The 42,628-nt window shown below is 59.0% G+C and carries 32 protein-coding genes and 2 tRNA genes; 4 read left to right on the forward strand and 30 right to left on the reverse strand.

Going from position 1 to position 42,628, the window contains the following annotated elements; all coding sequences use genetic code 11:
* The 25 genes from SVU69_10190 to SVU69_10310 form a co-directional block, all read right to left on the reverse strand.
* Window positions 1–1,926 (reverse strand): hypothetical protein (locus SVU69_10190; protein MDY6943368.1); only part of this gene is annotated, 1,926 nt, incomplete at its 3' end.
* Between the two features lie 236 nt (window positions 1,927–2,162).
* Window positions 2,163–2,699 carry a DUF4150 domain-containing protein gene (locus SVU69_10195; protein MDY6943369.1) on the reverse strand — a complete coding sequence of 179 codons (537 nt, stop codon included), beginning with the start codon at window positions 2,697–2,699 and terminating at the stop codon, window positions 2,163–2,165.
* 20 nt (window positions 2,700–2,719) lie between these two features.
* Complete coding sequence (locus SVU69_10200) at window positions 2,720–3,949, reverse strand: hypothetical protein (GenBank protein ID MDY6943370.1); 1,230 nt, start codon at window positions 3,947–3,949, stop codon at window positions 2,720–2,722.
* Window positions 3,946–4,971, reverse strand: a complete 1,026-nt coding sequence (locus SVU69_10205) for a DUF2169 domain-containing protein (GenBank protein MDY6943371.1) — start codon at window positions 4,969–4,971, stop codon at window positions 3,946–3,948. The genes SVU69_10200 and SVU69_10205 overlap by 4 nt, the downstream gene beginning before the upstream one ends.
* A complete protein-coding gene (locus tag SVU69_10210; GenBank protein MDY6943372.1) occupies window positions 4,955–6,196 on the reverse strand; it encodes a hypothetical protein in 1,242 nt (413 codons plus the stop codon). The genes SVU69_10205 and SVU69_10210 overlap by 17 nt, the downstream gene beginning before the upstream one ends.
* A 12-nt stretch (window positions 6,197–6,208) precedes the next feature.
* Complete coding sequence (locus SVU69_10215) at window positions 6,209–6,637, reverse strand: hypothetical protein (protein MDY6943373.1); 429 nt, start codon at window positions 6,635–6,637, stop codon at window positions 6,209–6,211.
* A 103-nt stretch (window positions 6,638–6,740) separates the two neighbouring features.
* On the reverse strand, window positions 6,741–8,699 hold the full coding sequence (gene tssI / locus SVU69_10220) for a type VI secretion system tip protein TssI/VgrG (GenBank protein ID MDY6943374.1): 1,959 nt from the start codon (window positions 8,697–8,699) through the stop codon (window positions 6,741–6,743).
* Window positions 8,700–8,996: 297 nt separating this feature from the next.
* Complete coding sequence (locus SVU69_10225) at window positions 8,997–9,512, reverse strand: Hcp family type VI secretion system effector (protein MDY6943375.1); 516 nt, start codon at window positions 9,510–9,512, stop codon at window positions 8,997–8,999.
* 283 nt (window positions 9,513–9,795) lie between these two features.
* Window positions 9,796–11,505, reverse strand: a complete 1,710-nt coding sequence (locus tag SVU69_10230; protein MDY6943376.1) for a sigma-54-dependent Fis family transcriptional regulator — start codon at window positions 11,503–11,505, stop codon at window positions 9,796–9,798.
* Complete coding sequence (gene tssH / locus SVU69_10235; GenBank protein MDY6943377.1) at window positions 11,486–14,131, reverse strand: type VI secretion system ATPase TssH; 2,646 nt, start codon at window positions 14,129–14,131, stop codon at window positions 11,486–11,488. Before tssH ends, SVU69_10230 begins: the two co-directional genes overlap by 20 nt.
* Before the next feature lie 34 nt (window positions 14,132–14,165).
* A complete protein-coding gene (tssG, locus tag SVU69_10240; protein ID MDY6943378.1) occupies window positions 14,166–15,182 on the reverse strand; it encodes a type VI secretion system baseplate subunit TssG in 1,017 nt (338 codons plus the stop codon).
* Window positions 15,146–16,897, reverse strand: coding sequence for a type VI secretion system baseplate subunit TssF (gene tssF / locus SVU69_10245; protein MDY6943379.1), 1,752 nt, complete (start codon window positions 16,895–16,897; stop codon window positions 15,146–15,148). Before tssF ends, tssG begins: the two co-directional genes overlap by 37 nt.
* A 47-nt stretch (window positions 16,898–16,944) precedes the next feature.
* Window positions 16,945–17,355, reverse strand: a complete 411-nt coding sequence (gene tssE / locus SVU69_10250) for a type VI secretion system baseplate subunit TssE (protein MDY6943380.1) — start codon at window positions 17,353–17,355, stop codon at window positions 16,945–16,947.
* Between the two features lie 63 nt (window positions 17,356–17,418).
* Window positions 17,419–18,921 (reverse strand): type VI secretion system contractile sheath large subunit, encoded by a 1,503-nt coding sequence (tssC, locus tag SVU69_10255; GenBank protein ID MDY6943381.1) that lies wholly within the window; start codon window positions 18,919–18,921, stop codon window positions 17,419–17,421.
* Between the two features lie 42 nt (window positions 18,922–18,963).
* Window positions 18,964–19,461 carry a type VI secretion system contractile sheath small subunit gene (gene tssB / locus SVU69_10260; GenBank protein MDY6943382.1) on the reverse strand — a complete coding sequence of 166 codons (498 nt, stop codon included), beginning with the start codon at window positions 19,459–19,461 and terminating at the stop codon, window positions 18,964–18,966.
* A gap of 21 nt (window positions 19,462–19,482) precedes the next feature.
* A complete protein-coding gene (tssA, locus tag SVU69_10265) occupies window positions 19,483–21,132 on the reverse strand; it encodes a type VI secretion system protein TssA (protein ID MDY6943383.1) in 1,650 nt (549 codons plus the stop codon).
* A gap of 139 nt (window positions 21,133–21,271) precedes the next feature.
* Window positions 21,272–21,907, reverse strand: a complete 636-nt coding sequence (locus SVU69_10270) for a hypothetical protein (protein ID MDY6943384.1) — start codon at window positions 21,905–21,907, stop codon at window positions 21,272–21,274.
* Window positions 21,908–21,978: 71 nt separating this feature from the next.
* Window positions 21,979–23,223 (reverse strand): serine/threonine-protein kinase, encoded by a 1,245-nt coding sequence (locus SVU69_10275; GenBank protein MDY6943385.1) that lies wholly within the window; start codon window positions 23,221–23,223, stop codon window positions 21,979–21,981.
* A gap of 65 nt (window positions 23,224–23,288) precedes the next feature.
* Window positions 23,289–24,953 (reverse strand): type VI secretion system-associated protein TagF, encoded by a 1,665-nt coding sequence (tagF, locus tag SVU69_10280; protein MDY6943386.1) that lies wholly within the window; start codon window positions 24,951–24,953, stop codon window positions 23,289–23,291.
* On the reverse strand, window positions 24,935–28,492 hold the full coding sequence (tssM, locus tag SVU69_10285; protein MDY6943387.1) for a type VI secretion system membrane subunit TssM: 3,558 nt from the start codon (window positions 28,490–28,492) through the stop codon (window positions 24,935–24,937). Before tssM ends, tagF begins: the two co-directional genes overlap by 19 nt.
* Entirely contained in the window at window positions 28,489–29,346 is an 858-nt protein-coding gene (gene icmH, locus SVU69_10290) for a type IVB secretion system protein IcmH/DotU (GenBank protein MDY6943388.1), read from the reverse strand. Before icmH ends, tssM begins: the two co-directional genes overlap by 4 nt.
* A gap of 5 nt (window positions 29,347–29,351) precedes the next feature.
* The gene (gene tssK, locus SVU69_10295; protein ID MDY6943389.1) at window positions 29,352–30,689 is read right to left on the reverse strand and encodes a type VI secretion system baseplate subunit TssK; all 1,338 of its coding nucleotides are present in this window, start codon (window positions 30,687–30,689) and stop codon (window positions 29,352–29,354) included.
* A gap of 53 nt (window positions 30,690–30,742) precedes the next feature.
* Window positions 30,743–31,240 carry a type VI secretion system lipoprotein TssJ gene (tssJ, locus tag SVU69_10300; GenBank protein ID MDY6943390.1) on the reverse strand — a complete coding sequence of 166 codons (498 nt, stop codon included), beginning with the start codon at window positions 31,238–31,240 and terminating at the stop codon, window positions 30,743–30,745.
* A 134-nt stretch (window positions 31,241–31,374) separates the two neighbouring features.
* The gene (gene tagH, locus SVU69_10305) at window positions 31,375–32,811 is read right to left on the reverse strand and encodes a type VI secretion system-associated FHA domain protein TagH (GenBank protein ID MDY6943391.1); all 1,437 of its coding nucleotides are present in this window, start codon (window positions 32,809–32,811) and stop codon (window positions 31,375–31,377) included.
* A gap of 264 nt (window positions 32,812–33,075) precedes the next feature.
* A tRNA-Leu gene (locus SVU69_10310) sits at window positions 33,076–33,162 on the reverse strand.
* A gap of 131 nt (window positions 33,163–33,293) precedes the next feature.
* On the opposite strand from SVU69_10310, the gene SVU69_10315 reads away from it, so the two are divergent.
* Window positions 33,294–33,512 carry a hypothetical protein gene (locus SVU69_10315; GenBank protein ID MDY6943392.1) on the forward strand — a complete coding sequence of 73 codons (219 nt, stop codon included), beginning with the start codon at window positions 33,294–33,296 and terminating at the stop codon, window positions 33,510–33,512.
* Window positions 33,513–33,605: 93 nt separating this feature from the next.
* Window positions 33,606–34,835 (forward strand): flavodoxin-dependent (E)-4-hydroxy-3-methylbut-2-enyl-diphosphate synthase, encoded by a 1,230-nt coding sequence (gene ispG, locus SVU69_10320; GenBank protein ID MDY6943393.1) that lies wholly within the window; start codon window positions 33,606–33,608, stop codon window positions 34,833–34,835.
* Between the two features lie 52 nt (window positions 34,836–34,887).
* Here the strand turns inward: ispG and SVU69_10325 are convergent, their stop codons facing one another.
* Window positions 34,888–35,775, reverse strand: a complete 888-nt coding sequence (locus SVU69_10325) for a fructosamine kinase family protein (GenBank protein ID MDY6943394.1) — start codon at window positions 35,773–35,775, stop codon at window positions 34,888–34,890.
* 374 nt (window positions 35,776–36,149) lie between these two features.
* Between SVU69_10325 and ppk1 the strand changes: the two genes are divergently transcribed.
* Window positions 36,150–38,225, forward strand: coding sequence for a polyphosphate kinase 1 (gene ppk1 / locus SVU69_10330; GenBank protein MDY6943395.1), 2,076 nt, complete (start codon window positions 36,150–36,152; stop codon window positions 38,223–38,225).
* Here ppk1 and SVU69_10335 read toward each other — a convergent pair.
* From SVU69_10335 to SVU69_10345, 3 genes are all read right to left on the reverse strand, one after another.
* Window positions 38,220–39,737 (reverse strand): Ppx/GppA phosphatase family protein, encoded by a 1,518-nt coding sequence (locus SVU69_10335; GenBank protein ID MDY6943396.1) that lies wholly within the window; start codon window positions 39,735–39,737, stop codon window positions 38,220–38,222. The genes ppk1 and SVU69_10335 overlap by 6 nt on opposite strands.
* A 156-nt stretch (window positions 39,738–39,893) precedes the next feature.
* The gene (locus tag SVU69_10340; GenBank protein ID MDY6943397.1) at window positions 39,894–40,202 is read right to left on the reverse strand and encodes a DUF962 domain-containing protein; all 309 of its coding nucleotides are present in this window, start codon (window positions 40,200–40,202) and stop codon (window positions 39,894–39,896) included.
* A gap of 116 nt (window positions 40,203–40,318) precedes the next feature.
* Window positions 40,319–40,408, reverse strand: a tRNA-Ser gene (locus SVU69_10345).
* 186 nt (window positions 40,409–40,594) lie between these two features.
* On the opposite strand from SVU69_10345, the gene SVU69_10350 reads away from it, so the two are divergent.
* Window positions 40,595–41,266, forward strand: a complete 672-nt coding sequence (locus tag SVU69_10350) for a Bax inhibitor-1/YccA family protein (GenBank protein ID MDY6943398.1) — start codon at window positions 40,595–40,597, stop codon at window positions 41,264–41,266.
* Window positions 41,267–41,339: 73 nt separating this feature from the next.
* Here the strand turns inward: SVU69_10350 and cysG are convergent.
* Window positions 41,340–42,628, reverse strand: a 1,289-nt coding sequence (gene cysG, locus SVU69_10355; protein MDY6943399.1) for a siroheme synthase CysG, incomplete at its 5' end; no start/stop codon positions are given.

Consider the following 42,628-nt stretch of genomic DNA (forward strand, 5'->3'; position numbering starts at 1 on the left):
CCCCAATAAACGTTCCCAACCCAACGTGAGCCGGCCCTGAAGGGCACGCCCGCCAGTCGCGGCCATCACCGCGCCTGAGGCTTCGTCTTGGTAAGACAAGCGCGCGCGGTGGCCGTCATCCACCGGCAAACTGCGTTGATTTTGGGGAATATCGTCCGCTCCGGACCGGGTTAAGTTCGCATCGATGACCTGGGTGAGGAAAATATAGCCCTCCGGCTTCACGAGTTTTCTCGTTTTGGTGTTGTAGAAGTCGACGGTGGGCCGGTTCAAATCCTCGAGTTCCAAATTTCCCCGATGGAGCAGTGTGAAGATCTTGTTCTTTTCGCTCTGGATGATTTTTTGAATAAGGCCTTCGGTGTAGTGACTTAAAAAGCCACTGACGAACTTCACCGTGTTGCGGCTTATCGCCAAGCTCGCTACGAATGCGTCGTCCCGGAAGTATTCGTTGTCGTTCTCGTTAGGCAGCAAGCGCCGCTGGATTTCGTGTTTTTGCTCCTCGCTCATCAGTTCCGCCAGGAACCGGCGGCCCGGGTCCTGTTCGGTTTCCTGGGCCAACGCTTCGTCGGAAGGTTGGTCCAGCTCCAGCGCCAAATCCAGGGTGTGGGGCGTATCCGCCAGTTGGGCGATGAGCTTTTCCCAGCAATCCCACAGACAGCCGTAGTGGGGATTGGCGTTTTTGGCGCCCGCCTTTTCCGCCGGCAGCCGCACATAGTCGTCGCTGGCCGCGTGGAGGGTAACGGCCCCTTCCCGGTGCTGTTCGCCCAGGTAGTCCACCAGGGCTTGTTTGCTCTCGGCGATGCGCTCGCGGATCTCTCGCCGGCGCGCTACCCCGAGCACCCGTTCCAGTTCCGCCCGGTCGATGTTGCCGCGGAGTTTTTGCTTGGCTTGTTGCATCTCCGACCAGCTGCGGTGGGCTTGAGCGTCGCCCGGGTCGGCTCTTTTGCCTCTGGGGGTCTCGCGGTATTCGACGGGGGGCTCGGGCGGTTGCCGGTACAGGCTTTGGGTCACGATGGTGGCCGATTGAAAATGCGGCTGTTTGGCCAGCTCGGCCAGGGTGCTGCGCATCTCGTGCCAGCGGCCCTGATATTCCCCCGCCAATCGGTAGGCGATACCCAGGGGATCGTCCAGGTACACCACCGGCAGGTTGGATTGCCGCTCGGGCAGGAGGGCGTAAAGATCCGGCGCGTTGGCGATGTTGTCCACCGCCGCATCCTGGCCCTGGGCGGCCTGATAGGGAAATCCGTCGGCGAAGCCGTGGAGTTTCACCCACTGCAGGCGTTGGTCCCGCAGTTCGGCGGCTTTGCCGAGTTCTTCCTGGGTGGGCATGGCGGGGGGGCGGGGCCCGCGAAAATCGGCGATGCGAAAATCGTCTTCGGCCATGCCGCCAAAGGCGTTGATTTGCGCCCAGCTCCACTGCACATCGGCAAAGGCGATGGCCAGCTGCATGTTGCGCCCGTCCAGCCGGTAGGGCAGCAGCAGGCGGTTGTCCACGTCCCGCGCGGTGGCGGGACGAGCGTCCTGGCCGGCGTAGTATTGCAGGTTGATGTCTTTGAATTTGCCGGACTCGAGTACCTGCACTTCCCGCCAGAGGGTGAGTTGGTCGCTGCCTTCCTCGCCCCAAAAAATGTAGATATAGCCGTTCTGCCGCAGCAGGTCGGCCTGTTTGGGATCCCGATCCGGCGTGGTGTAGCGCAGCGGTACGATGGGGATCATGATGTTCTGTTTGTTCTGCCCCGCTTCGGCGGTTTGGGCTTCCACGTCGCTGCGTTTGACGGTGCCCATCTCCGCCAGCGGCAGATCGCACCAGGTGTGACGTTCGTCGGCAAAGCGTAAATAGAAACGGCGACGGGATTCTTCTTCGCAGGGAAAGATGACTTCGCGGCTGCGCACGCTTTGATATTCGGTGTGCGCCACGTCCTTGACCACGGGCGGTTTCGAACAAGCCTCGGTCTCAGCCGGGGCGGCCGCGGCGGATGGTTGGGCTTGAAGCGGCGACGCTTTTGCCGGTGCTGTTTTGGCCGGCTCGGCTTGGGCCGCGCTGGGCGACGGCTCAGACGATGACGCAGGCGCCGTTGACTGTATCTCGGGGAACGTCTCGGGCCCTTCGAGGGCGGAGGCGGCAGCGCTATTTTTATTCGAGCCGTTTGAGTCCAATGAATAGCTCATGATTCGCCCCCTTCGCTGGGGTCTTGCCCGAACCGACCGTGCAAACCGCGCCCCGTGTCACCGAAGACCATCAAGTCGAACACATCGGCAGTGGCCTGTTCGGTTTCCGGGTCTTGCACCTCGGCGGGCGGTGGCGGCGATGCGCTGCCGCCAGGCTGGTTCAAGGGACCGGGCGGCGTGTTCTGGTGGTTGGACAGCATGATTTCGTTTTGCCGAACGGCCGGCACCCCTTCGATGAACACATCGTTGGACGCCGTCTGGAAGGTAGCCTCCGCCCCCATGGTGCCGGAATTGACGCCGCCGCAGCTGCCCGCTTCGTCCCCCGTGCTGCGGGAGAAAATGGATTCCTGATGGCAAACCGGGTTTTCTTCCGCCATCACGGAGCTGGCGGTTTGCGCGGCGTCTTTGGATTCGGCCACGTTGTTGTAGGTCACGGGCTTGCACTTGGACGGCGTTTTACAGACATCCTGCGTGGTGAGCACGCCTTGGCTGGCGGCATGGACCGCTGTTCTGTTGTTGATCAGCACACTCATAATTGTCTCTCTACTGCCTCTCAAACCACGCCGTCGGCCAGCTGTTCTGCCGGGGCAAAAGGATCGCCGGTGATGTTCTCGAACGGATCGACCAGGCGGGCCGGGGTATCCGCCGCCGACGCGGGATAGGGGTTACGGAGCACCACCGCACCGCGCGCGCCGCTGGCGTCAGTCTCGCAGACCACCAGGCTGCCGGCATAGGGTGTTTGCGCCTGAAAACGACCGCAAGCCAGTGCCAGTTGCATGGGCATGGCCGCAGCGCCCACATCGCCCACTGTGCCGCCCATTTTAAACCGTGGCGGCCGGGGTGCCTGGGGCAAATCCTCAAGCGTGATATGGCCACGCATCAGCTCGTTTTGTTGTTCTTCCGTCAACTCAACGCGCAGCAGGGCTTGGCTGGCTTGCAGCCACTCCAATTCCGCGGCCGGCTCGGTGGAGGATGTCGCGTGGACAAAACCACCGATCTGATCGGCCTCCAGTTCCGCCGCTGTCAGGGCCTGACGCAAACAGTCGCTGAGCGCCGTCAGCCGCCGGGTTTCCGGTGATCCCGCGTGGGGCTCCAGCGCATGGGCAACGCTCGCGACCCTGGCCAGGGGGCGTTCCTCCTCAACCATGGCATCCACTGCGCGCAACACACAATAGGCCGCACCCTCCCCCGGAATGCTGCCGTAGGCCGAGCCGCGGATTTTAAGCAGGTCCTGCTCCAGCCATTGCTCGCAGGTGGAGTCGTCAACCAGGGTATCCACACCGCCGAAAATCACGGCATCCAATCGTCCTGTATCCAATGCGTGGCATAAGGTGGCGAGATAATACGACGCACCCCGCCCCGCATCGCCAAAGCGGAAATCCAATTCCGCACCGTCGAGCACCACCTCTTTGAGCGACGACACTTGCGCCGGCGTGGTGATGGAGCGGGCGCGACACTGGGTAAGCGACGGCAGCATGGTTAACACCACCAAACCCTCGCGGGAAACGCCAGCCGGCAGGGTCTGCAGAGCATTGTCCAGCGCGGTGGCCGCCAGCGCCAGGGCGCGGTCGCCGGGGGAGGCGAATCCCGCCAGATCCGAATTCGGCGCCGTCAGGGCAGGTTGGAAGCGGCCTTGTGCGTCTTCCCGTCCCAAGGATGGGTGCCAACGCGTGGCACTGAGGTTATTGTGCACCGCCGCATAAAGCTGAATCGGCTGTTCGGCCACCGAAGTGCAAAGGCCAACGCCTGTGATGGCGACTTGGCTGGCAATCGCCTCGCTCATGCCGGCTCTCCGCTGTGCAGCTCCAACCAACCCGGCCGGGTCTCACTCAACGGCCAGGGTGCGGACCAGCGCCAGGTGAGGGATAAAACCGCCTCGTTCAGATCGATCGCCACGGTATCGCAACACCCGGTGATGGGCTCCCGCTCGCCGCCCGAGCGAATCATCACAGCGTGCAAAGGCAACCGCGGCAGCGCCAGGCGCACTTCAGCCGCCTCGCCTTGGGCGACCGGGCAGTGCAAACCGGTGATGGAAAACACCTCCCCACCCGCAAAACCCGCCGGCAGTTGCTGATCGGCCGGCGCGGCGTTGTGCATGGCCGGATGCGCATGTTCCACAAAGGGCGAATCCAACTCGATCAACCCTTCGGCACCGGCCTCCAGCAGACCCCGGCGCGGCTGCCAAAAGCGGGGAATGGGCCCAAAACCGGCCGGTGCCGGCCGGTCGGCAGGCGATGTAATGCCTTGATCCGCGTATTCGATTCGGGGCAGCGGGCGACCTTCGCTGTCGTCGTGCTTAGTGAGGTAACCGCAACCCACCGGGTTGGCCTCGTAAACGCCCCCGGCGCGGGAACCGCCATAGGCCGCCTCGTAGCTGATGGGCAGCGCTTCAAATTCACCTTCGTAAACCGGGGCGACATTCAGGGCGCGACGCACCCATTTTCGGGGACCGTGAACCACCAGGTTTTTTTCGCAAAGTAGCTGATCGTCCCGGTGCACCGCCACGCGGACCGGCTGTTGGCGCGAACCGTCCGCCGGCGCCCATGCCGTGCCGGATAGAAAAAACTCACCGCCCTGTTTGAACGGCACGCTATCGGCCGCCGCCGCCAGGCTGCTGCCGTGGGGCGCACCGGCGTGGCGGTCGGCCACTTCCAAGGGCAGCGCGGCCGCATCGGGCTGTAGGCTGCCGTCGGCGGAAAACCGGAAATTGGCTTTGACGACCGCCGTGTAGTGGTGCCGGCCATCCAGCCCCCAGCCGCTGAACATGCCCGCCTGCCAGGGCGTGTGATTAAGCAGCTGCAACATCCGGTACCGGCCTCCGCTCGGAAAATCTTTGAATGTCTCGCTGCCAAGCGCGGTAAGACAAACCCAGCGGTCGCTGACGCATGATCGCCAATAGATCGAGCAAATCGCGCCCGGCCGCGCCACTCCACAGGCCGAGTTGTTTCATCATCCCGTCCGCGTCCGCGGCCTGACCGGCAATCCGTCGCTCATCGGGCGACCAGTCGGCCACGTTGGCCGCCCACCATGATTGGGCGGGAGCCACGTCTACGACCACATCGTTTTGCGCAGTGAAGGGCGTAAGCGATTCGGTGGACGCGGCGGCGTCGTGCAAGCGCGGGCGTTTGGGTAGTCGCTCTCCGGTGAGCCAAAACCATGCCTCGGCAGCGTATTGCTGCGTTCGCACATCCTCCAAATGGGCCAGGAGATAAGGCACGGCGGCGCGCTTGCCGAACAGGCCCAAGCAATAAACACCGTGAGCCGGCTCCCGCTCGGCGTAGGCCACCAGCGCCGGCAACAGCTCTTCGGCAGCCAACAAAGCAGCCAGTCGCGCCAGCTCGCTGTAGTGGGGATCGCTTTGCTTCACTTTGAGCAAGCGCTCCACCATGTCGTTGATATCCCGCTGCGCGCGCAACCGCGCCCCCCACAGCCCGGGCAGAATGAGTTCCAGCGGCCGCTGTTCGGCCTCGATACCGGCATTGACGCGGTGGTAGACACTGGAAAAGGCGTTGATATCAACGGCTGGGTCATTGGCCTGGTGAGACAACAATGCCGCCCGGTCAGTCATCGACCACGTGCTCAGATCCAAACCCGACAGCAAATCGGCCGGCAACGACACGCCCTGGCGCTCCCACAAACGGAGCAGACGCGCACGATGGGCGTGCGGGGAATTCAGCATGGCGGCCTGGGTGGCAGGCGACAGCGAACAAGGATACAAGGCCAGGGCATTGGCGGCCGCTTCTGCCGTGTTGTCGTCGGTGACAAGGGCGCGGTAAGCCCCGCGATAGCTCTCGGCACGCAGCGCCGGGTCGCTCTGCCGCAAGCCGGCGGCAAAATACAGAAAATAACCGGGCGCGTTACCGGGCGCTGGGCGGTTGTCGAAACTGGTCAATACATCCACGGTGGTGCGCAGGCGATCCTCCAAACGGAGCAGGGCTTGGGCATCGGCCCAACCGGAACGCAAGCGAATCTCCCTCAGCCGGTAGAGCTGCTGGCCACTTTCCCAGTAGATGTCGGCATAACGTGACACGACCGCTCAGTCTCAATTCAAGTGAATATTGGCGCCGAAGATTTGAACGGTTTGTTCACCGAAGGTGTAGATCTGTTTGCCGTCCAGCTTGATTTTGCCGTCGGCGGTCAACTCCAACACACTCTCGCCGGTGCGGATCACGACGCCACGACCGGCTTCGAGCACGAGCATTCCGTCGGCTTCTGAAATAGCCGGCCGAGGCGCTTCGCCGGGTGCGCGCAGACGTTGCAAAACGACCACGCCTTCGGACATACGCAAGGCCACGACCGAGTCACCCTCGCGCAAGGCCGGGACCTCCGCCCCGTGCCCCACTACCGTGTGGCACTCGCCGGAATTCTGGATACTCTCAAGCGCCTGGGCAGAACCATCCTCGCAACGTGAAACCCGGGCGATGAAACATTCGCCCGCCGCGCTAGCCGCCGTTTTAGGCAATGTTTTCATGATTTTACCTCTATTTTCTCGCCCAGAATATAAATAACAATCTTACCCGTTTTGCGCATGATCCATCGTAATTTACTGCACGGGAGATTTGATTCCCCACCACCTAATTGCTGCCGATGTTGCTGCCGTTTTCGAATATGCTGCCGGCGGCGTTGACGGTCACTTCGCCGCCGTTGATCTCGATGTCGCCGCTGTCGGATATCTTGATGAACGTATTGCCCGCTTTTAGCGTAATTTCCGTCGCGCTGACCACGGTGATGTCTTTACCCGCTTCCACTTGCAGGCTCGAACCGACGTGATGTTGGCTTTCTCCGCCCACGGTGATGTCGGCATCTTTGCCGACTTCCAGCGTGTAGTTGCCGCCGATGCGGGTTTGTGCATTCTCACCCACGTACTCGTTATAGTCTTTGCCGACGGTCAGGCTGTCGTTTTTGCCCACCGAGTCTTCTTGATCGCCCTCGACCCGGGTATTGAGGTTGGCGCCGATTTCGACATCTTCGTCGCCGCCGACTCGCTCCGACTTGTTGGCTTTGACTTCGATATTGAAATCCCGCTGGGCGTGCAGATAGACCTCTTCCTGCCCCTGAGCGTCGTCGAAACGAAGTTCGTTAAAGCCGTCTCCGCCGGTACTTTGGGTCTTGAACGTGCTGACCGCCTTGCGCTCAGGCAGCGGATACGGCGGAACGTTGGTGCCGTGATAGACCCGCCCGGTAATGACCGGTCGGTCCGGGTCACCGTCGAGAAAGTCCACCACCACTTCCTGACCGATACGGGGGACATTCATTGCGCCCCATCCGGCCCCCGCCCATTGCTGGCTGACCCGGATCCAGCACGAGCTGCGCTCGTCAGCTTGGCCGAGCCGGTCCCAGTGAAAGTGGACTTTCACCCGGCCGTACTCGTCGCAGTAGATCTCTTCCCCCTGCGGACCGGTCACAATCGCCGTTTGCGGCCCCTCGATCCGGGGTTTTTTCATGATCACCGGATCGCGAAAAACCGCGCTGGCCGGCATACATTCGAATTCGTTTCGATAATCGGCCTCACCCGCGCCGGCGTCTTCTTCCCGGGCCTGGGGTTGTGTGCCGTAGTGTTGAATGCCAACAACGAGGTACTCGCTGTTGAGCTCGCTGCGGTGGTAATCCTCAAGCGTAAACTGACCGCCCGGAATCAATCGGGGGCAATCGCTCTTACCTTCCGCATTGAGCACGCGAACCCGTTCGCCTTCGAGTTGATAGCGCGCGCTTTGGGCGCCGGCTCCCGGATCCAGGAAACGCCCGGGGTATTGGTAGCGTTCCAGTGTCGCCCCGCCGCCGGCGTTAGCCGTGGCCTGCAAGGCCAGTTCGGGGCGCTGAAAATCGTAATCCTTCAGGGTAACGGCTTGGGTTTCGATGCGGTTCCATTGACCAAATGGATAAATGGCCTCCCGTTCTGCCGGAGTGCCCTGGGGGTCATGGTAGATCAGCGCTGGGGTCCCGGTGATGGGTGCGGAGGCCGACGGGGTGTCGGTGATGACCATGGTGTGACCGCCCTGGCGATGGTCGAAGAAGTACCACATACCCTCTTCTTGCATCAGCCGGCGGACGAAATGCAGGTCGGTTTCTCCGAACTGCACACAATACGAACGCGTGGCATGCGACTCCTGCAGCAAAAACCGGTAGGCGTCTGAGGACACTTCTGCGCTGTCCATCACCGCGCGGATGATATCTTCCACCGTCATGGACTGGAAAATCCGACAGTCGCTGCGTTTTTCCAGAATCCAGGTATTGGGAACCAGCGTGAATTGGTAGTGGGCGAAACGTCGACCGACCTGCCCCTGCGCGACGGCCGCCACCATCCCGCTGACATAGCGGGTGGGTTCGCCGGTGCGGCTGTGCAGCGCCAGTGTGGCGGACTGGCCGATCAGTGGAGCCAAATCGAGATGGGCATCTTCGGATACCGCTGTAACGACAAACCGAAACGGCTCCGACAACGCTTCCGAACCTTGAAATTCGACGACGCGGAGCGGACTGCTGCATTCGGATACTTCCAGCCCGAACTGCTCCCCGTTAGCCATCCCTTCCGGCATGACCTTCCCCTTATTTTGTTTTACGCGTTGTTGTGACGATGAACCCTGATGGCGACGTTAAACTTCCCTGTCGTCGTGCGAATCAGCCGGGCGGGTTCTCTCGGGCTTTTGTAATCCTGCTAGTATCCCTTCACAATCGGCATGAATCAAGAATACGCCACATACCGCAGCTCACAGCCCTAAAATTCAACCAGCCGAACAGTTTGGTCAGGGCGTTTGTTAAACGCCCCGAAACGACCCACGGCCAAATGCGAAGGGCGGCCACCGATTCGTCGGCGGCCGCCAAACCGCACGCTCTTAGGCGTTAGGCGTCCGCCAATCGTCGGAACCGGAGGTACCGGCGATTTCGTGGGTCCACTCGATCATCCGATAGCTGAACGCCACATCTTCCATGTGGGTATATTGCTGTTTATCGGGATCTTGCACATTCGGCATATGGGCCCGAATGTCCACCACAATGGCGTCGACCAGACGGGTGGTGAAATAGTGTTCCTGCGTACCGGCCGAGGACGTACGGAACCAACGAATTTCACACTGGGTCAAGGTCTCCCCGGACGTCAACGCGTTATAAAGCAGCGGCGAGGATTTATCGAACACCTTGGTAATGACCAGGGGCTGATGAACCCGTTGACCTGTGGGCTGCCCGCTCTGCGGGTCACGCGGAATCACCACTTGGTGGCTGAATGCCTGCACCAAGATTTCGTCTTCGTGGCCTTCCTGATAGATGTTGCCCACGCTGTCCTCGGTGAACGCACCGGAGGTGATGGGACCTTGACGCTCGCCCTCAATGTACAAATACGCCGGAACTGGCATGATTTAACTCCTTAAGATTCCATTGTGTTCATTTGAATTACGTCTAACGAAATCGAAACAAGAACGCCGCCACGTCTTTAAAACAAGCTCCCCCGGCGTTCTACAATCACCGCCACAAACGGTGACTCACGGGTTAAGAGTCACAAAACATGCCAGATAGAAGAAAAAGCAATTGAAGGCGGAACTTATATTTCGCAAACAGTAACTTGCGGATCTGTTCTCGGAAACTGTAGAGATAAACCCTCTCGACTGACCACAAGAAATCTGGCGACAAGTTGCCAGATTATTCCCCGGATTGGCGATTTTTCGCCATTGTGTACTCCCGCTCATCCTCAAGAGGCGGAACCGACGGACTTCCCTCACCGGAATCCAACAAACCGTACTTACGCACTTTCTCAGCGAGAGTCCGTCGCGGCACTTTTAGCGAATCAGCCGCCCGCGATTGATTCCCGGCAAAGGCCTCCAACTGGCGGGCGATTAAGTCCGCTTCAAAGGCTTGAACGGCGGCCTTGAGCCCCACACCCAGTTGATCCGACACGGGGCCAGAGGCCGAATGAATCCCGCTGCTCACAGGCGCGACCGCATCCGACAGATGCTCCGGCATGATCGGCCCCTCCCGTTCACACAACAATACGGCGCGCTCAATCAAATTACGCAGCTCCCGGACGTTGCCGGGATAGTCGTAGGTCATCAAGGCATCCATGGTGGCCGGCGCAATACCACCGATGGGCTTGTCGAACCGAGTCGATGCGTTGATGGCGAAATGCTGAACCAGGGCCGGAATATCGTCCCGCCGCTCCCGTAGCGGCGGCAGATCGATGGGAAAAACGCAAAGCCGGTAGTAAAGATCTTCCCGAAAGCTCTTGTCGGCAATTTTGGCCTCTAGATCGCAGTGGGTGGCGGCAATGATACGCACATCCACCCGCCGGCCCTGACTGGCCCCAAGGGGCCGGACTTCGTGATCTTGCAACACGCGTAGCAACTTGGCTTGAAGCCCCAGCGGCATATCGCCGATTTCGTCTAGGAACAAAGTGCCGCCGTCGGCCGACTCAATCAGGCCTTTACGATCTTGATCGGCGCCGGTAAACGCCCCTTTTCGATACCCGAACAGCTCACTCTCCAAGAGCCCTTCGGGCAACGCCGCGCAGTTTTGCACCACGAACGGCTTTTGGGCTCTGGGACTGCCCCGATGGATGGCGGCGGCCACCAGCTCCTTCCCGGTGCCGGTTTCGCCGCGCAGCAAAACGGTCACAGACGAGTCGATGACTTTATCCACCAGATCGAATACCCGACGCATCGCCACGCCGTCCCCCACTAAAGTGTGCTGGTAGTCGTGTTCGATCCGTCGCTTCAAGCGGCGATTTTCTTCTTCCAGCGAGCGGTTGGCCTGATTGAGAATCTCAATGAGCCGCTCGTTCTCTTCGATCAACTGAACGCTGTTTAGGGTAATGGCGGCCTGTTGGGCAAAAGCGCGCACCACGCGCTCCTGCTGCTCGGGAAAGGACTGCAAGTCCCCGGCCTCACCGCGGGCGTTCACCAATACGAGAATGCCGATGGTGACCTCCAGGTGGTTACGCAGCGGCACAGCCAAAAAGGACTGCGTTCGATACCCGGCGGCCCGGTCATAGGTGTAGAGGTCGCCGCAATCGAATCCGGTGTAACGGTAAACGTCCCTCAGATTCACCGCGCGCCCGCTACGAGCGCAGAAGATCACGGGATTTTCGGCGCCGTCTCGCGCTTCGGTGCCCAAATTCAAAAGCGGCAGATGCTCGCGGTTCTTCGGTACCCTCTCGTTTTGAGAAACCTCGAGGTAAAGATGGGATTTGGTTCGATCCAAGGCGTAGATCCGCCCCGCTTCGGCACCGCTGATCCGCCGCGCCGCCTGCAGAATCACCCCGAGGCGATCGTGCAGGGGCTGCTTGGCGGATAAGCCGGCGCTAACCCGGATAAACTCGTCAACAACCCACAACGCGTCAGGCTGTTTGGCGGACATCGCCTGCCTGCTCCGTTTCAAACCGGCACGTCACATCGCCGCTCCGGTCCATAGACAAATGCATGAACCGTGGTCGATCATCCTGCCCCAGGGTGGCCAATAGCTCCGCCGATGCCTTGGGCAGAATGGTACGAGCGATCACGGCATCGACGTTGCGGGCGCCGGTGTCCGCTTGCGTACACTGTGCTGCCAACGCGGCGGCGAAATCCTCGCCACAGCACATTTCCACCCCGTGGCGGGTTCTCAATCGCTCGCCCAGCTGCCCCAGCTTCAGCTCGACAATCTCCTTCATGATCTCCCCACCGATCGGCAGATAGGGCACGACGGTCATGCGGGCCAGCAAGGCAGGTTTGAAATGGGCAGCGAGAATGGGCCGGATGTGTTCGGCAATCTCCGGCACCGCCAAAGAAGAGCCCGGCGCGGCCAAATGCATGATCTCGGAAGCGGCGAGGTTGCTGGTTAGAAACAGAACGGTGTTTCGAAAATCGACGCTACGCCCCTCGCCATCGGCCAATTCACCCTTATCGAAGACCTGGTAGAACAGGTTGAGTACTTCCGGGTCCGCCTTTTCCACTTCGTCGAGCAACACGACCGAATAAGGCCGCTGCCGCACGGCTTCGGTCAGCACGCCGCCTTCGCCAAACCCGACATAGCCCGGCGGCGAGCCGATCAAACGCGAAACTGTGTGCTTTTCCTGAAATTCCGACATGTTGATGGTGGTCATGGCCCGCTCGCCACCGAACAGCAAGTCGGCCACGGCCAGCGCGGTTTCCGTTTTGCCGACACCGCTCGGGCCGGCCAGCAGGAACACGCCCATGGGCGCGTGGGGATTACCCAGCCCTGCTTTCGATGCCCGAATGCCTTGCTGGATGATATCGATGGCCGCGTCCTGCCCTCTGATCCGTCGGCTCAGCGCACTGCCCAACTCCAGCACGGCGCGGGCTTCGTCTCGCAGCATCCGGCCGAGCGGTATACCGGTCCAGTCGGCAACCACGGCCCCGATCTCCTCCGGGCCCACTTCGAAATGCACCAGCGGGTCGCCGTCTTGTGCCAGCGCCAAGTCATTGTGCAAGCGCTCGAGTTGTTCGCGAGCGGCGCTTTGTGCTGCCTCATCGGCTTGCTCATCGAGCAGGATTTTCCGCTGATCCAAAATGGCGTCGACCCACTCACGCTCCCGTTGCCAGCGGGTTTTCAGAATGTCTTGCTCGGCTTCAATCTCTTGCAGCCGAGCGCCCAGGGCTTGATCCGCTGAGTCGTCGAAGGCATGCCCCGCCGATTGATCACGCCGTTTGGCGTCCCGCTCCCGAACCAGCACGGCGCTCTCGCGCTGCAACTGTTCCAGCGCCCGCGGCGTGGCTTCCATCGCCACTTTGACGCGGGCACAGGCGGTATCGAGCACGTCGATGGCTTTATCGGGCAGCTGGCGACCGGTGATGTAGCGCGCGGACAGACGCGCCGCCGCTTCCACACCGTCGTCACGGATATAAACCCCGTGGGCTTTCTCGTAAGCCGAGCGCAGCCCGCGCAAGATCACGGTGGCCTGTTCGGCGCTGGGTTCATCGAGCTTGACCAGCTGGAAGCGCCGGGCCAGGGCCGGATCCTTTTCGAAATACTTTTTGTATTCCGACCAGGTGGTGGCCGCGATGGTCCGCAGCTGGCCCCTGGCCAAGGCCGGTTTGAGCAGGTTGGCCGCATCGCTGCCGCCCGCGGCACCGCCGGCGCCGATCAGCGTATGGGCTTCATCGATAAACAGAATGATCGGTCGCTGAGAAGCCTGAACTTCTTCGATTACCGATTTAAGGCGGTTTTCGAACTCCCCTTTCACGCTGGCGCCCGCCTGAAGCAGGCCCATATCCAGGCCGAAGATTTCCACATCCTTTAGGCTGCTAGGGACATCGCCTTCGGCAATCTTCAACGCCAGGCCTTCGATGATGGCGGTCTTACCCACACCGGCATCACCCACCGCAATGGGGTTGTTCTTTCGCCGACGCCCCAGGATATCGACGATCTGCCGAATCTCCCGGTCCCGGCAAAATACCGGATCGATCTCGCCGGCACGGGCCCGGCCGGTAAAGTCGATCGTGAAGCGCTGCAGCGCCGATCCCGCAGCCCGGCCCGGCTGCGCATCGGCGGCATCCAACGCCGAGTCGGATTCCGCTGAACCGGCGGTAATGGCGCCCAATTCCTCGCGAAGTTGCTCTTGTTTTACGCTCCGCCAATGTTCGCTGTATTCACTGCGCGCATAACGGCGCCCATTGGCGAGCAAGGCACTAAACAATGCGCCGGAGCGGATTTGCGATTCACCCAATTCCACCGAACTAATCAACCAGGCATCCTGAATCCATTCGATCAATCCCGGCGAGAACACTGGCCGGCCGCCCTGGCCACTGGCATCGGCCTCGATGCAGCGATGCAATCCGCGGATGACGCGACCAGCGTCCACGCCATAGTGGGTGAAGATTCGCTCCAGATCGCTCTCGTCCCGTTCCACCAATTTCAACAGCAGGTGTTCCACATCGACCTCGTAGGCCCCCATGGACACACAAAGGCCGGCAGCTTCTTCCAAACACTGGGTGCAAAGCCCATTGAGCCTGGCAAACAGCGGCTTGAGTTCAACATTTAACATAATGGCTTTTTATTCCATGGGTAGAAACGAAGCGTCACAGCGAAATCACCACCTCACGAGCGCCCGGTGGCGGCTGCCCCAGCCAAGTGGACCAACCGAGGCCCAATCGTTGCCCTTCGTTCAGTTCGACGGCCGCCGCTTCCCGGTCATCGAGCACCAACACCAAATCCCGTTCCAGGGGCTGGTGCACGAGATACGACAGCAGGCGACGCAGGACTGGATAATCGGGCCCGGAAGGCAGAAAACGTTCAAAGCGCTCTCGCGTGAGCGGGCCGAAGCGGAGTCGAAACTTTCCCGCGCGATCCGGTACTTCTTCGCCCAAAGTCATGTCCGCCCCCAAGCGAACGTGGGCGACGCCTAAGCGCGTTTGCTGCTCAGGCGCCACGCGCATTTTGCGAAAACTACAGGGTTCCAGCGCGACCTCATCGAGCTGGAAATAGCCGGCAATCACAGCCTCCAGCCCCCCCACGCTGCGGTTGCGTGCCATCAACAAGCCGGCATAGGGCAACAGGCGGGTCCACTCCAAACCGGCGTCGGCGCGCAGATCCGCTTCGCGCAGCCCCATCAAAGCGAAGATCCGCTGGGAGAAGGCGTCCGTCGCGCCCCGACGATAGCTCAGGTAGTAGCGATATTTGCCACCGGCTCGATAGAGCAATGACAAAAGACGGTGATGAAAGAAATCGAGGAACTCTCGCCGCACATCCCCCCCGCCTCGCTCTTCACCCAACAACTGCTCGGTGTAAAAGGCCGGAAGCGGCGAGTTGCTGCCGTACAAGCCGGGCAGATTGACCGTGACCCGATAGCGGTCGCGTTGATCCAATCGCGCCGGCAACCGCTCGATGGATTCCACCTCCCGGGTCGGAAAGCCGAGACTGAGTTTGGGCGCCAGCCGAATAGCCTCCCCCGCCGGCGCCCCCCGCGTACCGATGGGCGTTGAGTCGGGATCGGCGGCCTCGAGAATCTGAAGCGCCCGATAGAAGGTGAATCCACCGGGGTCGTCCAGAAGTGCCGCGATCAGAGCAGGGGGCGACGACCGATCTTCGGTGGCCATTGGTAGACCTCCCCATGTTCTTGCCCGACCACTTCCAGCGCGTGGAAACTGTTCACGTTGGCGTACAGTGAAAAGAACTCGTTCAACACGGTCGCCAAAAGATACATTTCGCCCTCACTGCCGAAGCGCTTCTCGTGCATGGTCAGCCGGCTTTTGACGCCCCTCACCGGCAACCCTTCGTACAGCCAGTCGAAGGGTTCGGATTCAATGGCAATCAGCCCCTCCATCCGTTGCTGCGCGGCACGCTCCGCCGGGCGGTTCACGAATGCATGAAAATCATAGGTCGTAACAATCACGCGCAACGCCCGGATATCGTTTAAGGACAAGTAGTTAAGGCCGATATTGGAGATCAGTCGCCAATGCAGGCCGTCATCCATCGGCGGCGAAACTGAGGGTGTGACGGGCGAAATATTGGAAAAGCGCGCGTAGGGCGGTGATCCGGCCGTGGGAACGCAGATGTCGCCCACGCCCAGTTTCCCGGCCAGTTGGCGATTGGAACAGGTCAGATCCAGGGAGATCACTTCGGTAGCCGGCTCGGTCAGTTGATCGCTGGCATTCACGAAGGACAGGTGGTGTTCCAGGCCGTCGTCGGCCAGGGAAGAGCGTACGCGCTGGCGGTAGTAAATCTCTTCCCGCAACCCTTTGGATGTCACCAGATGATCGAACGACTCGAACGCTGGGTAGCGGCGGCGGCGACCGCTGCCGCGAATCCAGCCTTCCACTCGATCAATGGAAAATATTTCGAAGTGGCGACTGCTGCGCCCTTGGGGACGAACCCGATATTCCATGTGCCGCTGGTCGACGCGGATGGGATCGGCCGAGTGCGCAAACAGATTCACCACCGGCGTGCAATGCAACCGAAATTGCTGGGCGCGAATTCTCAGCTTGGGATCCAACGGTCGCGAAAAATGAAAATGAACGCTGAACCCCTCTTCGAATCGCGCATTGAGTTCATCCAGTCCGTGCAGATCGAAATAAAGAAACTTCTCGGGAAAATGGAAGTATTCCTGTAGATATCGATAGCCGGCGAATGAGGTCTTCGGGTAAGGCAAGAGCGTCTGGTCTTCTGCAAATCCCTGGGCTTTGAGCTGCTCCACCGGCAAGTGATAGCTGCTGCCATCGGCGGTTTGAATGCGTATGCCCGTGAGGTACCGCCGAAACCACAAATAGAGCGTCTGACCGATATGGCGGTCGGCATGCAGATGCAACCGCAAAGCGCCGAGATGACCGCGCAAAGCCTGTACCCCGGAGAAAACGGAAAAGCCGAGGGTCAATTCACTGCTGTTGCCGGTATTCGTCACATCGGCATCGGCAACTTCCAGCGGTAGTAGCGTGACGTCGTAACAGGTCCGAAAACGGCAGGTTGTTCCATCAATGGGCGTGCTGTCGACTTCCGAGCCGCGAGGGATCAGCTTGGGTCCGGTAAAGACATGACGGACCGGATCAAACGCCACCGTTGCCACGCTGGGGAGTGGGCGTAGATAGTGCGGCCAGAGCAACGCCATGAGCGAATGGGTCAACTCCGGCAGCTCATCGTCCAACTTTTGCCGAACCCGCCCGGTCAAAAAAGCAAAGCCTTCCAGCAACCTTTCCACATCCGGATCGTTACCCGGCTCGGCCAGATACGGTGCGAGATTGGGGTAATCGCGCGCGAACTCTTCCCCCAGCTCGCGCAGGAAACTCAGTTCGTCCTCAAAGTACTTGTTGAACGCCACTATCGTGCTCGACCGTAATCAGTGAAAAACGCGCGGAGAATGGAACGTCATGAGCGAATCACGACGTGGCCACTGCCATCCAACACGGTGCTGAACACCACGGGGTCATGGCAGCCGGCCAGTTGTGCCCGGATTGTGAATTTCAGCCGCAGCGGATCGGACGGATCGGCGCAATGCTCCACCCGCACAGCTTCCAGGCGAGGCTCGAAACGTTCGATGCTTTCACGGATGGAACGACTGATTCGGGCGATGGCGTTGGGAAACAAGAACACCAGGTCGTTGAAATCCGGCAAGCCATACTCCGGCAGCGCCGCTACGCTGCCCTGCCGCGTATTGAGTAAGTCATTCAAATGTAGTGCCACCGATCGAGCGGTCTTTTCCGCGTCGAGGTCCAATGAGCGCTCACTGCCCGCTGAACCCGTTGCAAGCCGCTCGAGTAAACCGTGCTCGAAAGCCATACGCTGCTATTCCCCCGGACGGGGAGCCGGTGCACCCGCAAACCTCGGGACACCCGCCCCCGCTTATTTCGGTTCGCTTTGATCCAAACGACCGACCAGGGATAGATCGAAGCTCGCCCCCATGTACTTGAAGTGAGGACGGACGGAAACGGCCACCCGATACCAGCCGGGATTGCCCTCGACATCTTCCACGGCCACCTTCGCCGCACGCAGCGGTCGCCGGCTTCGCACATCGGCGTTGGGATTCTCTTGATCCGCCACATACTGGCGAATCCACTTGTTGAGCTCTCGCTCCAGGTCTCCCCGATCTTTCCAGCCACCGATCTGCTCGCGCTGGAGCACTTTAATATAGTGCGCTAACCGACTGATTATGAATATATAGGGAAGCCGGGTTCCCAGACGGTAGTTGGTTTCCTGTTCTTTCGCTTCGGGCGAGTTGCCAAACAATTTGGGCTTTTGAACGGAGTTGGCGGAAAAGAACGCAGCGTTGTCGCTGTCCTTGCGCATGGTCAGAGCAATAAAGCCCTCCTCGGCCAGCTCGTATTCCCGCCGGTCCGAAACCAGAATTTCGGTGGGAATCTTAGTTTCGAGCTGTCCCATGGACTCGAAGTGATGGAGCGGAAGGTCTTCCACCGCCCCCCCACTTTGGGGACCGATGATATTGGGGCACCAGCGATATTTTGCGAAGCTTTCCGTCAAACGGGTGGCAAATGCGAACGAGGTATTACCCCAGAGGTAAGCATCGTGACTGTGGTGCACGTTCTCGCGGTACTGAAAAGCTCGAACCGGATTCTCATCGGGATCGTATGGGGTTCGGAGCAGGAAACGCGGTAAGGTCAACCCCACATATCGCGAGTCTTCGGATTCACGGAACGAACGCCACTTGGCGTATTTCGGCCCTTCAAAATGCGCTGCGAGATCCTTGAGATTCGGCAGCTCTTCAAAACTCTCAACGCCAAAAAACTCAGGCGCCGCCGCTCCGATAAAAGGCGCGTGAGACATGGCGCCCACTGATGCCAAATCCTGCAACAGCTTCATATCCGGCGCGTTCGGCGTGAAGCTGTAGTTACCGATGGTCGCGGCAACCGGTTCACCCCCGAACTGACCGTAGCCGCGACCGTAGATCAATTTATAGAGCCCGGATTGAGAGATCTCAGGGGAATCTTCGAAGTCTTCCAGCAAATCTTCTTTGGACGCGTTGAGCAACTCGATGCGATTGTTTTCGCGAAAATCGGTTCGATCCACCAGTAGCTTCAGGCCTCTCCAGGCGGACTCCAGCTCCTGAAATTTAGGCTGATGAAGGATTTCGTCGAGTTGTGCGCTCAGTTTATCGTCGATTTCAGCAATCAAAGCATCGACCGCGGCCTTGTTCGCCCGCTGCTCTCCCTGGGTGCGTTCGGACAACAGCTCGCTGATAAAGACTTCGACACCCTTCTTGGCGATATCGTAGCCTTCATCCGCCGGCTTGAGGCGCGTCTGGGCCATGATCTGTTCAAGCAGCGGCGCGTCCGTGCTTTCGACCGCTCCCTGAGCTGCCGCTTCTGGATTGGATTTGTTTTCGCTCATTTTGGCGTTCCCCTGTTCATCCGCGGGTTGTTACCCAGGCATTTATTCGCTTTCGTGCTTGGCGACACCGAGTTCGTCGAGCAAACGTTGGCGCGCATCGTCGTCTTCCAGGATTGACTGGATCATTTTCCGAAACGCCGGAACATTACCCAGCGGCCCCTTCAGCGCCACCAAAGCTTCCCGCAGCTCCAGCAGCTTGCGCAGCTCCGGGACCTGCCGGGCGACCTCCTCCGGACCGAAATCCCGGATGCCTTCGAACCGAAGGTTGACGTCCAAATGAGCGTCTTCGTCGTCGACCAGCGTATTGGGCACTGTCGTGTTAAAGGACAAATCCATTTCACGCATCACATCGTTGAAATTGGACTGATTAATGTTCACCGGCGCGCGCTCCTCCACAGGACGCTCGTCCGGTCGACCCACGAAGTCGCCCAGAACCATCATTTTGAGCGGCAGTTCGACTTCTTCCTTACCACCACCACTGGCCGGTGTATAGGTGATATTGATCCGTTCCTTCGGCGCAATACTGCGATCTTTCGACATCGTTCACTCCTGCCTTCGGTATTAATTCAGTTTCATCTCTGCCAGCACAACGGCCGCTTGCGGATCCAAACGGCACAACCGCCGGCAAAGCGCATCGAACCGCCCTGTGCGATCTACGTTTTCCGTCATCCATCCCCGCCCGAGCCGTTTATAGGCATCGAGAAGGCTCCAACAGGTATCGATCACCGTTTCCGGTTCCCACCTTTCCAGCCCGTGGGTCGTGATGCGCTCTTCCAAAGACTCGAGCATCAATACCGCCACGTCGGCCCGACCTGCGTCCAAACATAAACGCGCTTCGGCCAAATCCCAAGCGTATTTCTGCCGTTCGGATGTCATGGCAGGTCGTTCGGCCTGCAGCGCATTGATGGCCTCGGCCATGCCGCCGGCAGCCAACACCTCCCGGGCTTTGGCAATCGCCGGCTCCAGCGCCGCGTCGGCTAAGGTGCCCGGTGCGCCGGTCGCTGCAGGGCCGGCCTGAGACGACCGTGCAGTGGACAGTTGCGCGGTATTGAGCAAGTTGCGGGTGGCCTCCTCAACGAACGGCGACCCATCGTGGAATTTCAACTCGCTCAGCTTGGGAAGTCGGGATAACAGCTCATCGACCCCTTCGGCAACCGCCTTGGCCGCCGCGTGATAGCCTAATCCACGAAGCGCTTCGGCGAGCATGCGATGTCCGTCAAGCCAGAACGGACAACCACCCAGGCTGGACGTAATGGGGTCGATGAGGTCGCGATGGCCTTGCGCCGTCAACAGTTGCTGGTATTGCTGCCGTCTATCAAGCGCAACCGGGCGCATGGTGGTCACACCGTTGCTATCGTGCGGCGGATAATCGCAAACCTCCCGCCAGATGGCGTTCTGCAAAAGACGATAGGCGATCGAATCGGAAGGATCCTCGGCTCTCAATGCATCCGACATTTGCAGCAAGGCTTTTCTCAACGCTCTGGGTGAGTGCGTATCGACTTGAGAAGGTAGATCGGATACCACACCGGAAACCGCGGGCGTGACTGATCGCCTTCCGGGGGATGTCGTAGGGGCCACGTCCGCGTCGGTGGGGTCACTCACCGGTCTGGCCGCCCGCGCATTATCACCGGCCACGGCTTCTTTTTTGACCAAGCCCAGTGCGCGTCGCAGCGTGCCGAGCGGGAACTCCAGTGGCTCTGTCTGGGCGGCCAAAAAGTCTTCGATGGTGCTCAAGGCTTGTAAGGCATCATCCACCGCCTGAGGCTGTCCGCCGGATCCGTCCCGTCTTTCCACTTCCGCCGTCGCCACTTTGTCCAGCCAGGATAGCGCCGCGGCACGGGCTCGCATCCGCTGCACCGGCGGCCACAACGACGGCCAAAAATTCTCCATCAGGGTGGTGATCAATCCCAGACCGTCGACCAAACCGGCGTAGCCTTGTTCTTTGAACAGCCCCTGGGCGAGATAACACGCCACCAGCAAATCCTTGGACTTCTCTCTGAGTATGGTTTGCGACAGATCAGCCACCAGCGCCCAGTCCACCGAGCCACCTTGCAATGATTCGAGCTTGGCAATTTCAGTACTGATTTGTTCGAACTCACTGTCGTACTTGACGTTCTCACCGGCCGGCGAGTGCGCCGACACGGGGATAGAACCCAATTCCAGCAGCTGGCTTATTTGATCTTCTTGTCGGACGACCACCGAGTCTCCCATGACTAAAACCGCCTGTGGAGAGCCAAAAGCTCTAGCTTATGCCAACAAGCGCCGTTTACCCAGCCTATACACCTCATCACGACTGTAGAACGCCGTTGCGCCTTCCCACCGCAGTCAACCCCGGTGAGGTCCGGTTGCCTCATGTTTCGTCCAACTCGCTGGCGAACTGTTCGAGCATCGCCAGCCGATCGTAGACGTACCGATCGAGGCCTAGTACGGGGAGCCGCCGCAGCACCACGATGCGGTATTCGATTTCGTTGCGAAGCAAACGAAGCCGGCCGTTGTTTCGCATCAGTGCTTGCTGGTCGGGTTTCAAACCCCGCCACTCCAGGACAAACCGCTGGATATCTTCTACCTCCCACTCCGGCGTATCGAGGAGGATTTCCGTCATGTGGGTGATCCGGTCCAACTGATAGGGTGAGAACTCATGGCCGGCAAATAACGGCAAAGATGCGTTCTCATCACCCCACCAAAATACCGACGCGCCGATCATGACCGGTATGGCGATCAGAACCACCAGGAGAGCCTGCCAGGTGAAACGGGAAGATGGCCGCGCCAACGGTCCGGACCGGGACTGCGAGGCCTGATGAGGAGCCGTTCGAGGTTGCGGGCGGGTGGCATCATCATCCAATGCGAAAGCCGGAGAATCGGTTTCCAACTCACCAAGCAAGACGGAGCGTTGCCGGCGATAGTTCTCATAATCGATACGTCCGACCTGAAATTCTCGACTAAGCGCCCGCAATTTGACGCGTCGCTTTTGAAAATCCTCACTCATGCCGGTCCTTAGTCCCTGGAGTGTTCCTTACCATCCGATATACCAATGAACGTCAATTCATCCCTGAATGTTCATGGGCGATCGCCCAGCAAAGGCAATCGAGACAATAGTCCACGCGAGGACGACAACAACGCCTCGAGAAACCCCTCGACGTCGGAAATCCGGTCATCCCTCTGCAGGGCCACCGCGCGCTCGATCACCTCCCGCCGGCCGGGACCCAATTTCGAGGAAGGTAGCGGTTTGAGGCCCTGTTCGGTCGCTTCCCGCGCACTTTTTCGGGCATACGGATGGCGACCGGTGATCAGTTCGAAAACCACGCATCCCAAACCATAGACATCATCACGCACATCGGCCGACTGACCTTCCAGCATCTCCAGGCTGGCGTAGGCGGGCGTGAAGGCCGACAAAAACGAGCCGTCGTTGTCACTGTCGGCGGAATAATGATCGAGCACGCGTGCCACACCGAAATCGAACAACTTGGCGGTTCCGTCAGGCGTCAGCAACACGTTACTGGGTTTGAAGTCAGCATGAATCACCCCTTTGCGATGGGCCAGCGCCAGCGCCCCGGCCATGCCGGCGATAATTGGCAGCGCATGCTCCCAGGGCAGGCCGGTGAACCCGGGCTCGCGAATCACGGACTTGAGGGTCCGCCCCTCAACCAGCTCCATGGTCATGAACACCAGGCCGCCGTCTCGATCGAAATCATAGACCCGCAGGATATTCTCGTGCGCCAAGGCCTGACCCCACATGGCCTCGCGTTGGAGCGCTAATATGGCTTCAGGAACATAACGATAGTCTTCGTTGAGCACTTTGAGTGCCACGTACGGATTCGGAAATCCGGCCTCTTGTCTGCGGCGATCCAGCGCGAGGTATACCACGCCCATGCCACCACGCCCGAGCTCTCTGCCCAGCTCGAATCGATCCTTAATTACATGGCCGGAACCCAGCGGCCTCGACGCCGCCGACGCCGGCTTGACAGGCCCGGACTGACCGCCCGGTCGCTGGGTGACAGTGGTCGAAGACCCCGTGTTGTCCGGATGGGGATCATCCATGTGTTGCCCTTTTGTCGAGTCAACCTGGCTAATCTCCGTTCTATCGACCACCTGCTCGTTTTCCGAAGACCGCCGCAGTAAGGCGGACACGAGCGCCTGATAAACAGGCTTGGGTAAGGCGTGCTGTTTGTGGAACGCCAGCAGCTCGGTCAGTTTGGCATCCCGTTCACCCACTTCCACCGCCGTTTCCGCCTGAATATGGGCGATGAGATCATCAAGCGGAATCTGGCCCTGACGCCATTCTTCCAGCCTGGAAGTCAGCATCGAACCCGGCCGCCTAGTGGAGATTGTACGGTGAGTCGTATCCGTGACCGCCATCTGCTCTTCTGTCATTGCACTTCAACACCGATGACGGTGATGTTATCCCGGGCTTCCCGCTCCAAGCTTAAACGAACGAGCTGGTCGGCCCACTGGTCCGGACTGTCCGGAGACGCCATGATCGATGCGATTTCGGCATCCGTCAGATCCTTGGTCAGGCCGTCGGAACACAATAAATAACGGTCCTTGGGCATGAGATCGAATACATCCATGTCGACAATGAGCTCATCGGCCGCACCGACGGCCCGGGTCAACACATGGGATGCGGGATGGCTTTCGGCATCTTCTTCGGAAACCAAACCGGTCGCCAGCAATTCCGCCAACTCCGTGTGATCCCGGGTGAGCCGATCCAGCGTCCCCTCGCGCAGCCGGTAAATGCGGCTGTCTCCGGCCCACAGGCACAGAGCCGCGTACTCGTGCGTCACCAGTATCGCCACCGTACTGCCAATGATGTCTTGCTCGGACTGACGCAACTCGACCAGGGTCTGATTTGCCAACCGAAGCCGACTTTCCAGTGCATCCACATACTCTGACAAATGCTGTTGTGTCGGTACATCGGCGAGGGCGTCAACCACGGTACGACTGGCCAGTGCCCCGTCCCGATGCCCCCCCATGCCATCGGCCACCACCCAGATACCTTTTTCCGGCATGTCCAAATAGGCGTCTTCGTTGATGGCTCGTTTTTTGCCTCGGTCGGTCATCGCCGAGGAATTCCATGGCCGGGAGCGCATTCGGTCTTCAGCGCGGGCAGGTGAGGGTTGCGCGGTTGCGAGCTCGGCAAGGCGGGCAGGCTTGAGAAAATTAGGTTCGGTGTCGTCCTCTCCGCCCATTAGTTGATTCAAGTGCGTTGCGGCCCCTTCACCGGGCCGCGGTAAATCTCGGGCCGGGTCTCGCGTGTCGGGTGAACCACCCGACTCCAACCAAGTCACGGACTTGGGCACATCCCAACCCCAGCGGGCCCAACGTCCGTCGAGCATGGCGGCATAGCCACCTGGGCTCGGAAGCGCCTCACTCACCATCAGAACAGGGGGCACGGAAACCGAGCCTTTGGTCCACCAGAGGCTGCTGGACCGATACTGCCGAGTCAGCAACGCGCCGAATAACTCCATCACCCCCGGCTCCAGCGCCCCGCCCGGCTCTAACGCCACGCCCCATTGCCGGTGAGGCTGGCCGACTCCGGTACCCGGCTTGGCCGAATGCGGACGAACCCGGTCACTGACGGCACCGAGTCCGGACAATCGCGCCCGGAGATCTTCCGTGGTGAAATCTTGTTCCAAGGCTGCCAGAAGGAAGTTCTCGGCCGCTTCGTACCACGACTGGGCTTCTTCTCTCAGCAAGGCAACCGGATTGAAATCAGAGGACAACGGCTCGACCAGGACCAAGGGGAAATAGCGCCCCACCCGGTCCACGCTGGGAATCATGATGCCGGTGCAGGCTTGCTCGCCGCAGCCCCCGGCAGTGAATACGAATCGCCAGACCGGGCTTACTAGATAATAACGCAGCCATTGGGTGCCGAGCTGCTGCTGACTGCAGGAAATCGCGTTCTGACACCAACGGTCCCAGCTGTCCCGGAAACTGCGCGGCATACCGAGGTTCAAGAAATCACCGTGGCTCGGTAACTTCCCATAAATAGCCGCATGGCTCTTCGTCGCTTGGTTCACATCGACCCCGGGCACCGAAAACGGAACATATCTGAACGCCCAAAAGGATTCACGGCGCTGGCCGCACGCAATTCCAGGTCTGCCTGGTAACCGGATTGCTCGAAACGAATTCGGTATCGATCACTCGACAAACGTTTCAGATCGCCTCGCTCCAGTAACTTGAAGAACGCCCAGGGCCCATCTTCATAGATTCGAAAACGGCGACCCGAGAGCGTTTCCATGCTGAGCTCGGCCGTGCTACCGGCCCCTTTGGCCGGCCACACGAACGAAGAAGGACGCTGAGGTCCATGTCGGTAGGTCAACGACTGCCCACCAATGTTCACATCCAGCCGGCCCACCCGCTCATCGAGGTAAGAAGGTTTGAGTTCGAACGGGACATTAAAGGAGGCCCCACCCCGAAAGAAGCTGTCGCGAAGTTGTGCGGCGCGACGAAGCTGAACGAGAAAACCACTGGAATCGGAAATCGCCATTCCATCGATGTTTCGCCATGACCAGCGACGCGTGTTGACGAATGGCGACAAATGTTCCGATACAAAGCGATCGAGTGCCTTGCCGGGACCGAAAAAGTTTTCGAAATCACCAACGGTGACTTGATCCGAACTGGAGCGATAAAACGGATACCGTTTGGCCAGGGTGGCCCGGCAGTCGGCGTAAACCGTCCCCCGCCACACGGCATTGAGTTCCTCGCGTGCCGCGCCCAATGACGATCCGAGCGCATTGTTGTTTAACGCCAACAGCCAGGACGAAACAGGGTTCGGTGACCGACCGGCGATTTGTCTCAGTTGAGCCGAAGCGGACTTGGCATCCGCCCGCATTTCTCGAGCGACCAATTTGAGCGCGTCGCGATTCGGTTCCGGAGACTGACTGATCAGTTGGATTTCGGCATAGAGCGCGCCGATCGCCTGAACCAAATCCTGCGTTCTTGGAACGCCGGTATCGATGCTCGACGTCACAGCATTCAATGTCGAAAAACTGAGTTCCACAAACGCCGTATCGATGGCCGGCTGAGCGGCAAGCCAATCGGCCGAGGCGGCGCTCGCCATGTCCCGGGCATTGCCCAGCGCGTTCTCTTGTTGTTTCCCGTTCGTGTCGGCATGCTCGAAAACGGTATTTGCCCGCACCGTGTCGAGGGTTTTAACGAGCGGCGATTTGGGGCCATGGGCCAGCGCGAGACTGCTCGCCAGGTCATTCAGCCCTTGCGGCGGACGGACTTTGAGCGCGCCCAAGACGTCTTGCCAGGTTTTCACGTATTCCCGGATGTACAAGTCCTCCATCTGTCGGGCAAGACGTTCGATGGCATCGTCATCGTAGGATTTTGCCGCCCGCGGACCGAGCACCCAGTTGTCCTCCACAGCCGCTCGGGCAATGGCCCGATCGCGCTCCACATAGAAGGTTTCCAGCCCCGGACGTGTGAACACCCGGTGCACCGTCACCGGCGCTTGTTCAGCCGCGGCTGAAACGAACAGCTGGTCCCATTGGTCTCCGGCAATGGCCGCCAAATCTAATGGATTGCCGAGAACTTGCTCCGCTTCCGACTTGAGTCGCAAATAGGCAATCACCGACATCGGAACCTGGGACGCTAACTCGCGCGCCTGGGCGACCAGACCGTCATCCACAGGAGTGATTAAGGGCGTGTGTTCGAACATGACGGCCAGATGATCACGTAACCGGGCCTGAAATGCGGGCTCTTGGGGATAGGCCTGTTTCCATAAACTCACCGCCCATGCCTGGACGAAACGCGGATCCAAGCGTTCGGGCAATGCCAGCATCAGATAAGCGCGCAGCGCCTCCAGTTGAAACTCCGGTTCCTTCGGCCCGGTTCGCAACTGATGGGCAAACTGATCGCTAAGGCCCGGCAGAAAATAGCGACGCAACACCGAACCATAGGCATCGATGCCATCGTCGTAGAACTCGTCGCCCAAATAAAGACCGAAACCCATCTTCCAGGTGGCGCGCTCGGGATCGAAAACCGTGACCGCGTTGCGCAAGGTATCCAGCATGGGTCCCACCTCGTGCATGTCATACGGTTGCGGCCCCAACTCGGCGCGCGCTTGTTCGAAGGCCGCCAGTCCGGCCGCCATTTCCTGCAGCCGCGCCTGATTCGTGCTGTAACTTGTCGTCCAAGCCACAATGCCCGCAATAATCGCGACCAGTCCGATCGCCGCTACAGCACGCTGCGACCAGATTCTCGCTTTCTCCACACCGACATTGACACCGACCAATTCAGCTTCCGATATCAGTACATCCTGGAAGAAGCGGCGCAAGAAAAAGCTGTGCTTTTGATCGACGGCGACTTGTGAAGCTTCGGTAGCCGCCAGTCCGAACGAACCCTCCACGGCGCTGTCCAGTTTGTCGATGGGCTGGCCTTTCTGTTCGCCGGAACAAAAATACACGCCCCGCAACAAGGGTGCGGTTTCGAAACGATGGGCCCCGAAAGCTTGCTGCAAAAATTGCTCAAGGATCGGTTGAAGCCCCTCAAACCGCTGGGGAAATCCATAAACCAAGGCGCGACGCGCCACGTCGCGCTCGTTGCGGAATCGCCACAAGACTCGCTCGTTGAGACGACGGACCAGGGCACCGAACTCAACGCCGAAACGCTCCAGCGGCGCGATGCGATCCTCCCGGCTACCCCAAGGGAAGGTCAAACCCCACAACTGATCGCGTTCTTCCCGGCCGAGGTTGTCGAAAAACTCGGTGAAACCGGCGATTAAATCGACCTTAGTGAAGAGCATATAAACCGGCACGCGGACGCCAAGCTGCTCCCGCAGCTCCTCGATGCGGCTTCTTACCGCGCGCGCATGCAGCCCCCGCTCGTGCTCGGATTGCGTCACCAGATCAAACAAACTTAAGGTGACCACAACCCCGTTTATCGGACGTCGGGGTCGATTGCGACGAAGCAGTTGAAGAAACCCACGCCAAGCCGCGCTGTCACTCGCTTCGTGGCTGTCCTGCGTGGTGTAACGACCCGCGGTATCGAGAAATACGGCGTCTTCGCCGAACCACCAATCGCAATTTCGGGTGCCGCCGACACCTTGTATCGCCGCGCTACCGAACTTGTCCGACAAGGGAAACTTGAGACCGGAGTTTTCAAGAGCGGTGGTTTTTCCGGACCCGGGCGGCCCGATCACCACATACCACGGCAGCTCATATAAATACTGACCGCCGAAGCTTGATCCGCTGGTCCTTTTGAGCAGCTCCAGCGCTTCAGTCATGCGCTGATCCATCGCGTCGACGTCTTCGTGCGCGCCAGCCGTTCCGGCCTCCCCGGCGGAAACCATGCCATCGGCGAGGGCGGCGTTGGACTGGCGTGCTTTCACAAAACGCCAAAGCTGCACCGCACCCCAAATGAGAAAGACCACCGCGATGGCGGAAAGGCGGAAACCCACACCGCCGAAAATGGCGTTACCGGATATTTTGATATAGGGCGCACCGAACCAAATCAGTACGGCGATGGCCACCACCCCGATCAGACTGACGGCCCAAGGACGCCCGCCCGCCAAGCGATTGGCTCGCTGATAGATGGATCTTATGCGGTAGAGAAAGCCCAGATTCATTGCGATTGATCCTGCGTGGCGGCATCCGCGCTGGTCGCGATGCGGGCCAATTGGTCACGCACATCATCGCTGGCCTGATGCTGCACCACGGCGAAGGTGACAAATATCACCAGCAACAAGGCGCTGGTCACTGCCGCAACCACCCAAGGCGGTACGCTCCGCCCCAAAGTGCGGGTAGCAATTTTCGCCCCCTGCCAATGGGGCGAAAGTTCCCGCTCGAAATCGCCGCGATTTCGCTGGATAGCGCGAAATACCCGCTCTTCCAAGTCGTCCAACAAGGCACGCCCGTTGTCCATGATTCCGTACTTGCCTTCAAAACCAAGCCCTAAGCAAAGAAACATCAACTCCAGTAACTCGGTATTTCGCTCCGGTTCCGCCAGCAGCCGATCAAGGATCTGAAAGAACTTCTCGCCACCCCAAGTCTCATTGTGGAAGGTGCTGAGCAGGCTTTGAGAGGACCAGGCACTGCTGCCGCCCCAGGATGTTTTCAAAACCATTTCGTCAATCACCGAGCACAGGCTGTAACGGGCGGCAGAAATCACCGCCGGATTGTCGACAGATCGGCGGGCTTCGGTCTCGAATTGCTTGATCTCGTCCACCAGCTGGCCACGCAATTGCATGGGATCCGGCACCGCGGCGTTATCTCGCAACTGGATAATCACGGAAATCAAAACCGACGCCGCGTCGATCAGCGGGTTCACGCCATGACGCGAGAGCCAAGCACGACTCTGGGGGTCCAGCGCCGTGAAGCCCCGCTCCGGCACCGACGAGGGCGCCTGTGGAGATGAAGATACTGAGCTGAGGTCGCCCCGGCCCGGCCGGGGACGAATGATGGTGCGATCTTTGTCGTTCATTCTCGTTATGCCTTACCGCGTACCGCCCAGAACTCCATTTTGAGTCCGGGAAAATCGCCTGCCACATGAAATGCAATACCACCTGATTGACGCAGCTGCTGCCAGAACTCGCCCGACCGATCGAGCTCGAAATAGGTGTAACCGGCGTAATACGGCAATTGCCGGGGTGCGACAGGTAACGCGCGCAGCCGGATGCCCGGGAGCTGCAGGTTCACCAGCTGGCGGATTTTCTCCACCGGCCCGACTTTCAACTGGGCCGGCAGACGCGCACGGACTTGCTCCGGTGGGACGTCGGCACTCACGGCAAGGATGAAATCGGCTGATTCCAGCAAACTCGTATCGGTCACGGTAGCAACGCGAATTCCGTATTTTCGGGCGTCGAGTTCAATTGCCACAGCGCTCTGCTCAAAGACGGAACTCAAATACTGCCGCAGGATTTGCATCAAGCCGTCGAAACTGGTGTTGAGGTCATCATGCTGATAGCGATGATACGAGCCCGGCCGGCGCGTTTCGCTGGCAAAGGTGGCCAGCTCGCCCCCCATCTGAGCCAACTCCCGATAGAGAAATTCAGGGTGAAGATCCGGAAGCTGCCCGAGATGCCGCAGCAGCATTTCTTCCCGATTGATCAGCTGCAGCAGCAAAAAATCAGCCAGCTCGGTAAAACTTTGTCCGCCCGCGTTCAATCGCGCCACGATGGCTTCCGCCCGGTGTTGCAGAAGACCCATCAATTCCGATACAAAGCCGGACAGTCGGGGTACCGCGCCAACGTCCAGAACAGAGGGAATGAAGTCGTCGTCGATTACCACGCTGCCATCGGCCCGAACCTCGATGATCCGAGCAATCGGAATCGTCGTGTAACCCGAGAGATTCTCGCCGTCCAGCCTCAATTGGAGATGAGGAACACTGGCCGCCACCTGGGCGAGCTTCCCGTCCTGATCGGTCAAATCGGAGACATCCACTTCTCGGGCCAACAGCCGCGCCAGGGCATCAGCATCTTGACCACGCGCCACCTCTGGGTGGTGGGCACCTTTGAGTGGCACGGCCAAAAACACGCGGGCGTTCTTGGTATCACTCGGCACCACCAGGGGCGGTGGCGCCAGATCGTTTTCTGGAAACCGAAAAGCTGTTCCGTCCGAAAAAACTCCGGTGGCGCGTGCGATGGCCAGTTTTCCCAACCCCAACATCGGGCGATCCAACTCGAATTGGCGAATACCCCATGGATATGCGCGTCCGGCGGTCGACCGGTCGTGGATCAGCGCTTCAAAATACCGTGTCTGTTGTTGAAAGTGTTGTGGTCGAAGGAACATCCCTTCCGACCAAATAATCTGATTAGTCGTTGGCATCCAAGCGTCTCTATCCCGGCCGAAAATTTTCTAATGTGGTAGCGAGAGGCTGATCAGTCCCGCTTGATCGCCAGCGTGACGGCCCGTGCTTCCAAGTTGATGACCAGTCTCGCTTCGCCCTCGGGAGGAACCGCTACCGTTTTCCGCCAGTCGGCTTTGGAAATATCTTGGTAGGATGCCACCACGCCGACATAATTCGTGTCACTGTGCGGCTTGATCGTCAGATCGACCGCATCACCCGGCTTAACGGCAACCTCCCGTTGCTTGATCAAATCATCCCCCAGAGCGTTCCGAGGATTGTCTACCAAGGTGAAAAACTCCGCAGTTTCGAAGAATGTCACCGATTTCAATTCGTAGACGTTCACGACCAGTGGGGACGGCCTGCCATCGGCATTCGGATTCAGCTTGCTCGAAGCAACGATGGTGGTCGCCAGCACCCGATCTTCGTCGCCCCAGAAAGGCATGTACGAACACCCCCCCAACAAAACAACGAGAAATAAACAAAGCGTGAGCCGTGAAATGCGGTTCGTTTTCATAGGTCCCCTAATCATGCAACCCCGGTAGATAAACTGGATAGTCCAGACCCGATTCGATTTGTATACGAAACGTCGTGAAAGCCGGCTTGTTCGGTCGTTTGCACCACGCTTATAACTTGCTGTTGCTGATGAACATCATCGGCCCGGCCTTAACCGCCTTGACGGGTCTGCTCGATTCGACGCTCATACGCGTCGATAAAATGCTCTTCGTATAACTGACGATACGCCCGCCCGTCATCGTCACTGAACATTCGATAATGCTCCATCAACCAATCCCAGTAACGGCCTTTCCAGGCCACCGACAGCACGCCGCCGCCTGAACGACTTTTGAAACGGGACTCCAAAGCAGCCGGATTCATTTCCTGGGCTACCGCGTCCAGCGCCGCCCGCATCCCGACGACAAATGCATCCTGATGCCCATTGAGGTCACTGAGTGCTTGTTTCAGCGCGTCAATGGGCGGCAAATAACCGGGATGACGTTCACCGAACATCTTCCGCATCGCCTCATCGGCGGAAACCGAAAACTTCAGTGGATTGTTGCCCTCCCGATCGACTTGCGTGACAGACATTCTGAAGTCCGCACGGGCCTGATTGCGGATTCTCAGTCCGTCGATCAAACCGGTCACCGTCTCTCGGACAGCCTGCCCGACGGTATAGCAAAACTCCACCTTCTGGGCTTCGGTGAGATCCAGCTCGTCGAGTCCGAGTCCCGCCAACAGTGCACGCACCGCTTTGTCATCGGATGAGGTCGGCTGGGGAGATTCAGAGGCAACGGTCGGCTCCACAGCCGGTACCGGAGAATTTTCACGTAAGCTTTCCTCCGCCCCATGGGGAATCTCATTCGGCAAAGGCGCATGATCCCCGGTGGCGTCCCAGTCTTCAGGGATCAGCCCGGGCGGCGAAAATGGGACGTTCAGGGCATCGGCCGAGGCGTTGCGCGCGGACACACCATCGGACTCCGCGGCCGGTGGCTGCTCGTCGCCTAGCCACTGCGACAAATCCGAGTCGGCGGCCTGGTCGGAAGATGCCGGCCGGTCAGCATGGCCAGCAGGGGCAAGTTGCCCGCCCATTGCTGCCAAAGGATCGACGGGAATAATTTGATCGTCGGGCGTTGCCGATACCGACGGTGTGAAAGATGAATTGCTGGTCGGCGGATCGGAAAGCGACTTTTCAAGGCGGTCTGAATCCGAAGCAGACCCGAGCAAATCGTCGAGTTCGTCAAACACGCCCGCAGCGGAATCCAGTCCGACTTCGATTTCGTACTCGCCGATCTGGAGCCGATCACCGTTCCTCAAGCGCGTACGCTGTCCTTTGCCGATAGGGGCTTCAGCGCCGCTAAAGAAAACACCGTTGGTGCTGAGGTCGGCGAGGTAAAATTCACCATCCTGCCATTGCACTTCGGCGTGAACGCTGGATACGTAACGCAGCGGATCGGGCAAATGCCACGCATTCGATCGGGCACGTCCGATCGACCCACCCTTGACACCGAATGTCCAGGCAGAATTGGCGCCCAATAGATCTTTGTTGGAGCTGACGACGGTGAGCGTGACCTGCCTATGCTGCCTAGCGGCCCCCTGCGCACTCATGACAATTCCTTTTTTGAGACCACCCATGCCGCGTCACTCGACCGGACTATCCTATCAAGACATTCCATGCGGTTCAGGACGCCCCCAACCCCCTGCTCCGCAAACCCGAAACGATGCCGTGGCTGCTGTATGACCGATGCGCTTATAAAGGTTTTGACACTAGCATATTCCGCAGGCTCAACACACCCCCCATCGTGTCGAGACCCGCTTGCCGGCGTGCGTGGTATGGCCGCACACAAACCCGCTGGCGTCGAATCGCCATGTTGGTGCCCGGGGCCGGACTCGAACCGGCACGGAGTAACCTCCGAGGGATTTTAAGTCCCTTGCGTCTACCAATTTCGCCACCCGGGCGCGGCGAGCATTCTACCTGAGAACAACATAAAATTAACCGTTGATGATATCCAGCCGTCTAGAGGCACCCGATTCCATCAGCCATTACCCTCGCCCTTGGCATTTAAGTAACGACCACGAAGGCCGGCCCCATGAGAACACTCAACGACTACCCGCTTCGAGAGCTGAAGGTGATCTACCAGGTTCTTCAGCTGGGCATCCAAACTTACCCCGAAGTATTGGATTCGGTCCTGCACCAGGACCTCTTCGACTATTTGCGTCTGCAGGCGCTTAAAGAAGGCGTTGACCCCTCGATGCCGGATGAATGGCAACAGTGGCTCGGCAATATGGATCCCACGGCAATGGCATAACGGCGGATTCCGGCGTGATGAAAATCGCGGTGTTGGGTTATGATGCAGCGCTATCGAGTTCACCCGTCCGGCGAGCCATTGTATCCAAACACCATGAGTAACTACCCGATTACCCGACGCAAGACCGTGCCTGTCCGAGTGGGATCCGTCGTCGTCGGCGGCCAAGCACCGGTCGTGGTTCAATCGATGACCAACACCGATACGGCCGATGCGGCCGCGACCGCCGCCCAAGTGGCGGATTTGGCGCGCGCCGGGTCGGAACTGGTTCGCATTACCGTCAATACGGCAGAGGCCGCCGCCGCGGTCCCGGAGATTCGATCCCGACTTGACCGGCAAGGCGTAGGCGTACCGTTGGTGGGCGACTTTCATTTCAACGGCCACAAGCTGCTGCAAGCCCATCCCGAGTGTGCACGAGCGCTGGGCAAGTTTCGCATTAACCCCGGAAACGTCGGTCGCGGACGCAAACGAGACGAGCAATTCGCTCAGATGATCGAAGCCGCCTGCGAGTACCAAAAGCCGGTTCGTATTGGCGTCAACTGGGGTAGCCTAGATCAAGATTTGCTGGCGCGGCTGATGGATGAAAACGCCGCCAAAGCCAATCCCGCCGACTCGCGCACGGTGATGGACGAGGCACTGATCATGTCCGCATTAGACAGCGCACGTCGGGCTGAGGAATTGGGTTTGGGCCATGACCAAATTATCATTTCCTGCAAGCTGAGCGGCGTTCAGGATCTCATTCGGGTTTACCGCGAGTTGGCCCGCCGTTGCGATTATCCGCTTCATTTGGGTCTGACCGAGGCCGGCATGGGCGTGAAAGGCATCGTCTCCTCGACCGCCGCGCTGGCGGTACTGCTGGAGGAAGGAATCGGGGATACCATCCGCATTTCTCTCACGCCGGCGCCAGGTGCACCGCGTACCGAGGAAGTTCGCGTCGCCCAGGAAATCCTCCAGAGCATGTCGCTGCGCTCTTTCACACCGTCGGTGATCGCCTGCCCGGGATGCGGTCGCACCAGTAGCACGTTCTTTCAGGAATTGGCACGCGATATCCAAAACCATCTTCAAGCCCAAATGCCTATGTGGCGAAAAACCCACCCGGGCGTTGAGAACATGACCGTGGCGGTGATGGGCTGCGTGGTAAACGGTCCTGGCGAAAGCAAACATGCCAATATCGGCATTTCTCTTCCCGGCAGCGGGGAACGGCCGGTAGCCCCCGTCTATGTCAACGGCGAAAAAACGGTCACCTTGAAAGGCGAACACATCGCGCAGGAATTCACCGCTCTGGTGGATCAATATGTCGCGGACCACTATCCGGGAAACACTTAACCGCTCGCTCCGCCTCCACCGGTAGGCGCGATACCTTCAATGCTCCCAGTTTTCACTCGACTTCCGCCAACAAGCGCTGCAGGAGTCGGTGCGCGCTGGTCACATAAGCGGAACCGAACAAAATCACGTGGTTCAGAATGTGGTAGAGCTGATACAGGTCGCGTCGTCGCGCATACCCCTCATCCAGCGGCCAGGCTTTTTGATACTCGGCGTAAAACGCCGGCGATAAGCCACCGAATAGCTCGGTCATGGCCAAATCTGTTTCCCGGTCACCAAAGTAGATCGCCGGATCGAAGATCACTGGTGCGCCGCGCTCGTCCATGGACACGTTTCCCTGCCAGAGATCTCCATGCAGCAAGGATGGAACCGGCCGGTAGTGGTCGAACAAGCGCTCAATTCGGGCCATAACCGGCCGACCGAGTTCCGCCAAAGCCGGATTGATCCCCTCGACGCTTGCCAGCATGGGTGCCAAGCGCCGCTCACGGAAGAATGCCACCCAGTCCGTCTCCCAACGATTCGCTTGCGGGGTGGTTCCGATGGTGTTGTCTCGCCCCCATCCGAATTGCTGCTCGGTCACCCGGTGCAGATCCGCCAACTGAGCACCCAGCCGTGCCATGCCGCGATCGTCTAGTGGCCGCAAATTGAGCCACTCCAGAACCAGATACGCATTGTGGGAACCCGCGCCGCAGGCAACGACCTTCGGCACCCGCAATCGTTTCGCCTGACCCAATCGTTCCAGCCCGAAGGCTTCTGCCTGCAGCATGGACATACGACCCGGCCGATTAAGCTTCACGAACCACTCGCCGCGGGTGGTCGTGAGCCGCAGTGCAGTGTTGATATCGCCGCCACCGATCGGCGCAACATCGAGAAGCTCAAGAGGCTCGCCGACGGCCTCCCGCAGCCCCTCGAGACAGTCGTTTAATGATGTGGGATCGATCAACAGCTATTCCCTTGCCGACTTGAAATGCGAGTGATTCTCATTTACATTTAATTCCAGTGACGCGACCTCGGCCGTTAACCACAACCACTGAGGAATCTGCAGATGATTCTATTGGTCATTCTCGCCATCGCATCGGTGCTGATCACCGGTATACTCACCGCCAAGTGACCCGGCCTCGGGGCGCTGTCGCGGGAACCGCCATTCGTAGGCCGATCGCGCAAGGCGATGGCCACAATGCGCAATCGCGGCTATAGTGAAGCCCTGTCACGGAAACTTCACCGCTTTAGATTACGATTAGGCCCCATTTGATTGTCCGCTCTGGGCCGGTCGCTCAGTGGACGCGCCGAACTGTACTTCCATCATCGCAGTAACTCATGCAAAACGCAGATTTAAAAAAACCCGAACTGTATCTCAACCGGCAACTCAGCTTACTTGCTTTCAACCAACGCGTTTTGGAACAAGCTCGAAACGAAGATACGCCGCTGCTGGAGCGACTGAAGTTCCTGTGTATTTCCAGCAGCAATCTGGACGAGTTTTTCGAGATCCGGGTTGCCGGACTCAAAGAATTGCAGGCATACGGTTCGGTACAAACCAACGCCGATCACCGCTCCCCCGTCGAGACACTCCGGCTCATCAGTATGCGGACGCACGATCTGGTGGAGCAGCAATATCGGGTGTTGAACGAACAGCTACTGCCAGCACTGCGCAATGAGAACATCCAAATCTTAAACGCGGGGCAGTGGAGTCGCACTCAGGCCCGGTGGATTAAAGAGTTTTTCACCGAGGAGGTCCTTCCGCTGCTGAGCCCCATGGGTCTGGACCCGGCCCATCCTTTCCCGCGGATTTTGAACAAGAGCCTGAACTTTATTTTGTCTCTGGAGGGTAAAGACGCCTTTGGCCGAAACAGCGCACTGGCCATACTGCAGGCGCCGCGGGTTCTACCCAGGGTGATACGGATACCGTCCGGCCGGGCCCGCGATACTGACTGCTTCGTACTTTTGAGCTCCATCATTCAGGCCCATGTCAGCCACCTGTTTCCCGGCATGAAGGTAACCGGCTGTTATCAGTTCCGCCTCACCCGCAACAGCGACCTGTTCGTCGACGAAGAAGAAGTGGACGATCTGTTGCGGGCAGTGGAAGGTGAGCTGTTTTCGCGCCGCTATGGCGATGAGGTCCGACTGGAAATTGCGAACGATTGCCCGGAAGAGCTTACCGATTATTTATTGAAACGGTTCGAACTGGAACAACAGGATCTTTATCTGGTCGACGGGCCCGTGAACCTAAATCGGCTCATGGCCATTCTGGATCTCGTGGAACGTCCCGATCTAACTTACCCTTCGTTCACGCCCGGATTGCCCAGACCATTGTCCGCCGGCTCGAACATCTTCGACGTCATTCGCCAACAGGATATCCTGCTCCACCATCCGTTCGAGTCGTTTACCCCGGTGGTGGAATTTCTCCGGCAGGCCAGTATCGACCCCAACGTGTTGGCCATCCGGCAGACGCTCTACCGGACGGGGACCGATTCAGCCATCGTTGAGCTTTTGCGCCAGGCCGCCCAGAACGGCAAGGAAGTCACGGTCGTGATTGAGTTGCGGGCACGTTTCGACGAAGAAGCGAATATCGGTTTGGCCAACCGGCTGCAAGAAGCGGGCGCGCACGTTGTGTACGGCGTGGTGGGCTACAAAACCCACGCCAAGATGTGCTGGGTGGTACGGCGCGAGCACAAGGAGCTCCGGCACTACGTGCATCTTGGGACAGGCAACTACCACGCCCGGACCGCCCGTCTTTATACCGACTACGGGCTGCTCACCTGCAACCCGGATATCACCGATGATGTGGGGAATGTTTTTCTACAGCTGACATCTCTAGGCCGCGTACCTCAACTCAACAGTTTGCTGCAATCCCCTTTCGGCCTGTTCAAAGGCGTCTTGGAAAGAATTGACCGTGAAATCCGCCATGCCAAGAAAGGCCTGCCTGCCCGGCTGATGATGAAAGTAAACGGACTCACCGACCCGGAAATCATTCGGGCCCTATACGCTGCCTCCCAAGCTGGGGTGGAAATCGATCTGATCGTGCGCGGCATTTGCTGCTTGCGCCCGAACGTACCCGGAATTTCTGACAACATCCGGGTTCGTGCGATTATCGGCCGCTTCCTGGAACACACCCGCATTTACTACTTCGAGAACAACGGCGAGCCGGAAGTCTATTGTTCCAGCGCGGATCTGATGGAGCGAAACCTCCACAAGCGCATCGAGATCGCCTTTCCCCTGCTCGACCCGCGTCTCAAGGCGCGCGTGATCGAGGAAAGTTTTGCCAATTATTTGTCCGACAACTGCCAGGCCTGGCTTTTACAAAGCGACGGCAGTTATGTCCAGGCCAAACCCCAGGGAAAAACGCTCTTCAGCGCCCAAATCGCTCTGCTGAATCAGCTTTCTGAAATGTCATAGCGAGAAAGGTGTCTCACCTTCACTACCAAAGGTGAGCTTGTAACCCGATCCGCGCAAGTAACGCGCCTCTTGAATCAGGTCAGCTTCCATTAACGGTCGTTCGGACAACCATCGCGGCGGAAACTGCAAATGGAGTTTTTTATCGCCCGCCGTGAGCGTGACATCCGGGTGGGCTTCATGCACGCGGTTACGGTGCATTAAGACGGCCAACCGCAACAACACAATCAAGGGCAACACCGCGTTGCTGTATTCCAAAACCACCTGATCGGCCGTGCCTTGCAAGACCAATTTGCGCCGGTGCAGCCTTACCAAGGCGGCAATCAGGCCTTGATTTTCCCATGAGAATCCCGCCAGATCGCCATGACTCAACAAATAATGCCCATGCTTGTGATAGCCGCTGTGCGAGACCGCTAAACCAATCTCATGCAGTTGCGCGCTATACGCCAACAACTCGCGCAGTTCGTGATCGTCAATACCCCACTGTGCCGCGACCTGGTCGAAAAAATAGATTGCTGTGTCGCCGACCTGTTGCGCTTGGAGACGATCGGCGTGGTAAAGCGTCAGCAGTGACTCGACCGTTTGATTTCGGACATCTTCTCGCACCTCCGGTCCAACCATTTCATCCAGGAGTCCTTCGCGCAGCGCGCCGTCGCAGGGGATCAGACGTTCGATGCCCAAGCCTTCGAATGCGGCGCACAGAATGACCACGCCACCCACGAACACCGCAGCGCGGTCCGAAGTCAACGTGGGGAAAGACAGCCGGTCAATGTGGCCAATATCCAATAGCTGCTGTTTGAGATCGGCCAGGCCAGCGGGCGAGATCACCCCATCTTCGGCGCCCTGCTCGGTCAGAACGTTGGACATGGCACGAACGGAACCGGAGGTCCCCACCGCCTCTTGCCATCCCAGTCCTCGGAACTGGCTCTCCACCGGCTGCAGTTCCAGCCGAGCCGCAATTTCCGCCTGTCGCCACCGTTTACGGGTAATACGACCATTGGGAAAGAACCGATGACTGTAGCTGACGCAGCCCATGAACAGGCTTTCCATTGCCAAAGGGTGCGGCCCTTCGCCGAGAATCAGCTCCGTGCTGCCACCACCAATATCGAAGACCAGACGACGGCTTTTCGCAACGCCCCGGGTAAATCCCACGCCGCGATAGATCAAACGGGCTTCCTCTTGGCCCGATATGATTTCCACCGGGTGTCCGATGGCATCCGCCACCCGATCGAGAAACTTATCCGCCCGCCGTGCTCGCCGAAGGGTGTAGGTCCCCACCACGCGAACATGATCACTCGGCAGCCCGCGCAAGCGATCACCAAACCGAACCGCGGCGGCGAGGGCACGAGTTTGGGTCTCCTTGTCGATCCGGCCGTCATCGCGCAGGCCCGCCCCTAAGCGAACCATTTCGCGCATCCGATCAACGATTTGAAGTTGCTGGTTCACTCGCCGAGCAAGCACCAGATGAAAGCTGTTGGAACCCAGATCGACCCCTGCGTAGTACTGGGTTTTCATACCGTCATCAACGGGCTGCGGCGATGACGTGCTCTGTGACGGCAAAAGGGTTTCCTTGTTCATCCGATTGTGGGCCATCACGGCCGTGGCTGATTGGAAAAGGCTAAAAGAACCTATATTAAGTGACGGGATTGATCGCCTCTATCACGGCTGCGATCAAAACTTGATTTTGCCCGTCAACATATCTTTAAACATGCACCAATCGCCGATTAAGCTGTAAATAGGGTGTGTGAAGGTCGCGGGTCGGTTGTGTTCAAAGAAGAAATGCCCCACCCAGGCAAAACCATAACCAAACAGCGGAAGCGTAAGAACCAACCACCAGCGTCCGGTCAACAACATGATGCCGGAAACCACCAAAACCAGAGCACTTCCCAGAAAATGCAGCCGGCGACAGGTGGAGTTGCTGTGCTCGGACAAGTAAAACGGGTAAAAATCACGAAATCGCTGGTAGCGTTCTGTCATCATATGGCGCTTCGGTGACAACGGGCCCCACCGCGAAGCCCTCATTTTTGTGGTAGCTAAGAAAATGTGCGACTCCGCGCCGATGCCCCCTGCGACGCATCGCCCTCGAAGGCGCAGAATGGCGGTGGGTCAGGGATTCGAACCCTGGAAGGGCGTTAACCCTTGCTGGTTTTCAAGACCAGTGCATTCAACCGCTCTGCCAACCCACCATCGTCAAAATTCGCGCTCAGGATACTCATCACCCGCGACCATTTCCAGGACCAAACGCTTTCCCCAGCCACCCCCCGGTGGTAACCTCTTCCAAATAGGGAACTGAGGGCATTAGAGCAGTGTCTCAGAAAGTACCCCGTGAGCCGATACACTAGGCTGCATTCGCGTCTTCTGGAGGAAGTTTTATGGCCAACTACGAACCGACGGTGATCCAGTCGCAGGCATCTACGCTTGCGACCAACAAGTTAATCCGAAACACTTACATGCTGCTGTCACTCACGCTGCTGTTCAGTGCCCTGACCGCAGGCGTGTCGATGATGTTGGCGATCCCACATCCTGGTCCGATTCTGACGTTGATCGGATATTTCGCCTTGTTGTTTCTCACCACCCGTTTTCGTAATAGCGCCTTGGGCCTGGTTTTCGTGTTCGCGCTCACGGGCTTTATGGGACTGACTTTAGGTCCGATCATTAGTTTTTATCTAACCCAATTTTCGAACGGTAGCCAGTTGGTTGCCACGGCAATGGGTGGAACAGGTGCCATATTTCTCGGCCTTTCCGGCTACGCGATGACCACCCGGAAGGATTTCAGCTTCCTCGGCGGGTTCGTGATGGTGGGCATTTTGGTGGCCTTCCTGGCAAGTATAGGTGCCATGATCTTCAGTCTGCCGGCGCTTTCCCTTGCCGTATCGGCGATGGTCGTGCTGCTGATGTCGGCTCTGATTCTGTACGAGACGAGCAACATCGTTCATGGCCATGAGACCAACTACATCATGGCCACCATCACCTTGTACATATCGATCTACAACCTGTTTCTGGCCCTGTTACAGTTGTTGGGCTTCTTCGGCGGTGACGACTGATCGAATCAGCGATTCCGCATCGGTAGAAAAAACCCCGCCTCAAGCGGGGTTTTTTCTACCTGCTCGGCTTGTGCTATTGACCGGTCGGCGCAAAAGCGTTCCGCAGGGTCGGATCGGCGCGGAACCAGGCGAGTTTCTCGTGCAACCGAACCACCTCTCCGACAATCACCAGGGTCGGCGGCACCAAGGGTTGCTCATTGGCGCGTTCGGCCAACCGCGCCAAATCGCTGATGATCACACGTTGTGCCGGCGTGGTACCTTGCTGAATCAGCGCCGCGGGATGTTCTGGCGAAAGCCCGCGGTCGATCAGCTGCTGGCAAATCTTTTCAAGGCCCTGCAGGCCCATGTAGATCACCACAGTATGGTTGGGTTGAGTCAGCGTCGCCCAATCCAGATCCACGCCACCGTCTTTCGGATGCCCGGTGACGAAACTGCAGGAATGCGCATGATCGCGGTGGGTCAACGGAATGCCCGCGTAGGCCGCACACCCCGAAGCGGCGGTAATACCCGGTACCACTTGGAACGGGATACCGAATTGCATGAGACTTTCAATTTCCTCCCCGCCTCGCCCGAAGATGAACGGATCACCGCCTTTCAAACGAAGCACCCGCTTTCCTTCACGGGCATGTTCCACCAGCAGTGAATTGATGTCCGACTGAGGCAAGGCATGGTTTTTACGCGCCTTACCCACGTAGATGCGTTCGGCATCCTTGCGGACCAAATCCAAAATCCCCGGTGATACCAAGCGGTCGTATAGAACCACGTCTGCCTTTTGCATCAGACGGAGGGCACGAAAGGTGAGCAGGTCGGGATCCCCTGGCCCCGCCCCGACCAGATAAACTTCTCCGGTTAAGTGATTCCGCTTTTCCGAACCCTGCTCCAGCATGACCTGAAGCAACCGGCTGGCTTCATCCTCCCGACCGGCCAACATATGTTCGGCCACCGGGCCGTCGAGCACCGATTCCCAAAAACGTAGCCGCGCCGAACTGCCGGAAATCCGCGCCTTCACTTGGGCTCTGAATGACTGCGCAAGCGCCGCCAAACGTCCATATCCGGCCGGTAACATGACCTCCAAGCGGGCGCGCCACAAACGGGTCAACACCGGAGCCGCTCCGCCACTGGATATCCCGATCACGAGCGGCGATCGATCCACCACCGCCGGAACGATGAACGACGATCTCTCCGGGTCATCGACGACGTTGACGGGGATCTGCCGCTCATCACACCGGCGAGATACCTCGTCATTGATGCAAACATCATCCGTGGCGGCCACCACGACGTGCGCGCCTTCAATGTGGCGGGCGTGAAAAGGCTCCGGCAACCAGCGAATCTGATTGCCATCCGCCAAGTCACGTAAGCCAT

Source organism: Pseudomonadota bacterium, from assembly GCA_034189865.1.
Taxonomy (GTDB): Bacteria; Pseudomonadota; Gammaproteobacteria; order UBA5335; family UBA5335; genus JAXHTV01.

Coding starts and splice junctions, on each gene's coding strand:
- SVU69_10195 (MDY6943369.1), bottom strand. CDS start 2,699: ATGAGTGTGCTGATCAACAACAGAACAGCGGTCCATGCCGCCAGCCAA.
- SVU69_10200 (MDY6943370.1), bottom strand. CDS start 3,949: ATGAGCGAGGCGATTGCCAGCCAAGTCGCCATCACAGGCGTTGGCCTT.
- SVU69_10205 (MDY6943371.1), bottom strand. CDS start 4,971: ATGTTGCAGCTGCTTAATCACACGCCCTGGCAGGCGGGCATGTTCAGC.
- SVU69_10215 (MDY6943373.1), bottom strand. CDS start 6,637: ATGAAAACATTGCCTAAAACGGCGGCTAGCGCGGCGGGCGAATGTTTC.
- tssI (MDY6943374.1), bottom strand. CDS start 8,699: ATGCCGGAAGGGATGGCTAACGGGGAGCAGTTCGGGCTGGAAGTATCC.
- SVU69_10225 (MDY6943375.1), bottom strand. CDS start 9,512: ATGCCAGTTCCGGCGTATTTGTACATTGAGGGCGAGCGTCAAGGTCCC.
- SVU69_10230 (MDY6943376.1), bottom strand. CDS start 11,505: ATGTCCGCCAAACAGCCTGACGCGTTGTGGGTTGTTGACGAGTTTATC.
- tssH (MDY6943377.1), bottom strand. CDS start 14,131: ATGTTAAATGTTGAACTCAAGCCGCTGTTTGCCAGGCTCAATGGGCTT.
- tssG (MDY6943378.1), bottom strand. CDS start 15,182: ATGGCCACCGAAGATCGGTCGTCGCCCCCTGCTCTGATCGCGGCACTT.
- tssE (MDY6943380.1), bottom strand. CDS start 17,355: ATGGCTTTCGAGCACGGTTTACTCGAGCGGCTTGCAACGGGTTCAGCG.
- tssC (MDY6943381.1), bottom strand. CDS start 18,921: ATGAGCGAAAACAAATCCAATCCAGAAGCGGCAGCTCAGGGAGCGGTC.
- tssB (MDY6943382.1), bottom strand. CDS start 19,461: ATGTCGAAAGATCGCAGTATTGCGCCGAAGGAACGGATCAATATCACC.
- tssA (MDY6943383.1), bottom strand. CDS start 21,132: ATGGGAGACTCGGTGGTCGTCCGACAAGAAGATCAAATAAGCCAGCTG.
- SVU69_10270 (MDY6943384.1), bottom strand. CDS start 21,907: ATGAGTGAGGATTTTCAAAAGCGACGCGTCAAATTGCGGGCGCTTAGT.
- SVU69_10275 (MDY6943385.1), bottom strand. CDS start 23,223: ATGCTGACTTCCAGGCTGGAAGAATGGCGTCAGGGCCAGATTCCGCTT.
- tssM (MDY6943387.1), bottom strand. CDS start 28,492: ATGAATCTGGGCTTTCTCTACCGCATAAGATCCATCTATCAGCGAGCC.
- icmH (MDY6943388.1), bottom strand. CDS start 29,346: ATGAACGACAAAGATCGCACCATCATTCGTCCCCGGCCGGGCCGGGGC.
- tssK (MDY6943389.1), bottom strand. CDS start 30,689: ATGCCAACGACTAATCAGATTATTTGGTCGGAAGGGATGTTCCTTCGA.
- tssJ (MDY6943390.1), bottom strand. CDS start 31,240: ATGATTAGGGGACCTATGAAAACGAACCGCATTTCACGGCTCACGCTT.
- tagH (MDY6943391.1), bottom strand. CDS start 32,811: ATGAGTGCGCAGGGGGCCGCTAGGCAGCATAGGCAGGTCACGCTCACC.
- SVU69_10315 (MDY6943392.1), top strand. CDS start 33,294: ATGAGAACACTCAACGACTACCCGCTTCGAGAGCTGAAGGTGATCTAC.
- ispG (MDY6943393.1), top strand. CDS start 33,606: ATGAGTAACTACCCGATTACCCGACGCAAGACCGTGCCTGTCCGAGTG.
- ppk1 (MDY6943395.1), top strand. CDS start 36,150: ATGCAAAACGCAGATTTAAAAAAACCCGAACTGTATCTCAACCGGCAA.
- SVU69_10335 (MDY6943396.1), bottom strand. CDS start 39,737: ATGAAAACCCAGTACTACGCAGGGGTCGATCTGGGTTCCAACAGCTTT.
- SVU69_10340 (MDY6943397.1), bottom strand. CDS start 40,202: ATGATGACAGAACGCTACCAGCGATTTCGTGATTTTTACCCGTTTTAC.
- SVU69_10350 (MDY6943398.1), top strand. CDS start 40,595: ATGGCCAACTACGAACCGACGGTGATCCAGTCGCAGGCATCTACGCTT.